Raw genomic sequence first — 57,671 nt, forward strand, 5'->3', positions numbered from 1 at the left:
TCTATTTCTTCCAGTTCGGGGGTGACCAGCACCGCCCGGTCGGCTCCCATGGCCAGGGCCTGGCGCAGTACGTCCTGGGCTTTCGGCCCGCCCATGCTGATTACCGTTACTTCCCCTCTGGTCTTTTCTTTGATGCGCAGGGCTTCTTCCACCGCAAATTCGTCGTAGGGGTTCATGATCAGGCTGACGCCTTCCTGGTTGATCTTGCCCTGCGCGTCCAGGGTTATCTTGGCTTCCGTGTCGAAGGTCTGCTTGGTAAATACTGCTACCTTCATCTTCTCCCTCCTTAAATGGTCAAAACGGTACAAAATGGAGGCCAGATCTGATGGCGTTCACGGGAGCCGGGCCGCCCGGCACTCACTGCATGATATGCCTGTGAGTGCCGGGCCAGCCGGTGCTGTTTACGGCATTTATGCATTTTTGGCTCCAAACAGCGCGCCAAATTATCTGCCTTATTTACAGGTTAATGTTGGAGTACTTACGCCACGGCCTGGTTACCTGTTTGTTCTCCAGGATATCCAGCGCCCTGGCGATGTACTTCCTGGTATCGCTGGGCATGATGATATCGTCTATATAACCGCGCTCCGCACCGCGGTAAGGGTTTTCATACATTTCCCGGTATTGCTGGATTCTCTCGGCAGCTACTTTGGCCGGGTCTTCCGCATTTTTAATTTCCTTGGCAAAAATTACGCTGGCCGCCGTTTCCGCACCCACAATGGAGACCTGGGCTATGGGCCAGGCGTAGACCAGGTCGGCTCCGGTGTCCTTGCAGCACATCCCTAAATAGGCACCGGCAAAGGATTTGCGCAGGATTACCGTGACCTTGGGCACCGTGGCGTCGATGTAGGCGTAAAGCATTTTGGCTCCATGCCTCAAGATACCCCTGTGTTCTTCGTAGGAGCCAATCATGTAACCCGGGGTGTCGTGGAAATTAACCAGGGGAATGTTGAAGAGGTCGCAGAAGCGCACAAACCTGGCTACCTTGTCGGCAGCATCGCAGTTGATCACGCCGCCCATATACAGGGGCTGGCTGGCCACAAGCCCCACCGTCCGGCCGGCAATCCTGCCGAACCCTACAATCACGTTGGGGGCAAAGTCTTTCAGGATTTCAAAGAAAACACCGTTGTCCACTATTTTGTAGATCACCTGGTGCATGTCGTAAGGTATGTGGCCTTCCTCGGGTACCAGGCCATCCAGTTCGGGAATTTTCCTTTCGGCTTCGTCGCCGGTATCCACCCGGGGCGGTTTCTCCCGGTTGTTTTGCGGCAGGTAGCTCAATAGCTCTTTGGCTTTATCCAGGCAATCCCTGTCATCTTCCGCCACCACATGGGTCTGGCCGGTCTTGGTGGCGTGAACATGCACGCCGCATAAATTCTCCAGGCTAATTTCCTCACCCAGCTGGGTCTTCACAAAGGCCGGTCCGGCTATGCCCATGAAACCGGTCTTCTTGCACTGGAAGACGAAGTCCTGCATCACCGGGTGGTAGGCCTGCCCTCCCAGGCAGGGCCCCATCAACAGGGCTATCTGGGGAATAATACCGGAGGCAAGGATTTGGGAGCGAAAAAGCCAGGCATAGGCCTCCAGGGTGTCCATGCCTTCTTGAAGGCGGGCACCGCCGGAGTCGTTCATGCCCACAAAGGGTATGCCCATTTCCTTGGCCATGTCTATGGCCTGGGCGAATTTTTTTCCGTGGTATTCACCAAAAGTACCGGCCATGGAGGTGTAGTCTTCAGCCGCCACCATCACGTTCCGGCCATTTACCTTGCCGTAACCCACTACCACGCCTTCAGCCGGAACTTCCCTTTTGTCCATCCCAAAGGCCGTGGTGCGGTGCTTAACGAACATGCCTATTTCCGTAAAGGTGCCGGGGTCAAAGAAGTATTCTATCCTTTCCCGGGCCGTCCACTTGCCAGCTTTGCGCTGTTGTTCTACCGCTTTGGAACCACCCATTTGCAGGATTTTTTCTTTTTTCTCCTTGAGTTCCTGGTATCGATCCATTTGTGCTTCCTCCTCCAGATGTGATCAGGACGAACGGTTGGCTTTGCGATAACCCAGTGCATCCTGGGAGATAATGAGCTTGTGGATGTTGCTGGTACCTTCCACTATTTGATAGTATTTGGCGTCACGGAAGAACCGGGCCACGGGATATTCTTCGGAGTAACCGTAGGCACTGTATATTCTCAGGGCATAATCAGCGCATTTATTGGCAGCTTCACTGGCAAAAAGCTTGGCCATGGAGGTTTCCAGGGTGTTGGGTACACCTTTATCCTTCAAGAAGGCCGCCCGGTAGGTTAATAGACGGGCCGCTTCAATGTCCACGCACATCTGGGCAATCATGTCCTGGATCATCTGGAACTTGCCGATGGGCTGGCCAAATTGCTCCCTGGTATTGGCATATTCAATGGCGGCGTCGAGGCAGGCCTGGGCCACTCCCACCGCGCCTGCGGCCGAGGCCAGGCGGGTGTTGTCCAGTTGCTGCATGCAGATGGCAAATCCCTGGCCTTCCTGTCCCAGCAGGTTTTCTCTGGGTACCCTGCAGTTTTCAAAGGTGATGGTACCCACGGGTGATGACCAGTTACCCAGTTTTTCAGTTATGGCTTCGACGGTAATGCCTTCGCTCTTCATATCCACGATAAAGGCGGACATGCCCTTGGCCCGCTTGGAGGGATCCGTATAGGCGTATACCAGGGCTATGTCGGCTACGGGTGCCAGGGAGATCCACATCTTGCTGCCGTTCAAAATGTAATAATCTCCTTCCAAAACAGCGCGGGCTTTCATGGACGCCACATCGGAGCCGGCGTTGGGTTCGGTCATGGCAAAACATCCCAGCAGCTTGCCACTGGTTAGCCCCGGCAGGTATTTTTGCTTCAGTTCCTCGCTGCCGTAACGCCAGATGGTTATGGCCGGGCCGAGGGTGTTGGCTGCAAATATGATGCGCAGGGAGCTGTGCACCCGGGCTATTTCTTCAGCCAGAATGGCCAGTGCCAGGTAGCCCAGCCCGTTCCCACCGTATTCTTCGGGAATGACGCAGCCCAAAAAGCCCAGCTCCCCCATCTTTTCCACCAGATCCCGGCGAAAGCGGTGGGCTTTGTCGTCAGCATCCACCGTGGGTAATACTTCGCTTACCGCAAAATCGCGTGCCAGCCTTTTAATGTCCTGCAATTCTTCCGGTAAATCGAAATTCATATGATCTCCTCCCGGCAGGTAATTCTTTTTTCCCCGGTACCCCGGGTAATATGGTTCTTTATGTTTGGGAATAACCCAGTTTGCGGGATAGTGTCTCCGCAGCCCGCTTCACTTCCCGGATTAATACCTGTAATCGTTCTTCGGGAAAGCGGCTTTCTATACCAATGATCCCTATGGAAGCCCTGACGGAACCTGAAAAATCGTAAACCGGCGCGGCAATACCTACACCGTGGTCGAGATAGTCACCGTAGGTGATGGCGTATCCCTGTTCCCGGATTTTTTTGATCTCCTCCAGCAGAACTTTTGCATTCAGGAGTTCCTGGTTTTCCGACATTTCCTTGATATACTGGTGAATAAAATCGTCCTCCATAAAGGAGAGCAAGGCTTTCCTTGCTGCACCCCTGTGCAGGGGAACCTCTTTGCCCACCAGTTCCATTACTTTTACCGGATAGGGTCCTTCAACCCTTTCCAGGAAAACACCCATTTTACCCTGAGCTACGGTAAGGTAGGAATCTTCACCAGTAGAAAGGGTAAGCTCTTTTAAAACGGGCAGGGCTGTCTTCCTCAAATCCAGCGTGCCCCTGACCTGCAGGCCCATTTTCAACAGCTGGGGACCCAACCGGTAATTTTTGGTTACAGGATCCTGTTCGACTATCCCAAATTCTTTAAATGTTTGCAAAAAACGATGGATGGTACTGGGTGGAAAACCCGTAAGGTGAAAAAGCTCCCTTATGGACAAGCCGTTTTCGGATCCTTTTTCCGAAATAGCCTGAAGGACAATCAGGCCCTTGCGCAGAGTGTTGCTCATCAGAATCAGACCATTCCATATATCGAAATTGATTCCGATAAATAGCTAAACGTATTTTTTTTATTTAGACATTCCTTTCTGTTTCCCTGCAACCCGGCAAAAATATAAAAATTAAAGTTAATTTTCCGACCTCTAACTTCCCACCTCCGACTTCCATTTAGATTGCCCCACACGCCTTTAACTCTTCAATTTCATCCGCAGTATACCCCAAACTCGTAAGAATTTCGCAGGTATGCTGGCCGAGAAGGGGAGGCGGCAGGCGGTATTCAATGGGCATTTCGGAGAAGTTCAATGGACTGCCGAGTACCTTGACTTTACCTGCTTTTTCATGATCCATTTCCACAACCATGCCCCGGTGCAAGACCTGGGGATGGGAGACTACCTCCGAAATGGCGTTGATCATCCCGCAGGGTACCTTGTGCTCGTGCAGCAAATTTACCCAGTAACTAGCATCTTTCTGGATAAAGATTTCAGCCAGCAGCTTCTCCAGTTCATCCCGGTGTTTTACCCTCATCTCGTTGGTCACGAACCGGGGATCGTCCACAAACTTGAGGTCCAGAGCGGCACAGAAACGCTGCCAGATGGCGTCGTTGCCCACGGCCAGGATAAAGTACTTGTCCCTGGCCCGGAATGCCCTGTACGGCACGATGGAAGGATGACCCGAGCCCATACGGATGGGATCCTTCCCGGACGCAAAATAGTTGCTGGCCATGTAGGTCAACCAGGAAACTTCCGTATCCAGAAGGGAGATGTCGATGTACTGGCCTTTTCCGGTTTCTTTACGGGCCATCAGGGCGCTTAAGATCCCAATAACGGCATACATACCCGCTCCAATATCAATGATGGCCACGCCAATGCGGACGGGCTCACCATCTTTTTCCCCCGTGATGGACATCAGCCCGCCCTCACCCTGCATCAACAGGTCATAAGCAGGATGATCGCGGTAGGGACCGTCCTGACCATATCCGGACAGGGAACAGTAGATAATCTGCGGATTAATTTCTCTAATCCGTTCGTAATCCACACCCAACCGCTGCACAGTTCCGGGCAGGAAGTTTTCAATCATCACATCTGCCTCTTTGGCCAGCCTGTAGATGATTTCCCGCCCCTTGGGGGATTTCATGTTAACGGTAATGCTTTTCTTGTTCCTGTTGACGCTTAAGAAATAGGCGCTTTCTCCGTTAACAAAGGGTGGACCCCACCCCCGGGTTTCATCCCCGACCCCGGGCATTTCCACCTTGATCACTTCTGCCCCCAGATCACCAAGAATCATGGTGCAGAAAGGTCCTGTCAGGACGCGGGATATATCCAGCACCTTAATTCCCTCCAGGGGCAACTTTATTTTTTTCCCCGCCGTCATGCTGTCTCCCCTCCTTGTTCCAAATAGTAAAATGGGTTCCAATAGATGAGTTATTATTTTAGACAGACATTTGGTTTTTCCTGCTGTTATGACAAAAATTTTTACTTAATATTCTTGAGAGATTTAAAGCGCTAGAAAGAGAAAAAGAGCCCCCTCTTCAAGGGGACCCTGGTTTTACCGGTGTGCGAAAGTGTGCAATTTGCCTTTTCGCAATCTATCCAGCTACCTTCTATAAGAGAAAGCCTCCGATTCACGGAGGCCTTGATTTCACTGGTGGGCGATGACGGATTTGAACCGCCGACCCCATGCTTGTAAGGCATGTGCTCTCCCAGCTGAGCTAATCGCCCGTATGGTGACCCCAGCGGGATTCGAACCCGCGTTACCGCCGTGAAAGGGCGGTGTCTTAGACCACTTGACCATGGGGCCGTAAAACGGTCGTCAGTCGTCGGAAGTCAGAAGTCAGAAATAATTGCCGACTATATCTCTCATACCCAAAAAATGGCCTCAAAATCAATGATAATCTCTGACCTCCAACTTCCGACCTCCAACTTCCGACATCCGACTTCCATTCTGGTGGGCCCACCAGGACTCGAACCTGGAACCAGCCGGTTATGAGCCGGATGCTCTACCAATTGAGCTATAGGCCCACAAAGCATTGAAACACATAACATGCACTAATGATTATACATAAAATTACGGCCCCGGTCAATGGCTTTGTAAAGAAAAATTATCCCGGGGCTGGTGTTTTAATCTAAGTAATCTTTAAGTTTCTTGCTGCGGCTCGGGTGCCGCAACTTGCGCAGTGTTTTCGCTTCAATCTGACGGATCCGTTCCCGGGTCACTCCAAATTTCTGGCCAACTTCCTCCAGAGTCCGGGCACGGCCGTCGTCCAGGCCAAAGCGCAGGCGTAATACCTTCTGTTCCCGATCGGTAAGGGTTTTTAAAACCTCCTCCAGCTGCTCCCGCAAAAGCGTATAGGAGGCCTCTTCCGCCGGCGCCCTGGCGTCCTGGTCTTCAATGAAATCTCCCAGGTGAGAATCTTCTTCTTCACCAATAGGCGTTTCCAGGGAAACGGGTTCCTGGGCTATCTTCATAATTTCACGTACTTTTTCTTCAGAAATACCCATCTCCTTGGCTATTTCCTCCGGAGTTGGTTCCCGGCCCAGTTCCTGCAGGAGCTGGCGGGAAACACGGATAAGCTTGTTGATGGTTTCCACCATGTGCACCGGTATGCGGATGGTCCTGGCCTGATCAGCAATGGCCCGGGTAATGGCCTGCCGGATCCACCAGGTAGCATAGGTACTGAACTTGTACCCCTTGCGATAATCAAATTTTTCTACTGCCTTGATTAGCCCCAGGTTACCTTCCTGGATTAGATCCAGAAAAAGCATCCCCCGGCCTACATAACGCTTGGCTATACTTACCACCAGGCGCAGGTTGGCTTCTGCCAGCCGCCGTTTCGCTTCCTCGTCCCCCTGCTCAATTCTCTTGGCCAGTTCAATTTCTTCCTCCGGTGTTAAGAGGGGGATACGACCAATTTCTTTCAGGTACATTCTAACGGGATCGTCTATGGCGATACCCTCGGGAATGGAAAGGTCAACATCTTCCTCCGCTGAAGGTTCTATAACGGCATCGTCCATGGGTTCCAGATCCGGAACCTCGGGTACAACCTCGATACCCATACTGGCCAGCTTTTCATAAATATCGTCAATTTGTTCCGGCGTCAGATCAACCCCTTGCAGGGTATCCATAATTTCACTATAGGTCAGGATGCCTCTTTTCTTACCTTTTTCGATTAATTCCTTGACGCACTCGAGTTTATTCAATTCATCCCCCAATTTATTCATTCCCCCTTTCCAGCAAGGGTTTACTCTTCTGTAACAGTTTCTGCAGGTCACCCAACACCCGGACTATACGCCCCTGATCACCAACCCGCTCTGCTTCGGCCAGCTCCTGTACCAGCCTTTCCCTCTGCTCCTGGAGATAGCTCCTTTCAACAGCCCGGGTCAGGTCGGAAATTATTTTAACCGGGTCACCCCCGGGTATTTTTTCCATTAGCAAGCGGCTTAATAAGTGTTGTTCTTCTTCATCCAGCTCATCCATCCATGCAGCCGGATCAACCCTCTCTCCCCGGCAGATAATCTTAAAAATCCGGCGCAAACCGGGCTCCCGGGGGAAGGATTCTCCCAAACGCTGGCGTACTTCCTGCACATAAGCCGGATAATGTAACAGCAACTGCAGAAGAAACAATTCCGCCTTATTGTGGGCGTTTGCTAATATATTATGCTTATTTTTAGCAATTTTATCCGAATTTAGCCATTTTCTTCCCGGGTTTCTATTAAATCGCCGTAAAGCATCTCTCACCGCTTCCCAGCTTAAGCTCAGGCGGGCAGCTACCCGCCTGATACCCTCTTCCCGCTCTGCTTCCCCGGGCATGGCCGCCAGGTTTGGCAGGACCTGAGCCAGAAGGGAAGCGGAACTTCCACCATTTTTTGCAGCCTGGTTTAATTTATAATCCAGTAACGGAGCTGCCGTTTCGACCAGTTGCTGCCACTTTTCCCCACCATGCTGCCTGATATATTCATCCGGATCCTTTCCTTCGGGAATGGTAACCACGCGAACACGAAAGCCAATCTGCTGCAAAAGATCCAGTCCCCGGATAGAAGCGGCAACTCCCGCTGTATCCGCATCATAAGCAATTACTACATCCCTGGTATAACGGGACAAAAGATGACCCTGTTCTGCAGTAAGACTGGTCCCCAGGGAAGCCACCACGTTACGAACGCCATGCTGGTAGGCGGTAATCACATCCATATAGCCTTCCATGATGATGGCACAGCCCTTTTCCCGGATAGCAGCCCTGGCCAGATGCAGGCCGAAAAGCAATTTTCCCTTATTGAAGATTAAACTCTCCGGGGAATTCAAGTACTTTGGCTGGCTGTCATCCAGCACCCGTCCCCCGAAACCAACCACCCTTCCCTGGGCATTATATATGGGAAAGATCAGGCGGTTTCTAAACCGGTCGTAAAGCTTTCCCCGATCCCCCCTGGTTAAAAGACCCAGATCCACAGCCCGGTGCAAAGAACAGTTGCGGGAGGCAAGAAACTGCAACAGGGTATCCCACCCGGGAGGAGCATAACCCAGTTGAAATATCTCCTGGGTATGCCGGGATACTCCCCGCCTTTCCAGGTAGCTGCGGGCTTCCTCCGCCTCCGGCCGGTGGATGAGAATATGGTGGTAAAAGTCCCGCACCATGGCGTTAATTTCCCAGGCCTGTTCCTCCAGCCAGGCCCGCGTCCCCTCCCGGAGCCTTTCAGTACGTGGTACGGTAATGCCGGCCTGTTTCGCCAGCCGGTATACCGCCTCGGGAAAAGTAAGGTTTTCCTGCAGCATTAAAAATTTAAAGACGTTGCCACCCGTCCCGCAGCCAAAACAGTAAAAGATTTGCTTCTCCGGGCTTACGGTAAAGGACGGATCCCTCTCCTGGTGAAAGGGGCAAATACCGACATAATTTTTCCCCTTCTTTTCCAGGCGAACATATTCACCAATTACCTGCACAATATCAGTAGCCTGGCGAACAGATTCCACCACTTCATCAGGGATTAACCCACCCATGGGAATCACCCTTCTAACCCATCCCAGGAGCGTCACGTCCCTCTGTGAAAGAGGTATTCGCTATCACTATAGATTTTCCTCCCCAAACCTTCGACAATTTTTCTACGACACGGGAAAAGCCCGGGGAATAAAGAGACGGGAGAACTGGGCAATAGCGAAATGATCGGTCATACCTGCAATGTAATCACAAACAACCCTTTCCACTCCCATTTCCTCGACTTTCTTAAGTTGTTCCGGGGGTAAAGCTTCCGGATGCCTGGTGAAATAGAAGTACAGGTACTGAACCACGTTTTTGGCTTTAGCTTCCTCTTTTTTGGCCTCCGAGCCAACATAAACGCGAGCAAAAAGGAAGGCACGCAATTCATCTGTAGCCTGCTGGACCTCGGAACTCATGGAAATCACCGGTTTATCCCAGCTGTTGTTGATCAGATCCAGAACCATGGTATTAATGCGCTCCCGGTGTGTACGCCCCAGGACATCAAGGCAGGCCCGGGGCAGATCATTTAAAGTAAGAATGCCGCTCCGGATGGCATCGTCAATGTCATGGTTAATATAGGCTACGCGATCACAAATTCTCACCACCTGTCCTTCCAGAGTAACCGGTCTGCCGGGGCCAGTATGGTTCAAAATCCCATCCCGTACTTCCCGGGTAAGGTTGAGACCCTTTCCCCCTTCCAGTTCATCCACGATTCGCAAGCTCTGCTCGTTATGGCGAAAGCCAGGGGGGTAGACTTCATTTAAAGCTTCTTCCCCAATATGACCAAAAGGGGTATGCCCCAGGTCATGTCCCAGGGCAATGGCTTCGGTAAGGTCTTCATTTAAGCGCAACGCCTTGGCCACCGTGCGGGAAATTTGAGCCACTTCAAGAGTATGGGTAAGCCGGGTGCGGTAATGATCGCCTTCAGGGATGATAAATACTTGAGTTTTTCCTTTTAAACGGCGAAAACTTTTGGAATGGATAATCCTATCCCTATCCCGCTGAAAAGCGGTGCGTACCTGGCAGGGTTCCTCGGGGTACAGGCGACCGGCACTGGCCGAACTGCAACAGGCATAGGGAGATAACTGCTGTTCCTCCAGCCTTTCGGTACGTTCTCGAATGTTCATTTTATCACCCCGATGAAAAACCCCCGGGGCCGTATTAAAAAACCGGGGGTATTGACTCTATCCGCCCGTTGCCCGGGACCTTTTACGCAAATCCCGGGTAGCCAGGGCCACTTCCACCACCCGCCGGGCCAGAATTCTTGCCCGCTGCAATCCCAGGATATCCTCACTGGCGGGATCCTGGGCGCAGGCGCCCTGATGCCCGGCATCATCCTCCAGGTAACCGTCCCCCACCACGGTCATTCCCTGGCAGAGCATCATATCGTGCATTGTTCTAAGGGCAGTCTCCTGACCGCCAAAGCGGGAGCCACCTACCGTTAATGCCCCGCCGACAACATTAATAAGGGCTTTTTCCCGGCGCAAAAGACGGGTGCGGTCCCAGAAAGCTTTTAAATGAGAGGAAACAGTGCTGAAATAAACAGGGCTTCCCATAATGATACCATCGGCCTGGCGCATTAAATTGAAAATCTCTTCCAGACGGGTTCCGGAAAAACATTTCCCGGTACAGGGATCCGAGCAAACAGTACAGTAAGGGACCTTTAATTCTGCCAGAACCTCGGAAACCTGACAAAAGGTAAATCTTGCACCCGCAGCTTCCACCACTTCCCTGGTGGCCAGCAGCATCTGGGCAGTACTGCCTGTGCGGCGAGGACTGCCGTTAATAGCCAGAACCAGCATCTTCAAACCCTCTCTTAAAAAACTTAAACAATGTTATTTTACCTGTAAAAAAAATTTCCTTCCTTAAAATTTTAAAAAACATTATTCCCGGTGAAATAAATTTAGACCTTTTAAGGGCTTTTAAGGCAAACTTGAGCTATTAAAGTATAGATAGGACCACCGGGAGTAAGCTTGCTTTGCATAAGGTCCACTGAACCCACCTGCATCCAGCCCAGATTATCATAGTCAGGGCCAAGCTGGCGCACCATGGTCATCAATTCCGGTGCCCCCCGGAGTGAGCGCAACCTGGCCAGGGTCAGGTGAGGTGAAAAAGACCGCCCCGGTAGCGGTATCCCGAATGGCAGCATCGCCCCGGCCACCAACCGGTGAATTTCCCACAACTCATTCTCCCCGCCAGCAACCCCCGCCCAGAGTACCCGGGGATGCCGGGCATCCGGGAATACACCCAGACCACCCAGTTGCAGGGTAAAAAATTTCCGGTCAAGCAGAGCCCCTTGAACTGCCGAAACAAGGGCGTCTATTATGGCCACATCCACTTCACCTAAAAAGTGAACAGTTAAATGCAGGTTTTCCCTTCCCACCCACCTGGCATCCACCCCTGTTCCCCGCAGCTGTTTTTGAATCTCCCACAGCCGGTCTTTAATCTCATTGGGGAGATTTATGGCCCAGAAAAGCCTTAAGGTTTTACCCATTCCTTCCCTCCTCTTCCTCGCTATATGTAAGCCAGATCAACTTCTTTCTCACCCAGGCCCAGAGCCTCCGCGATCATGCGGGCATATTCCGCCACCTTTTCACTATGGCCCATTGTGTACTGATCCCGTGCTCCAATGGCTTCGGCGAAAGCGTAGATGGTTTCAAACTGTTCCGAAATGGTGGTCAAACGGTTGATAATTGTTTTCTTCAGCAGATTCCGGTTCCGGAAGAAATTGTAATATACAGCGCAGGCCCCCAATATCTTCTTGCTGCGGTTATTTATAAGAGAAGTATCCACCAGGAAAAATTTGGGCAGCATATGTGACCCTGTTTTTATTTCTTCAAGGCGCAGAGAAAACTCCCGGCCTGTTTCCAGGGTTTCAATCAAGGCACTGGTATACCTGCCCCTGCGATCAAATTTTTTACCCTGAAAAAGGATATCGATCAGGGGACGGTAAGCGGCTTCTTCTTTATTTATTCCCAGTTCCCTTTCTGATGCCCTGTTAAAATAGATTAAATATCCCCTGCGGTCAATAACCAGCACCGGACAGGGCAGGTTGTTCAAGACCTGCTCTTCCAGAGATACCCCTTCATCATCCATACCGCGTCCCCTTTCTGATAAAGGACTGCTATTAATTTTCTCTCTTTTTCCCCTTTTTCCTGTAAACTGTCCCGTAAATTATGAACCCTCCCAATAAAGGAGGGTTCAGGTTTAGCTCAATAATTTGGGCAAGATACTGTTAGCCATTCTTTATCCTGGCCTGAGCTGCTGCCAGGCGGGCTATGGGAACGCGGAAGGGAGAGCAGCTAACATAATTCAGCCCTATACGGTGGCAGAATTCAATGGAGCTTGGCTCGCCGCCGTGCTCACCACAGATTCCAATCACCAGATCGGGTTTGGTCTGGCGGCCCAGGTCGACACAAATTTTCATTAACTTACCTACGCCGGCCTGATCCAGAACGATGAAGGGGTTTTCCGGCAGAATTTTTTTCTCTACATATTCATGCAGGAACTTACCCTCGGCATCATCCCGGGAAAAACCAAAGGTAGTCTGAGTCAGGTCATTGGTACCAAAGGAGAAGAAATCCGCTTCCCGGGCAATTTCATCGGCCAGCAGGGCCGCACGGGGTATTTCAATCATTGTTCCCACACTGTACTCAAAATTAACACCTGTCTCTTTCCTTACCTGCTCGGCTACTTCGTTGACCAGTTGACGTAGCAAAGCCAGCTCCTTCACATCACCAACCAGAGGGATCTCCACCTCCGGGAAAACCCTCAAGCCCTCCTTCACCAGCTGGGCCGTAGCCTGGAAAATGGCCCTGGCCTGCATGGCGTAAACCTCCGGGAAAGTTATACCCAGGCGGCAACCCCGGTGGCCCAGCATGGGGTTAAATTCAGCAAGCACCCTTACTTTCTTTAATAATTCCTCTTTTTTCTGCAGCTCCTCATCGTTGCCGCCGGTGAGGCGGAGGCGGGTAATTTCCACCGCCAGCTCTTCCGCGTTGGGCAGGAATTCATGGAGAGGAGGGTCCAGCAGGCGGATGGTTACCGGTAAACCCTCCATGGCCTTTAAAATACCGTAAAAGTCACCCTGCTGCATGGGTAATAGCTTATCCAGGGCGGCCTGCCTTTCCCGGGTGCTGGTGGCCAGGATCATTTCCTGAACTATGGGCAACCGGTCAGGAGCCATAAACATGTGTTCCGTACGGGTGAGACCGATCCCCTCTGCCCCAAAAGCACGCGCCCTGGCTGCATCTTCCGGCGTATCCGCATTGGCCCTTACGCCCAGGGTGCGAATTTCATCGGCCCATTGAAGCAATTCGAGAAACTCGGGCGATAGCTCGGGATCAATTAGGGGTACCTCTCCGAGAATTACCTGGCCGGTGGAGCCGTCAATGGAAATGACATCTCCCTTTTTTATCACCAGGTCATTAACGCGGAATTCGCCTGCCTCATAATCTATGCGTATGGCCTCACAACCGCAAACGCAGGGCTTGCCCATTCCCCGGGCCACCACTGCAGCGTGGCTGGTCATCCCTCCCCGGGAGGTAAGCACCCCCTGGGAAGCAACTATACCATGTATGTCATCAGGAGTAGTCTCTGTACGAACCAGGATAACCTTCTCCCCCTGGTTGCCCAGTATTTCTGCCTCATCGGCATCAAAAACCACTTTACCGCTGGCTGCACCGGGCGAAGCAGGCAGGCCCCTGGCAATCACCTCCACCCTGCTCCGGGGATCGATACGGCGGTGCAACAGCTGATCCAGCTGGGCAGGCTCAACCCGCATGATGGCCTCTTCTTTACTAATCAATCCTTCATGAACCATATCAACAGCAATTTTAACGGCTGCCTGGGCGGTACGTTTACCGGTCCGGGTCTGCAGGATGTACAGCTTTCCCCGTTCAATGGTAAACTCTATATCCTGCATATTCCGGTAATGCTTCTCCAACTGCTCGCATATGGAGACAAACTGCTGGTAAACTGCGGGCATTTCCACCTTTAAGTCAGAAATTGGCCGTGGAGTACGGATGCCCGCCACCACGTCTTCACCCTGGGCGTTGATCAGGTATTCCCCGTAAAGCTGCCGGGCACCGGTTGCCGGATCCCGGGTGAAGGCCACCCCGGTACCGCAGTCATCTCCCAGGTTACCAAAAACCATTACCTGGATGTTAACGGCAGTACCAAGGTCGTCGGGGATCTTATTGATCCGGCGATAGACTATGGCCCGGTCATTATTCCAGGAGTTAAATACGGCATAAATGGCCATAAAGAGCTGCTCAACAGGATCCTGGGGGAAAGGTCGCCCGGTTTCCCTTTCTATCAGGGCCTTATATTCAGCGGCCACCTGCTCCAGATCCTCAACCGGCAATTCCTGATCAAGATTTACTCCCCGGCGCTCCTTATATTTCTCCAGAATGCGTTCAAACCTGGCATGTTCAATACCCAGAACCACATCACCAAACATGTTCAGGAACCGGCGATAGCAGTCAAAAGCAAACCGCCTGCCGGCAGCCCGGCCCAGACCTTCCACCGTCTGGTCGTTTAACCCCAGGTTGAGCACTGTATCCATCATTCCGGGCATGGACACAGGTGCCCCCGAGCGCACGCTAACCAGCAGGGGATTGGCAGGATCGCCAAACCGCCGGCCCGTTTTTTCCTCCAGCACCTGCATTTTTTCCCGCACCTGTTCCTCCATCCCGGGCGGGAATTGCCGGCCGCCAAGGTAGAACTCCTTGCAGGCCTCTGTGGTAATAATCATACCGGGCGGGACAGGCAGGCCGATATTGGTCATCTCCGCCAGGTTCGCCCCTTTACCACCAAGGAGATTTTTCATATCGGCACGGCCTTCTTCAAACAGGTAGACATACTTTTTATTTGACATGCCTTTCCCCCCTGTAATAGATTTCCAGCACGCGGCTGGCCGTCTCTTCCACCGCTTTATTGGTAACATCAATAATGGAGCATTTTACCTGACGCATAATACCTTCGGCATATTCCAGCTCCTGTAATATGCGTTCCATGCTGGCGTAATTTGCCCTGGATGCAAGCCCCAGAGCCTTGAGACGTTCCCGGCGAATTTCATTAAGCTGCTGGGGCTGGATGGTCAGGCCGATAATCCGGTGAGGTGGTAATTTAAAGATTTCTTCCGGCGGCGCCACCTCCGGCACCAGGGGAACATTTGCCGCCTTTATGGCCTTGTGAGCCAGGTACATACACAAAGGAGTTTTAGAGGTCCGGCTAACACCAATAACCACCACATCGGCCCGCAAAATTCCCCGGGGATCCTTGCCGTCATCGTACTTAACAGCAAACTCCACTGCTTCTACTTTCCGGAAGTAATCCTCGTCGACGCGGCGAACCAGCCCGGGTTCCATTTTCGGCCTTTGACCACCCACCCGGGTTAAGGCATCCAGCATGGGAGTCAATATGTCTACCGCAGGTATGTTGTATTTACGTGCCTCCCTTTCCAGTGCTTCCCGAAGTTCTGGAACAACCAGGGTATAGGCTATGACACTGGGCCTGGTGCTGGCCTCCTGCATGATTTCAACGATTTCTTCCACATCATGCACGAATGGCACCCGGTGGATATCTCCTACACCGGAGTTGAACTGGCTGGCCGCCGCCCGGGCCACCAGCTCCGCCGTTTCACCTATGGAATCGGAGATGATATAAATCACCGGGTGTGTATTACTGGTCGTGGTAATGGTTACCTCCCCCTTAGTTTCCTTCTCCCAGCTCAACAAAGAGGCGAGTAATGTTGGTTTTACTCAGGCGACCGATGACTTCCAGCTCTTTGGTCTTGTCGCCCTCCTCCACGGGGCGTACCACCGGGAGGGCATCCACCTCGTGGGTAATAAGTTTCTTGGCCGCCGCCCATACCGAATCATCAGGGCCAACGGTAATTACGTTGGGCATCCGGGTCATCACAACACCCACGGGTAGTTTATGAATGTCCTGCCCCCCCAGGGTAATTTTCAACAGGTCCTTTCGCGAGATGACCCCCTCCAGAATCCCTCCCTCCCGGACCACAATCAGCGTCCCCACATCCTCGATGAACATAGTAACCACCGCATCATACACCGAACAATGTTCCGAAACGACCACGGGTACAGACTTTATTTCTCCCACCTTGATGCGGTGAAGTTTCTCGGCAATCACCCTGTTCGGGCTTTTGCCACTGTAATAATAGCCCACCCGGGGGCGAGCTTCCAGAAGCCCGGCCATGGTCAAAATGGCCATATCAGGACGCAGGGTGGCCCGGGTGAGGGAGAGGCGCTCGGCAATTTGCTCACCGGTAATGGGACCTTCCTTTTTGACAATCTCCAAAATGGCTTCCTGTCGCTTGGAAAGTTCCAATTTCATCGCCCCTTAAAAGAGCAATTATATTATTATGTTATACTAATCGGCCCTAATATATTTAATGTTATATAATATTATATATTCCTCCCGGATTTTCCTCCTGCACCAACCCAAATATCATGTATACAATTTGTCCCCGGTACGGCTACCAGCTTGCTCAGATCAGCCACACCCAGGGCCAGGTTGGCCACCCCTTTGAGCAGGCCGAGGCGGTTGTTCCTGATTTTTTCATCATCTACCATAACCATTACGGCATCAAAAAACTCGTCCACAACAGGCCGCAGGGAAGCCATGGCCGCCAGCGCCGCCCGGTAATCGCGGGCCATAAGCTGGCCGGCAACTTTCTCCCGTACTTCATTTAATTTCTTATAAAGTGCTGCCTCTGCCGGATGGGCGAGCAGGGCTGGATCCACTGCAGTTGAATCATGCTTGCGGGATAAATTGTGAGCACGGGTAAAGGCCGTAAGTACCGCTTCGAAATGGGGCTCGGTCTTGAAGACCTCCACCGCCCGGGCCCGTTGCCAGACCCCGGTCAGGTCATCAAAACCGGCTGCCAGTACTGCTTCCACCGTATCATAGGACAGCCCCCGCTCGGTAAGAATTCCCTTCAGGCGCTGGGCGAAAAAGTCCAGGAGATGAGATATAACCTGCTCCTTTTCCAGTTTCAGCTCCACCCGCCCGCGGTACTGTTCATAGGCCTGACCAATAAAATCCCGCAGGAGAAGTACCAGCTCCCCCGCCAGGCAGATATGGCATATTCCCAGGGCCTGCCGGCGCAGCCCATAGGGATCCTGGGAACCGGTAGGTTCAATGCCAATAGCAAAACAACCAACCAGGGTGTCCATCTTATCGGCCAGGCTCAAAACCCGTCCCGGAGTAGTTACCGGCAATTCATCGCCCGAGAAACGGGGCAGGTAATGCTCATATATGGCCTGAGCAACTGCCGGATCCTCCCCGGAAACCAGGGCATATTCCCTGCCCATCACTCCCTGTAATTCGGGGAATTCATAGACCATGCTGGTAACCAGATCGGCCTTGGCCAGGTACGCTGCCCGCAGCACCTGTTCCAGCTCTTTCTCGCCGACGGCAAAAACGCGGGCCAGGTAGCGGGACAGGTTAATAAGGCGCTCCACCTTGTCGTAAACCGAACCGAGGCTTTCCTGCCAGACGACCTTCTTCAATGCCTCTACCCGCCGGGCCAGGGGTACGGTCTGATCTTCCTTCCAGAAGAAAGCAGCATCGGTCAGGCGAGCCCGCAGCACCTTTTCATTTCCCGCCCTGATCGTATCCAGGTGGTCCCTGTTACCATTGCTTACCGCAATGAAACGGGGCAGCAACTTGCCCCGGGCGTCCCGCACGGGGAAATAACGCTGGTGTTCCCGCATGGGCGTTACCAGCACCTCGGCGGGCAGCTGTAAAAAGCTCTCGTCAAAACTGCCGCAGAGGGCCACGGGATATTCCACCAGGTTGGTCACTTCCGCCAGCAGTTCCTCATCGGGCAATACCTGCCCGCCAGCTCCGGCTGCCAGTTCTTTCACCTGGTTCCAGATCATCTCCCGGCGCTGCTCGGGATCCACCACCACCCGACCCCGCTCCATAACCTCGAAATACTTGCCGGCATGGGGAATTTCCAGGGGCCCTTCACTCAGAAACCGGTGGCCGTAGGTAACCCGTCCGGACCGGAGCCCGGCATAGGAAAAGTCAATCACCTGATCACCGTAGAGGGCCACCAGCCAGCGAATGGGACGGGCAAAACGCACCTCCAGAGTTCCCCAGCGCATGGGTTTGGGAAAATGTAAACCTGAAATTATCGCCGGACATATCCCGGCCAGCACTTCTCCTGCGGGGCGCCCTTCCTGGCGTTTTACTGCAAATACATATTCCACAGGACCCAGGTTTTTCACCACCAGCTGAGAAACATCCACTCCCTGGCTTTTGGCAAATCCCAGGGCCGCCCGGGTTGGTTCACCGGCCTGGTTGAAGGCTACCTTAACAGCCGGCCCTTTAACCTCCTGGACCAGGGATTCCTGCACCCCGGCCAGGTCATACACATACAGGACCAGGCGCCGGGGTGTACCAAAGGTTTTAATTTCCTTAAAGGACAGGCGGTTTTCTCGCAACAGGTTTTGAGCCAGCTCCTTTAACTGTTCCAGGGCCGGGTTTAAAAACCGGGCCGGTATTTCTTCTACACCAATTTCCAGCAAAAAATCCCCCGTTTGCATGGCTTTCCTCCCTCGAATACAGGTTTCTTTTTGTTTAAAAGGATTATTTCTTTTCAAGCAGCGGGTAACCCATTTCTTCCCGCTGGGCTACATAGGCAGTGGCGCAGGCCCGGGCCAGGCTGCGTACCCGGTGAATAAAAGCAGTACGTTCGGTAACGCTGATGGCACCCCGGGCATCCAGGAGATTAAAAGTATGGGAACACTTAAGCACGTAATCGTAGGCCGGTAAAACCAGGCCCTTTTCCACAATGCGCCGGGCCTCTTTCTCGTACATGTCAAACAGCTGAAAAAGCATTTCCGTATCTGCTTCTTCAAAATTGTAATGGGAATGTTCCACCTCGCCCCGGTGGTGAACGTCACCGTAAGTCAGGCCGTCAACCCATTCGATGTCAAAAACATTATCCTTACCCTGGATAAACATGGCCAGCCTTTCCAGGCCATAGGTAATCTCCGCTGAAACGGGACGGCAGTCCAGACCTCCGCATTGCTGGAAATAAGTGAACTGGGTTATTTCCATTCCATCCAGCCACACCTCCCAGCCAAGACCCCACGCACCCAGAGTGGGGGATTCCCAGTTATCTTCTACAAAACGGATATCGTGCTCCCGGGGATTGATACCTATAGCCGCCAGGCTATTCAGGTAAATTTCCACCACATCATCGGGAGACGGCTTTAAAATAACCTGGTACTGGTAGTAATGCTGCAGGCGGTTGGGGTTCTCCCCGTAACGGCCGTCGGTTGGCCGGCGGGAGGGCTCCACATAGGCCACCCGCCAGGGCTCGGGACCCAAAACCCGCAGGAAAGTGGCCGGGTTCATGGTACCGGCGCCCTTTTCCACGTCGTACGGCTGCTGGATGAGGCAGTTCTGAGCAGCCCAGAAACGGTTTAAAGCCATGATCAATTCTTGAAAGTTCATGCAGGCATTCCTCCCTTAAACAAAGACAAATGATTCCAGCAGGCTGTAAAGGACCCTTTTAAAAATTAAAACCTCCCGCCCGGGCACTGGGCCAGGGACGGGAGGTACTTCCCGCGGTTCCACCCTGCTTGGTCGCCATAAAAGGCGACCCTCTCCTTTGATGCAGGCTTTACTCACCGCCACCTGACGCGGCGGCTTTCCTCCTGCTGCTCGGGAACCCCCTTCACACGGGTTCGTTTTACCGGGCTTCCACCTCTTCCCGGCTCTCTGTAAAAACTCCCCCGGTTACTCTTTCCCTCATCGCCGGATATTTTGTTGAACACTGTTAATTTACCAAATTGGTGGAGCGAAGTCAACGGGTACGTTTTAACCCTCTGCCTGTTCCTCCGCGGGGAAGGCCGGAATTTCTTCAGGCCCCCCCTTGCGTAGGGCCCGCCGGTCCCCAATGCTGTTCACCCTGACCTTCATCTCCCCTATCTTCCCGGCCCGGCCGCTCAATTTCCAGGGTATAATTCTTGGCCATAGCCGTCACTGCTCCCAGAACACCCAGCACTGCCAGCTGGCTGCTGGCCAGTGTCCCCAGCAGCCCCAGTGCCCCCAGGGGAGCTGGAAGCTCCATAACCGTTCTGTCCCCCTGCTTCACCTTGATTTTTGTTTCCTGGCTCCGGTGCAGGAAATCCTTCACGTTTTCCCAGAATTCTTCTCCCCGGTCTTGAAGTTTTTCGGCGATGTTCTTTCTCTCTTCTTCCAGGTGAATGAGGGCCTGGACCACATCGCCCCCCGCTGCGTCCAGCGCCTCTTTTGCTTCTTTGTAACCAACCCCCAGACGGGATCTGATCAGATCAATTTTTTCCAACTCGCTGTTCATAGCAGGCCATCCTCCCTGGTTCTTTTTCTTTAACCATATTTAACCCGGGAGGCCGGTTGATTATACATGTCCCAGCAATTCCAGAAACCGCATGGATTTCATGCGCTGGCCCAGGTGGTATTCCAGGTGGCGGTGTAGTACCTCTTTTAACTCCCTGCGAACAAGCTGACCGGCCTTTAACTGGTTGAGCCTGCCAGGTTCCCAGCGCAAAAATAGCTTGAGCAATTCCACCGTACCGCGAGAGCAGGTCAGGCCATCTGTTTCTTTCCCGGCGCACGACGGGCAAAGTATCCCCCCTGCTCCGGCGTGAAAAACGACCCTGCTGCCGTCTACAGGAACGTGGCAGAGAACACACCTCTCCAGGCAGGGCCGGTAACCCAGAATGGAGAGCAATTTTACTTCAAATGCCCGGATCAGCAATTCGCCGTCACCGCTAACCAGAGAGCGTAACGTTTTAAGCAGCAGGTTAAAAATCTCTTCACCGGGCTCTTCTTCGGCAGTTAAATCGTCTACCATTCCGGTCAAATAAACGGCACAGCCCAGCTTATCCAGCCGGCAGCGGAGCTGGGGGAACATCTCCACAAGCTCACCCTGGCTTACTGTATCCAGCCCGCTACCCCGGCGAATAAGAAAGCGGGAATGGGAAAAGGGTTGCACTGCTCCCCGCTTGCGACTGGTAAGCTTGCACGACCCGTAAGCCATCACCCTGATTTTACCCTTTTCCCGGGTAAATAACGTTAACAATTGATCAGCTTCCCGGATGCTTACCGATTTAAGAACCACGGCGCTAACCTTATAGAATTTCACCAGGGTTATACCTCCAGTACAAAAAGACAAAATTCGTCCGTTTTACCCAACAATATAATGAAAATCTTTGTGCAGTTTACCATATATTTTACTGTATTAACCGCGGCTTGACCAGTTTCCGGTTAAATGGGGGGTGGAAAAAATCAGGTTTATTATCCTGCCCCTGCAAAAGATCAGGATGGGGATGGCCATTGTCATGGTTTCGGTTATTCTCTGGCTGGGTGTTTGCGCCATGGCCAGTGCCCGCCACCAGGCAGCCATCAGTGCCCTTTCCGGTGCCCTGGCCGGACGGATAATTGTTATTGATCCGGGGCACGGGGGTGTAGATCCCGGAGTGGTGGGGAAAAATGACGTTCTGGAAAAGGACCTGGTCCTGACCATAGGACAAAAGCTGGCCCTGTACCTGCGCCAGGGCGGGGCCAGGGTAGTAATGACCCGGGAAGGGGATTATGACCTGGCTGATCCTGAAATTACCGGCCTGTACAGGCGAAAACGTCAGGACCTGGCCCGCCGGGTAGCCCTGGCCAATAAATTACCGGCCGACGCCATGGTAAGCCTGCACATAAACAGCTTCAGCAACCCGGCCCAGTATGGAGCACAGACCTTTGCCAGAGCCGGATCAGCAGAAAGCGAAGCCCTGGCCAGGGCTATTCAGGATGAACTTAATCGCATGCTAAAAAACAGGCACCGGGTACCATTACACGGAGATTACTATATCCTCCGCCAGACCCGTGTTCCCACAGTTATTGTTGAACTGGGTTTTATTACCAACCCCGGGGAATATCGCCTGCTCCAGGATCCCCTCTACCAGAGTAAAATAAGCTGGTGCCTTTATGCCGGCATAACCAGGTATTTAGCCGGAGAAGGCAAGTCCCCACCGCTGCAGCCCGGCGTTAAGGGGAAAAAAACGAAATGAAGGGGGCAAGGGCATGAATATCAGCCGTATTACCAACATCTGGAGCAAAGTATATTATAACCCGAACCGTCCCATCTCCAGAGTAGTAATAGAATCCACCATACCTTTTCAGCCTGAGGTAAAGGAAGAACCCCTGGAACTAACCATCCTGGCTCAGGGAGCCCGGGCCAACATGTTTTGTGAAACAATTGAAGTTTATGATGGATTGATTGAATGGATCAGGGTTAGTGAACATCCGCAGGGCGTAAGCTTTGAAATCAAAACCAGATACCCTTCCCCCTGGCAAATAACAGCTGAACCGGGTATCCCCCACCGCACCATCATCAATTTCAGCCGGGATTACCTATTCCATCTTTTTGCCTCCAAAGTTTTTGTAATCGATCCCGGACACGGTGGGGATGACACAGGAGGCAAAGGCCCTGTGGATTTGCTGGAAAAAAATGTTACCATGAGCATGGCCACTGCCCTGCAGGAGATGCTCAAACCCTTACCATGCAAAACCTACCTCACCCGTACCGGGGATTATTCCCTTTCCCAGTGGGCACGCTGTAACCTGGCACTGAAAAAAAATGCGGGGATCTTCATCAGTTTTCATACCTTTTACAGCACAGACACTTCTGTGGAGGGGACAGCAGTAAAATACAATCCCAGGGCACCGTCGTGCGAGCACCTGGCCCGGTTCACGCTGGAAGAAATCATACGGAAAATTAAACGCTCCTCCCGGGGGATAGAGCCGGACCCGCAATTGTACCATTTAGGAACGATTCCTGCACTTACGGTAGAACCCGTAGTCATATCCAACTGGGTTGAGGAAGGCCTCCTGCGCAACCCCACGCTATATAAAAAAATTGCCCAGGGAATCATAAACGGCCTTATACGGTTTTGGGAGGAGGAGAAAAGGGAAAAATAAAAAGGCAAATTTCCTCTGCACAGGTGATCTACCATGCGTCGTATCATCTACCTCTTCCTCCTTTTTCCCTTTGCCCTGTATACTTTTTTATCCTGGCAACCTGCACACGTTCTGGCATCGGGCAGGATACATAAATGCGATACCGATGAGCAACCCCATCTCACGGCCCCTTCTCACCGGGGGCAGGATATTGTCAACCTGCAGCAGTGCCTGTCTTCTCTAGGTTATTTTCAGGGGTCACCCAGCGGTCTTTACGACGAAACTACCCTCAAGGCCGTGGAACGTTTCCAGAAGGATCACGGCCTTTTAGCAACCGGCGTGGCCGACGTTGTTACCTGGCAGACCATCAGCCAGGCCATGCAGGCCAAACCCAACCAGGGAGTATCGCCTTCCCCCGGGCATGATCTTTTTATCCTGGTTGATACCCGTTCCCTGACCATGACCGTCTTCTCCCGGGAACAACCCGTCAGGCAATATCCGGTAGCCCTGGGTAAACCGGGCTCGGAAACTCCCCCGGGTCTCTGGAAAGTTGTGGATAAATCGGATGAGTACTTTCCCGGCATGGGCCCCCGCTGGATGGGGTTGAATATTCCCACAGGCACTTATGGCATCCACGGTACGGACAGCCCCTGGTCCATTGGAACCTTTGCCAGCGCCGGTTGTGTGCGGATGCACAACGCCCACGTGGTCGAACTCTACGATTGGGTTTCTGAGGGCACACCGGTACTTATCCTGGGTAATCCCTTTCTGCACCGGTATCCCGGACTATACCAGGGAAGTTGCGGCACGGCAGTACAGGAACTGCAGCATACCCTCAGGCGACTGGGTTATTACGACCTGAAACCTGACGGTATTTTTGGCCCACGGACAACCGAAGCCGTTATAAAGTTCCGGAAAAGGCACGGCCTGGAGGAAAAGCCTGTGGTTGACGATAAAATGTGGCGCTTACTGGGATTTTAGGAAAGGCAGGTGAAGCAAAATCGACCGCCTGTGGTTAATTGCCGTCTTAACGGCATTTATTCATTTAACTGATACGTTAGTATACGCCGTACGCCTTTCAGGTGTGACCACGCGCCGGCTGGCCACTGCTTTTTCTTTATTTCAGATCATTTCTCTTCTGGCCAGCACAGCCAATCTTATTCAGGCGCCGCTCCTGTCTTCGGTGGTAGAAAAAACCATCAATACCGGTCTGAAACATGCTTCCGGACCCCTGCTGGAATCCCCGTTATACCATCACCAGCTCACCCTGCTCGGCATGGAAATAAGAATGATTATATTTTCCGCTACCCTGGGTACGGTACTGGGGGTTCTGCTCACCCCGGCCTTTAATTATATTTTCACACGGGTAATTTTTCTCTTTGAGGAAGCGGGTTCCATTCCCCGCCTGATCATTATTCTCCTTTCCCCGCGCCTGCTGGTGAAAACCCTGCGCAAAAGACCCAGGTACCTGGGCACCCTCAGGGCATCGCTGCCGCAGCGCCCACAAAACATACCTCTGACCTTCTTTATGGCCCATACCATAGTTACCGGTATCTGGACCACAGGAGTTTTATCAGCGCTTTACGCCGGGGCGCTATTACCCGAATACCGTTCAACGGCCAGCCTCCTTTCAGGAGTGGTCAATGGTGTGGCCACCATTTTATCAGCCATGATTGTGGACCCGACAGCCGCCATGATTACCGACCAGGCCCTGCGGGGTATCAGAGACCAGCGGGACATCCGGCAAATGGTATATTATCTCTGCTTAACCAGGGTGCTGGGAACCATCCTGGCCCAGGTTTTCTTCCTTCCGGCTGCTCACCTGATTAAAGAAACGGCCATAATTATAGCTGCCCCGGACCGTTAAAAAATGGGATTATGGAGGACAGGCACATAATTAAGCTCCAGGTATAACCTGATAGTAGCTCCTGATCAGGCCCGGGCAAATACCAGGAGCACGGCGAGAGGTGGTGATGGGTATGCCCTGCTATACCGTCCCCATTCGCACCCATGTAATTACCGAGCAGGATGACATCGTTGAGCTGGCCAGGCGATATACCGAAGGGGTGGTGGAGCCGGGGGATATCATTGCCATTGCCGAGAGTGTGGTAGCCATTACCCAGAAAAGAGCCATCCTACCCGAGGAAGTACACCCGGGCTTGCTGGCCCGCTTTTTATGCCGCTTTCCCGGCAAGCACGGAAGCCTGGCCACTCCACCGGCCATGGAACTGGCCATCAGGGAAGCAGGCACCATTAGAATTCTCCTGGGCTGCGCAGCCGCGGTTCTGGGCCGGCTCATAGGCAGGCGTGGATTCTTTTACCTGGTAGCCGGCAGAGAACTGGCTTTTATTGACGATATCGCCGGTACCATGTGGCCCTACGAAAGACATATTATTCTCGGCCCATATAAACCGGAAAAAATTGCCTCTGCCATCAAGAAAGCCACCGGTGCCGACGCGGTCATCGCCGATGTTAACGATATAAAATGCGTGGATATACTGGCTGCAACCAGTTCCGCCAGCGCCAGAATAGCCCGGGAAGCCTTAATTAATAACCCTTTTGGCAACGACGACCAGCAAACACCCATAGTGGTTATCAAGATTAAAACAGGACACTCAGGGTAGCAGCCTGACCGTGGATAGGAGGGGAAGACCTTGCTGCCGACTCCAACTAAATTTACCCTGGTGGCAGGAGCCGGGGAAGGATACACGCCTTTAAACGCTTTCGACCGGGCGTTGCTGGAAGCCCGGGCCGGAAATGTAAACCTGATCCGGGTTAGCAGCATCCTGCCGCCCGGTGCTGAATACGTGGAAGAACCGGCTCTGCCGCCGGGAGCACTGGTTCCTGTGGCCTATGGTGCCACCACCTCCTCCACCCCCGGAGACATAATTGCCGCTGCCGTAGCCGTGGGCATACCCGCGGAAGGCTTTGGTGTGATTATGGAATATTCCGGACACACTTCCCGCCTGGAAGCGGAAAGGATCATCCGGCAAATGGTGGAGGAATCTTTTGCCATACGCGGATTGGAATTAAAAAAATACATGGTTAAATCCGTAGAACATCAGGTTATTAAAAATGGGGCTGTTTTTGCGGGAATACTGTTGTGGTATTAAAAGTTGAACTCCATTTAAAGCCGGGTTATAACAAAAACCGGCTTTTTATTTTGAGCGGAACGTCTCTATTGAACATTTGCCATGGTTAGAATAAAATAATGCCGGTAAAAGACCCGAGTTTTTAAAAGGATGATGGCAAAATGCGTATTGTTGTGGGGATAACCGGCGCTTCAGGAGCCATTTATGGTATAACCCTGCTGGAACAATTAAAGCTTCTGGGAATTGAGACCCATCTCATTTTGAGCCCATGGGCGGCAAAAACCATTGCCCTGGAAACCCGGTGGACGCCGGAAGAGGTCATGGCCCTGGCCAGCCACTCTTACACGGCCAGCGACCTGTCTGCTCCGTTAGCCAGCGGGTCTTTCCTGCACCGGGGTATGGTTATAGCCCCCTGCAGTATGAAAACCCTGGCCTCCATAGCGTGGGGTTATAGCGACAACCTGATTACCAGGGCCGCCGATGTAACCATAAAAGAAAAGCGCCCCCTGATCCTGTTGACCAGGGAAACGCCTTTAAATGCCATCCATCTGGAAAATATGCTCAAGCTGGCCCGCCTCGGAGTTTTCATAATGCCCCCGGTACCTTCCTTTTACCAGCACCCGCAAACCATAGAAGAGCTGATCCTGCAAACAACCGGCAGGGTGCTGGACCTGCTGGGCATTGAGAACAACCTGGTAAAGAGATGGGGAGAAACAGATAATCTCATTAGATAATCTCACCTGAGCAGGATAATGGTAGCCAGGGTAAAATATATGGACATGCTGCTCACATCCATCAGAGTGGTAATGAAGGGCCCCGAAGCCAGCGCTGGATCCACCCCCAGACGGTGGATAATTACCGGTACCAGGCTGCCCAGGATGGTGGATACACCAATGCTCAGGGCCAGCGCCCCGCCTACCACCAGTCCGAGGGAGGTGGAGTCCTGCCATATAAAGGCAAGGATTCCTACCACCAGACCGCAAACTGCCCCTACCCAGACCCCTACCTGGGCTTCCTTCCAGATTACCTTCAGGATCTGGCCGGGATCTACTTCCCCGGTTGCAATCCCCCTTACCACCACGGTAAGAGATTGAGTGGCCGCGTTGCCCGTTCCTCCAGCTATGGCGGTCATAAAAAAAGCCAGAGCCGTTATATGCCCCAGGGTTTCGGAAAAACCCTCGATTACATGACCGGCCACAAGCTCGCCCAGTAGTAAACCTACCAGCCACGGCAAACGGCGCAGCGCCCTCTTCAGGGGACTGGTGTCGGGGTCTTCACCTTCACTATCTATAGTAGCCGCCATACGCATCATGTCTTCCGTAGCTTCCCTTTCAACAACATCCAGTATATCATCTACAGTTACAATGCCAAGCAGTTCCCCCCCGTCGCTGACCACCGGTACGGCCAGGAGATCGTATTTTGCCACCAGGCGGGCTACCTCTTCCTGGTCGGTGCTTACATTTACGCTAATCACTTTGCGCCGCATAATGTCCTCGATGAGCATACCGGGGTCAGCCAGAATCAGTTCTCTTAAGGAAAGTACTCCCACCAGGTGATTCTCATTGTCCACCACATAGACATAATATATTGTTTCGGCCTCGGGCGCGTGTTCCCGCAGTACTTCGATGGCCTGCCCGGCAGTAATATTCTTCTGTACGGCCACGTATTCCGTAGTCATAATCCCGCCGGCAGTTTCCCTGCCGTAGGCCAGCAGGTCCTTGAGGTCCCGGGCCTCCTGCGCCTCCATCAGGCCCAGCAGCCTCTGCCTCAGGTCTCCGGGCAGGTCCCCCAGCAGGTCTGCAGCGTCGTCGGTAAACATGGCATTGAGAATATCGACTGTGCGCTGTAAACCCAGGCATTCCATGAGAGTGGGCAACTTTTCATGATCCAGTTCAAAAATCACCTGGGCAGCCCTGTCCGGGTCCAGCACCCGTAAAACCCTAATCTGCTGTCCCAGGCTGGCCTGCGGAAGCACTTCGGCAATATCCGCCGGATGGAAGTCCTGCAAACATTGACGCAGTTTGTCGGTTGAACTTTCTTCAAGGCAGGAAAGGATTGCCCGGCGCATTTCTTCCCGTTTTCGGGACATCAAGCCACCTCCTTATCTTTATGCTTATTATTCCAAGCAGTACTCCATGGGGATAACAAACGTATAAAAAAAGCCCTGCTTGGGAAAAGCCAGGGCTAAAATTTTAGAAGCAAAGTGACATCGCCACATCCAAGAAGAAATTTCTACAATATGTCCCTTTTCCTGAATACGAATAAGGTTATAATTGATAAAATAACCGATAAGAAAACTATACCCAAGAATGCACCCTCTGAATTCTGAAATGGCAGTTCCACATTCATCCCGTACAGGCTGAACAGCATGGTTGGAATCATTAAAATAATAGTTACTGAAGTTAAAAACTTCACGACCATATTCTGGTTATTGGAAATAATGGAGGCGAAGGCATCCATCGTACTGCTTAGAATGTCGGCATAAACCTCGCTCATTTCAATGGCCTGTTTATTTTCAGTGATTACATCTTCCAGCAAATCCTCATCTTCTTCATACATTTTTATAAGGCCCACATTTACCTCCAGAGATTCCGCATCTTTGGCCAGGTGGGATTTTAATAACTTTTCCATGACAATCCCATTTGCCCTTAAAGAAGTTGTAAAATAAACCAGGCTTTTCTCCAGGCTAAATAATTTAATTAGCTCTTTATTTTGTGTTGAACTGTGTAACTTCTGCTGGATTTCCTCACTTCTCTTATCTATCTGCCTTAAGTAACGCAAATAGTGAATGGCCGTCTTGTAAAAAATTTGTAGCAAAAAACGCGTCTTTTTAAAAGTATAGAAACCTTTAATGCGACAAGAGGAAAATTCACTTATGATAGCCAGGTCTTCCAGACAGATGGTAATAATATTGTTTTCCGTAATTATGATTCCCAGGGGAATGGTATCGTAAGTATTATCCCTGATTATAGGTACCCTGATGATTATCAGAACACAACCTTCTTCAACTTCGATGCGCGAACTCTCCTCTTCATCAAGGGGATATTCTAAAAAATTGACCGGCAGGGCCAGCCGGTGAACAACCTCTTCTATTTCTTCCCTGGTAGGGTTAACCAGATTAACCCAGCTCCCTTTTTCGCCCAGTTCTTTGCTTTCAACCAGGACTTCACCCACGCTTTTATATATTTTGAGCATCTTCCCACCCCTTCCCTTGAGCTGTCCATACCCACTTGAAGCTACCAGCTGAAAACTTCCCGGTACTATCTTTTACGCTCACCCAGGGGGGGCCAAGTATATATCCTGTGTTTTTACCCGGCCTGTCCCGGATAGCAGAAAACGCTCACCGCATGTGGCCAGGTAAAATTCAAGCCACCTCTCCCTCCATGCAGGGATAACATATCCTCCCCGGAACAGGTACCGGAGCCAGCCCCCACCCGCTCATGCCTGAACCTTTGCCTGCCTGGGTCGCCGTCCACAGTACCACCTCCGGGAATTAAGCAAAAATGAAAAGGGCCTTCACTTGCGTGAGAAAGCCCGAAAAACCTTAAAGCTGGCTTTCCAGCCAACACTACTTTATCAGAACCTTTCCTGCACTGTCAAGAAAAATTAATCCCTGTTTGAGTAGCCAAAATTCTTCAGGTACAGGTCCTGATTACGCCAGTCTTCCTTAACTTTGACCCACAGGTCCAGGTATATTTTTGATCCCAGGAGAAGCTCCATTTCTTCCCTGGCCAGCCGTCCTATTTCTTTGAGCATCCGCCCACCCTTGCCGATTAAAATAGCCTTATGTGACTCTTTTTCGGTATAAATGACCGCCCGCACGTAGACCAGTTGCTCCGAACGCGGTTCCACCTCTTCCACCACCACGGCCACCCCGTGGGGCACCTCCTGGCTGGTTAGATGCAAAACCTTTTCCCGGATCAATTCGGCCATAATAAATTGCTCCGGCCTGTCCGTAATCATATCATCGGGATAATACTTGGGACCATAGGGTAAATATGAAACCACCAGATCCATCAGGCGCTCCAGGTTTTCCGGTTTGAGAGCGGAAACGGGGACAATCTCGGCAAAATTGTATTTTTGTCTAAAAACGTCGATCAGGGGCAGCAATTCCGCCTTGTTGTCCAGCAAATCTATTTTATTAATGACCAGAATTACCGGAGTGGTTACCTCGCGGAGCTGGTTAATTATGTACTCGTCCCCCGGTCCGGGCAACCGGGGTTCAACCAGGAAAAGTATCACATCCACCTCTTTTAAAGTCCCCAGAGCCACCTCCACCATATATTCACCGAGCTTATGTTTTGGTTTATGAATTCCCGGTGTATCCAGGAATATAATCTGGGCGTCATCACGGTTGATGATGGAGTGGATCTTGTGACGGGTGGTCTGGGGCTTATCGGACATAATGGCTACTTTCCGCCCCACCAGCTGATTCAACAGGGTGGACTTCCCCACATTGGGGCGACCAATAATGGCAACAAAGCCAGACTTAAATTTCTCCTGTTCCACCATCTTCCTCCTTTCATCGTCTTACCTGTCCACCGGTTCTGCAACACGCACCGGGCCGGAACCCGGGCTGCCTTCAATTCCCATGTCCTGCTTTTTCAGCGTAAAGCCCAGGGGCAATAATTCGGACAGGTCCTTAACTATATATTCACCATGGCGGTTGCACATATAAACCTTTATCTCCCTTCCGAATTCAGCCAGCACCTGCCGGCAGGCACCGCAGGGGGTGCAGTAATCATCACTATCGGCTATTACCGCCAGGGCGGCAAATTGTCTTTCCCCGTTGCTTACTGCTTTATATATGGCTACCCGTTCAGCACATACAGTTAAACTGTAAGAAGCGTTTTCAATGTTGCACCCGGAATACAACCTTCCTTCCCTTGTCAGTATTGCTGCCCCCACCCGGAAGCCGGAATAGGGAGCGTACGCCCGTTCCCGGGAAGCCCGGGCCGTATTTATAAGCTTCTCCACCGGAAACTGCATAACCGGCAGATCAATCATCAATCATCACCCCCCAGGCTTTGCAGCAGGCGAATAAAGACCAGCAGGTAAGGGTAAAACACCACCAGCCCCACAATCAGCGAATTCAAAGCAGCCAGAAGCACCGCCCCGGCAGCAACATCCTTGGCTATTTTGGCCAGGGGATGATACCTGCCGGTACAGAGATCTACCACCCTTTCCAGGGCCGTATTAAACATCTCAGCCATCATCACCAGGGTTATGGCCAGGAGAACCAGAAGAAAATCCCGCTCCTCTATCCTGAGCCACAGGGCTGCAACCACCACCACCAGAGCTGCAAGGAGGTGGAAACGCATGTTTGGCTGCGTGCGCAGGGCATAAGCCAGACCGGCCAGGGCATAACCGAAACTTTTTCTGAAACTGCCCTTAACCATTAAAAGGTCACATCCCTTTACCATCAGTTTTACACAACCCCTCGGAGGATTTTATTACCTGCCCAAACCCATCCTGGCCATTATGGTCTCCTCTTTTTCCCGCATGGCCCGCCGCTGCTCTTCCGTCTGGTGATCATAACCAAGAAGATGCAGGACACCGTGGACTACCAGAAAAGCCACTTCACGCTCAAAGCTGTGTCCGTATTCTTCACTCTGACGACGGGCCATTTCCAGGGAGATGACCACATCTCCCAGCAGGATCTCTTCCCCCGCTGCGGGCATGGGCTCCCCTTCCTGCAGGGCAAAGGACAGAACATCTGTCGGCCTGTCCACCCCACGGTATTCACGGTTCAGGCGGTGGATGTAGTCGTCATCAACAAAAACCAGGCTTACTTCTGCATCCGGGTGGCCCCCCGCCAGAGAAAGGGCCTCCCCGGCTGCCCTTGTCACCAGATCAACAAGCTGATCATCCACCGGCACTTTTTCTTGCAAGTTGTTTACGAGAACCGGCACCTTTATTTCTTCTCCTTTCCATTTCCTTGTTCAATTCGGGATATTCTATGCGGCTGTGGAATATACCACCCAGAACCTGTAAAAAAGCCTCCACAATCTTGTCCAGATCCTTAAAAGTAAGGTCACATTCATCCAGCTGGCCGTCCATGAGCTTATCCTTAACTATTTTACGCACCATTCCCTCAATGCGGCCGGGAGTACGATTTTGCAGTGAACGAACCGCTGCTTCCACTGAATCGGCCAGCATAACAATGGCCGCCTCTTTTGTCTGAGGTTTGGGCCCATCATAACGGTATTCATCCTCATCAACGTTTTCCAGATGCCCGTTTTCCAGGGCCTTATGATAAAAGTAGGAACAGAGCCCGCTTCCGTGATGCTGTTCGATGATATCTATAATTGCCTGGGGCAACCTGTACTCCCGGGCCATTTCCACCCCATCTTTAACGTGGGAGGTTAAAATCAGGGTGCTCAGTGAAGGGGCTATTTTATCGTGCGGATTTTCACCGTTCAACTGGTTTTCAATAAAAAAGTACGGCCGCTTGATCTTGCCTATATCATGATAATAGGCACCTACCCTGGCCAGGAGGGTTTCCCCTCCCACTGCCCCGGCAGCAGCTTCTGCCAGGTTGGCCACGATAATACTGTGATGGTAGGTCCCCGGCGCTTCCGTCAGCAGGCGGCGTAGCAGGGGATGGCCGGGATCAGACAACTCAAGGAGATGAATTGCCGAGGTAATCCCAAAAGCACTCTCCAGGTAAGGGAGGGCACCTATGGTCAATATGGAAGACAGGATACCATTAATCAAACCAAAACCTATTCCGGAAGTGATCAGGAGCCCCCAGGGCGTATTACCCAGAAGGCCCATAATTAAGATAACAACAATATTGGCAATACTGGTATAGACTCCGGCCCGCACCAGATCGCCCCGTTGTTTGAGTTTGCTGACGCTGTAAACCCCAACGAAGCCGCCAACCAGGGCCACCACGCCAAAATGAACCTGCCCATCGATCATCAGGGTCACCAGGAAACTCATTATGGCCACCACCAGCATGGCCAGGCGCGCATCAAGCAAGATGGCAATAAGCATCCCGGCGGCAGCAATAGGGGTCATATATCCCACGAGATTGCCCAGTTCCGGCCAGTAAGGAATACTGATGGCGGTAATAGCCTTGCCCACGGCCAGCACCACTACAATAACAATACCCAGCAGGTACAGATGACCGGCATGTTCATAAATTTCGCGGTTCTGCTGGTAAAGATAGAGCAGTACCACCACCATCAGCAGGGCTACCAGCAGGGCACTGCCCAGCAATATACGCCAGGGAACCCCGGTCTGGGTGAGGCCCAGAGCCTCCAGCTTGGCCAGATGTTCCCTGGTAACCACATCACCCGGCCGGATGATAATCTCGTCTTTCCTGATGGTTACCATCTGAGGCGGTACCGTGGCCATGGCCGCTTCTTTTAGAAGACGGGTTTTTTCCGCGTTGAAGAAGCTATTCGGGCGCAGGTAATAGCGGATTAAGCCCTGGGCCAGTTCCCGGTAGGGTTTGCTCAAGCCCCAGCGGGTCACCAGCCCGGCCAGGTTTGTTTTAACGCCCTCTATTTCATCAGGTGTGATACCATCCTCGCTATCCAGGGCCTGGGCCACCAGGGCGTTCACACTCCGCTCCACCTGATCCAGATTCGAGGGAGCACTTCTGGCTAGAGCCACCAGGGTCTCCTGCGATAATGGGAAAGGCAGGACCTCCCGCAGGCGGTTGACCCGCTCTTCTTCACTGGAACTGGAATCATTCTGGATCTGGCGAATTTCTTGAATTACAATGGAAATATCGCGCTGGACTGCTGCACTTATCATCGGGTCCCGGTCGTACTGATCGCGTACAGCAGCTGCTGCCTGGCGGCGCATTTGTTCAGTTTTAACCTTGTCTTCAAAAACAATACTGCGGGGGGCCTTAATCTCTACCGGAGAAACCTGCCCTTCCCGCAAATTAACTCTCTGGGGAACAAACTCAATGGAAATAAGAATAGTAATGAGTAAAAAAAAGATGACTGCAGCTGCACTCCGGCGCACTTTGCGCTGCCCCATAAGAGGAGCCAGGCGCCTGATAAATTGTTTTCCTAACCTGGTCAGAGGGAGCATTAAATTCACCCCTGCCTCACCGTCCTACGACCCTTCCTCATATGCCCTGATGATTTCCTGAACCAGCGGATGCCGGACTATATCCTCCCCTGTCAGGTAACAAAAGGCAATACCCTTGACATGGGCCAGAACCTTCTGGGCATGAACCAGGCCCGATGTCTGGCCCCGGGGCAGATCGATCTGGGTAACGTCCCCGGTAATTACAGCCCGGGAACCAAAACCCAAACGGGTCAAAAACATCTTCATCTGCTGATCCGTGGTATTTTGTGCCTCATCAAGAATAATAAAGGCATCATCCAGCGTTCTCCCCCGCATATAGGCCAGGGGTGCAATTTCAATAACATGCCTTTCAAGATATTTTTGTGTATTTTCCACGCCCAGTATGTCATAAAGACTGTCGTAAAGAGGGCGCAGGTATGGGTCCACCTTTTCCTGAAGATCTCCCGGTAAAAACCCCAGTTTTTCACCGGCTTCTACAGCCGGCCTGGTCAGTATTAACCTGCTGACTTCCTTATTGCGCAGGGCACGAATGGCCATTACCACAGCCAGATAGGTTTTACCGGTTCCAGCGGGGCCGATGGCAAAAACAATATCGTGCTTGCGCATCGCCTCAATGTACTGCTTCTGCCCCAGTGTCTTGGGCTTAATCTGTTTTCCCCGGGAGGTAACCAGGGTTACTTCGTGGGCCAGGTTGGAAAGGGCTTCCTGCATGCCTGCCCTTACAGCCTTTATGGCATAATTAATTTCATGCAGCGTTAACCGGTTACCTGCCCGGTAAAAATCCTGTAATTGATTGAAAACCTCTCTGGCCTGGGCGACCTGTTCGGGAGGACCGATAATAACCACTTCCTCACCCCGGGTCACTACCCTTATGCCCAGGGAGCGTTCCATTAAAGCCAGATGCTCATCATGACGCCCGAAAATCTCGGCTGCCGTGGCAATGTTATCCAGAATTACCCTGGCTTCCGTATGCTCGCGCAAATTAATCCTCCAACTCCTTTTAAAATAAGTTATACTGGATAAAGCTGTTTGAACACAAATTCAGGGCTGTGAAAGTGGTGCCGGAACTTCAATCCCCGGTTCTTCCTCCGGAACAAAGTTTTTAACCGTACCGATTTCCTCAAGGCTTTCCACGAAAGCTTTCACCCGTACTAGATTTTCCGGGCTTTTTACTGCCAGCTCATCCAGCTGTTTATGCACAACCCTGGCTCCTTGTGGCAACTGTTCCTGTACTGCCTGCAGGGCTCTTTCTCCGGCCAGGCGCCGGGCTTCTGCCCGGTCCCTGACCAGCCGGTAGCTTTCCACTTCACGATATTTGCTGATAACAAGTTCGACAGGCAGGTAAAGATTCCTCCAAGAGGGAAGCTTTTTCACATCGGTCTGCTCCCGGTAACGGGAAAAGGGTATCCTGGCAGGACCAGCTAAAATTATTTCCCTGTCTTTTATTTTCATGCAAACCCTGGTAACGTTCCGTCCAGTTAAACGTTCTCCCTTTTCCACCAGTGGAACTTCGCCATAACCCTCGTACCATACCCGGGCCCTCACGATACCGGCAGCATGAACGTAAACGGGCTGGGGTGGAGCCGGTTGATTTTCCCGGCTTTCTGAACCAGCCTGTTGTTCCTGCTCAGCGGTCGCAGGTAACAGAACACCGGAAATTAATATTTGGCCAGGAATTACGGTGTCCCCCTCTTTTACCACCGCTCGACCATTAAAAACCAGGATTTCTTTAATGATGCCCTCCTTAACAGCTACAATATGAGCGGGGGATTGATCTTTCTCCCCGGGAATGTTTTTTTCAACTATTTCAATGGTTACCTTTGTCCCCCTGAGATATACACCGGCCCAGGAAATAGCAGGTAATTTTTCCTTTAAGGCTTTTTCCACAGCAGAACAGTTCAGGTGCCATTTAAGCATTCCCCGGTTCAACCCGGCTGCTGAAGCCACGGACAGGATTTCCCTGCTGGAAACCCTGTTGTTACCGGTAATTTCAATGGTCCAGACAAAGGAGCTTAATAAATACAGCCCCAGCACAAACAGTATGGCACCACAGGCCAGGGCCTTGCGCCGGGCCAGGCGCATCCAGAGAAAAGGCAAGCCTACCCGCCGGGTGATATGAAAGCGGCAGCGGGTGCGCCGCGCTATATGCCTTAAAGGCCGTACGGCATTCAAGCGCACATTGGCCCTCATGGTTTGCTCACCGGACCGGGCAATATCCCAGAGGAAAAAACCCCGGGCGGCAGCCATGTTGATAAATTTTTCCGGCGCCTCTCCGCGAATGGTTAGGGTCAGATAACCAATAATAAAATTCATCAATCGAAAGAGAAACATAACCTGTCCTCCTTATCCTCATGCAACTGTTACGCCAAACCGCCGCGGCACGGTACCGCGTTTTCCAAACGACAACTAACTGCTGGAAACGGCACCGGCAAAATGAGGGAAAACCAGCGGCGCTCTGTCCTGTTCCTATTTAAACGTAACGTTCTTGATCATCCCTTCCACGCAAATCTCATCGGGCAGAATATTGCGCAGGATTAAATTCTCCCCGGTAATTTCCAGCTCACCCTCTTCAATACCAATGCGCACGATCTGGGGGGTGTATTCCAGAATGCCCCGGTGATTCTCAATGAAGGCCTGCAAATTTCCCATGAGCACAACACGGGGAAGGTTCAGCATTACGTCATTGGGGATCTCCAGGAGTTCCGATAACTTTTTTTTCCATTCCCGCCAGGTCATATTTCCAACCCCTCCCTGCCAAAATATATGCGTTCTCTGCGGACAAGATACCAGAGGTTTTAAGTTCCAGCAGCAGGCTGCAGCTTATAAGGATATTCTTTTTATCTTACGATTTCTATAAAATATTCTTATTGCACAAATAAAAGGAACCCATCCTATACGGGGCGAAAAACTGGTATGCTAACAGGGGAAACTGTAAATTTAGAGGTGAGCAATAATGTCTGAAAAAATTCGCTTGACCACCCTGGCCAAAGCCGCCGGGTGAGCGGCCAAGGTGGGACCGGCCACCCTGTCGCAGGTACTGCGGCAGATGCCACGCCTCGAAGACCCCCGCCTGCTGGTGGGCCTGGAAAAGGCCGACGACGCGGCGGTTTACCAGCTCTCCGAAGATATGGCTATCATTGAAACGGTGGACTTTTTTACCCCGGTGGTGGATGATCCCTACCTTTTTGGCCAGGTAGCCGCGGCCAACGCCCTGAGCGACATTTATGCCATGGGCGGGCGACCCCTTTTAGCTCTGAATATTGCCTGTTTCCCCACCTGCCTGCCTCCGGAGATCCTGGCTGAGATTCTCAAAGGGGGGGCGGATAAGGTAAAGGAAGCCGGAGCCATCATCGCCGGAGGACACACGGTCCAGGACGAGGAACCCAAGTACGGGCTGGCCGTCACCGGTTTGGTGCATCCCCAGAAGGTATTGACCAATGCCGGCGCCATGCCTCAGGATGTGCTCATCCTGACCAAACCGCTGGGTACGGGTATCATTGCCACGGCCGTAAAAGCGGAGCTTGCTCCCCCTGAAGCGCAGGAAGCCGCCCTGGCCAGCATGGTTGCCTTAAACAGGGAGGCAGCCTCGGCCATGCTTTCCGTGGGGGTCCATGCCTGTACCGACATCACGGGGTTCGGGTTGCTGGGGCATGCCGCGGAAATGGCCGCAGCCAGCGGGGTGAGCATAATTTTTGAGTATGACCGGCTGCCCCTTCTGCCCCAAACAGTGGAACTGGCCTCCATGGGGCTGATTCCCGGCGGGGCCTATCACAACCGGGATCACCTTGGTGAAGCGGTTACATTTGCCAAAAGCCTCACCCCCGCCCAGCAGATGGTCGTGTTTGATCCCCAAACCTCCGGGGGCCTGCTCATTGCCGCCCCGCCGGAGCGGGCGGACCGCCTCCTGCAAGAGCTCCACGCCAGAGGGGTAACGGCAGCCCGGGCCATCGGCCGGGTGGTGGAAAGGCAGAGCTGGCTAATCCGGGTGGAATAATAAACAAGAGGTGAATGTTATGGTGAAAAAAGAAGTGGACTGCCGGGGGCTGGCCTGCCCCCAGCCCGTGCTCAACACCAGGAAGGCGCTGGAGGAAATCACTGCCGGCCAGGTAATAGTAACTGTGGATAACGCGGTGGCCCGGGAAAACGTAACCATGTTTGCCAGCAACGCCGGCTATCCCGTACAGGTTGCCGAAAAAGAAGGTAACTTTGTGATCACCATAACCAAAGGGGAAGCGCCGGAAAAAGCCCCGGACAACGCCGCAAAACCTGTAGCACAAAGTACCGGGGAAGCCCGCCCCCTGATCTATTTCTTCACTTCCAACCTGCTGGGTCAGGGTGCTCCCGAACTGGGGATGACGCTGATGAAGAGCTTATGCACCACCCTGGCCGAAACCGATCCGCCCCCGGACAAGCTCATCTTTTTAAATACGGGGGTATTCCTGACCTGCACCAACTCCCCGGTCCTGCAATATCTCCAAAAGATGGCCGAAAGGGGCACGGACATCATCTCCTGCGGCACCTGCCTGGAGTACTACCGGATAAAAGACAGCCTCCAGGTGGGCAGGATAAGCAACATGTACGAGATTAACGAAGCCCTGCGCGGTCCCGGAAAGGTGATCACCGTACCGTAAGCAGTCGTTATACAGCAATAATTGCCATATGGTTAGCATTAAGGTAAAAATTTTTGCGTAGATGTAGATACCTGTGCCAGATCCGGGCAAGCATTAAAAACCCTTCTTGACACCAGCACTCGCCTCCTGATATATTTTTTATAGGATACCCCAGTAGGGTAGGATAGTGAGTGATCTGGTTTGTCCTATGTGGAAAGAAACAAGGAAGACCTCTTAAACCGCCTCAGAAAAATCGAGGGGCAGATCCGCGGTATTCAAAAAATGATCGAAGAAGACCGCTACTGTGTGGATATCCTCCTGCAGATCAGCGCCACCCGGGCGGCACTGCAAAAGGTAGCTCTATCCCTTTTGCGGAGTCATACCCGGGGCTGTGTGGCCCGGGCCATCCGCGAGGACCGGGGTGACGAGGCCATCGAAGAGCTCATGCAGGTGCTGGATCAATTTACCAGATAGCTATCAGGAAAGGAGGCTAACCCGCGTGCTGAGAAAGCGTTACCTGCTGCGTCCCGTAGCTCATTGTAAAGGCGGCTGCTGAATACAGTCCCGGGCAAGACGGTAAACTGCCCGTTTGAAAGCCTGCAGGCAAAAAACTGCGGGCTTTTTATTATTTAAAAATAAAAGCGGCGGACATTCTAAACCTTAAAGACAAAAATATATATTGACTTTCCTTAGGGGACGGGATTAAGATTTAAAATAAAGCTATACCCTACAGGGGTATGGTAAAGAAAAAATGGTCGAAACTGCCGATGCCGGCAAGGAGGCAAGATCATGGCACAAGTCAGTATCCCCGTAGAAGGCATGAGCTGTGCCGCCTGCGCGGCCCGGGTGGAACGGGCTTTAAAGAATACGCCCGGGGTAACGGGCGCTGCGGTCAACCTGGTCACCGGCAAGGCCGGTGTGGAATACGACCCGGGAAAGGTATCCGTGGAACAGCTGGTTAAGACCATCCGGGAACTGGGCTACCAGGTGCCCGCAGAAGAAGTATATCTTTCCGTAAGGGGTATGAGCTGCGCGGCCTGCGTGGCCCGGGTGGAACGGGCGGTTTCCGGGCTGCCCGGGGTTGCGGACGTGGCCGTCAGCCTTCCCGCAGAAACCGCCCGGATAACCTACTACCCTGGAGCGGTAACACCCGGCCGGATTAAAGAGGTAATTGCCGAACTGGGCTACGAGGTGGCGGAGAAGACCACGGGCCGGGAAGCCCTGGACCGGGAGAAACGGGCCCGCCAGCAGGAAATACGCCGCCAGGCGCGGAACATGTGGATTGCCTGGCCCCTGTCCCTTTTAATCATGCTGGGGATGTTCCGGGACGTATGGATTCTCCCCCGCTTCGTGCCTGAATTCATGGGAAACACCTTCTTTTTATGGGCTCTGGCCACCCCGGTGGTGTTCATCGCCGGCGGGCAGTTTTTCGTGCACAGTTTTAACGGTTTAAAAAAGGGCTCCACCGATATGAACCTCCTCTATGCCACGGGAATAGGAGCAGCTTACCTCATTGCCACCATAAACACCTTCTGGCCCGGGGCCGGTTTTGGAGGCAGGGGGGCTACCTTTTTTGAGTCGGCTGCCATGTTAACCGCTTTTATAGTTCTGGGCCGCTACCTGGAAGCCCTCACCCGGGGCCGCGTTTCCGAAGCCATCCGGAAGCTGCTCAACCTGCAGCCCAGAACCGCCCGGGTAATCCGGGAAGGCCGGGAAATGGAAATTGCCGCCCTTGATGTGGTGCCCGGCGACGTGGTGGTGGTGCGTCCCGGGGAAAGCATTCCCGTGGACGGAAGGGTAATTGAAGGGCATTCGGCGGTGGACGAGTCCATGATCACCGGGGAAAGCATTCCTGTGGAGAAAAAACCGGGCGATGAGGTAATCGGAGCCACCATCAACAAAACCGGAACCTTTAAATTTGAGGCCACCAGGGTGGGGCGGGACACGGCCCTGGCCCGGATCATCCGCCTGGTGGAAGACGCCCAGGCCACTAAAGCACCGGTGCAAAGGCTGGCCGATCTGGTGGCCGGACACTTCATTGCCGGAGTTCATGTGCTGGCGCTGGTCGTATTTCTCTTCTGGTTTTTCTACGGCTATCATGCCTATTTCCGGCCGGACAGCCATTTCCTCCTTTCACCATACAGCCTGGCTGAAGTGGGGGTTTTCGGCTTTGCCCTGCTCTTGAGCGTGACCACCCTGGTAATATCCTGCCCCTGCGCCCTGGGCCTAGCCACTCCCAGCGCCATGATGGCCGGGACGGGGAAGGGAGCGGAAAACGGCATCCTCTTTAAAGGAGCCGATGCCGTGGAAGCCACCGCTGCCCTGCAGGCGGTACTCTTTGATAAAACGGGCACCATTACCCGGGGCGAACCTTCCCTCACTGATGTCATCCCTGTTCCCGGCTTTACGCGGGAAGAGCTGCTCGGCCTGGCCGCCGCGGCAGAAAAGAATTCCGAGCACCCCCTGGGTGAAGCCATTGTCCGGGGAGCGGAAAGGGCCGGCATAACCGTTGAAGAAGCGGAGGAATTCGAGGCCATACCCGGCCACGGCATCAGGGCCCGCTACCGGAACTGCACGATATTGCTGGGCAACCGCCGGTTGATGGAAAGGGAAGGGGTTTCCATTGAAGCCCTGCTGCCCTCCGTGCAATCACTGGAGCAGGATGGCAAAACCGCCATGTTCCTGGCGGTGGACGGGCAGGCGGCCGGAATAATCGCTGTGGCCGATACGATTAAAGAGCACGTGCCCCAGGCCATAGCCCGGCTGAAAAAAATGGGCCTGCAGGTGTTCATGATTACGGGGGACAACCGCCGCACCGCCGAAGCCATCGCCCGCCAGGCAGGTATTGAAAAAGTGCTGGCGGAAGTGCTGCCCCAGGACAAAGCGGAAGAAGTGCGCAGGCTGCAGGCCCGCGGCCTGAAGGTTGCCATGGTGGGGGACGGCATCAACGATGCCCCGGCCCTGGCGGCTGCCGACGTGGGCATGGCCATTGGAACCGGTACAGATATTGCAAAAGAAACAGGTGATGTAATCCTGATCAAATCAGACCTGCGGGACGTGGTCTCGGCCATTGAGATAGCCCGGGCGACAATGCGCAAGGTGCGGCAAAACCTGGTCTGGGCCTTTGTCTACAACAGCCTGGGCATTCCCATAGCTGCCGGCCTTCTCTACCCATCTACCGGGCTGATTGTAAGCCCGGAGCTGGCCGCCTTTTTCATGGCCATGAGCTCAGTCTCGGTAACCCTGAACACCCTGCTCCTAAAACGTTTTGTCCCCTCCATGAAGAGGGGACAACGGGAGCCCCGGGGGGAGGCGGCACAACCATTACCCGGCCCGGCGCTGCGGTAACGGCAAAACATGGGGGTTTAACACTTGAACCGGAACCGGAAAGGAGATGAAGATAATGAATAATTCCACCCGCGTAAGCGCCTGGATCTACACGGGCATCTCCCTGGCCGCCGCCTTTCTCTTCCTTCTGGCCACCTATGCCACGGGGATTTCCTACCCGGCCGTAGCCCGTATCGGGGGCGCCGTATGGGTTTTTATCCTGAGCATGATTATCACCATGCCCGTGGTCATTTCACATGTGAACAAAAGGCACGCTTAAACGGGAGGTATTTTTAACATGCCCGCCACCGGCGCCGGTCCCGTTACTCTTAAGATTAAAGAAAAAACCACTTCGAATCGCATCTGGGAAATCGACCTCTTCCGGGGAGTGGCCATCCTGCTAATGGTAACCTTCCATTTTCTTTACGACCTGGCGGAATTTTTCCACCTCCCCCTGGACTACCAGCAGGGGCTGATCTACTATACCGGAAAAGGAGCGGCCATCCTCTTCATCCTCATTGCCGGAATAAGCTCTTTGTTCACTGCCAGTAACCTGCGGCGGGGGGTAAAAATCTTCCTCTGGGGCTTCGTCATTTACCTCGTGGTCGAAACAGTACTCCCCGGGAGCAACATTATTTTCGGCATCCTGCAGTTCCTGGGAACATGCATCCTTCTGGCCCCCCTTTTCAGGGGACTGCCTTCACCGTTCCTGGCTGTCCTGGGCGCCACCATCCTGCTGACCGGACGCTATACCGGCACCCTTACCCTGTCCCACAACTGGCTGGTCTGGCTGGGTTTAAAACCGGAGAACTTCTTTTCCCTGGACTACTACCCCCTTTGCCCCTGGCTGGGAGTGTTCCTGTGGGGCATGTCCCTGGGAAAGACGTTTTACTCCTCCAGGCAAAGCCTTTTTCCCCACTCTCTCCTGCCCTTTCATCCGCTGGGCCGGTCACTGCAACTCCTGGGCCGGCACTCGCTGACCATCTACCTGGTACACCAGCCGGTGATTTTATCACTTCTGTACCTGTTTTTCCTGGCTGTAAAATAGCAGAGTGATCCTGTGTCCGTATTATCAAGTAGTTTCTTATTGACACCTTCTGGCTGAACATGCTAATATAATTTCGTCAGACACAACACACCGGGCGATGGAGCTCGCCTTTAAGCGCCCTTCGGGCTAATAGCTCCTACCAGAGTCCAGTGGGATTCCGGTAGGAGCTTTTTTAATGCACTTTTCGAGAAAAGGAGGTATTTTCTTTGAACACGTGGCTTGAGGCGGCCACCTGGGTCGGGCTGGCTCTGGCCGCCGGGTTGATTTCTGTACGCACCGGCATATCGGTGGCCATGGTGGAAATCATGGTGGGGGTAATTGGCGGCAATTACCTGGGACTGGAGGTAAATACCTGGGTTAACTTCCTGGCGGGATTGGGTGCAATTGTCCTTACCTTTCTGGCCGGAGCCGAAGTGGATCCGGCGGTGCTGAAAAGCAAGTTCAAGGAAAGCGTTTCCCTGGGTGTGGTAGGCTTTCTTTTTCCCTTCCTGGGGGCTTTTGCCTATGCCTACTACGTGGCCGGGTGGGACCTGCAGGCGGCGCAGATTGCCGGCATCGCCCTTTCCACCACTTCCGTGGCCATAGTGTACGCGGTCATGGTGGAAACGCGCCTGAACGAAACGGAACTGGGGCAAATCATCCTGGCCGCCTGTTTCATTAACGACCTGGGCACGGTGCTGGCCCTGGGTATACTCTTTGCCAACTATGACTACTGGATGCTCATCTTTATTGCGGCCACCGCGATTGTGCTGTTCTTAATGCCCAAAATCACACCCGCCTTTCAGGAGAGGTTCGGCCGCCAGGTAAGCCAGATTGAGGTAAAATACGTGCTTTTTGCCCTGCTGTTGCTGGGCGGGCTGGCCGGCAAGGCCAACAGCGAAGCCGTCTTGCCGGCCTACCTGCTGGGCCTGGCCCTGGCGGGTTTCTTTCAGAGGGAAAAAGAACTTTTGCAGCGCATGCGGGCCGCTGCCTTTGCCTTCCTCACCCCATTCTACTTCCTGAAAGCAGGTCTGTATGTTTCCCTGCCCGCCGTCGTAGGTTCCTTTGGGTTAATCTTGATCCTGCTGATGGTAAAAATGGTAAGCAAATTTGTTGGAATATGGCCCCTGACCAGGCTGTTCCGTTATAAGCACCGGGAAGGCATGTACACCACATTGCTCATGTGTACCGGCCTGACCTTTGGCACCATCTCGGCACTTTTCGGGTTAAGCCATCACTACATCGACCAGCAGCAGTACACCATACTGGTAACGGTAGTGATAGCCAGCGGGGTGATTCCCACCATTATCGCCCAGGCTTTCTTCCGGCCCCGGGTGGAGGCGGCCGAAGCCGGCGATGTAGTTTCCATCTCCAAACGTCGCCCGGTACCGGAGGAATGATAACTGATTTCAGGTACCCCCTGGAATATCTAATCTGAAATTCGCCGCTGAAAAAGCCGATGATCCCGGAAAAACTATAAACTATAAAAGATTGAGCAAGCAACCGGCTTGAGGGCGGCAGATTAAGAAAGGGTGAAAGGTCATGTATAGCAAAGTGCTGGTGGCCTATGACGGTTCTCCTTACTCCAACAGGGCCCTGTCTGCAGGAATCGAGCTGACCCGTTGTTGCGGTTGCGAGCTACACGCGGTTGCCGTGGTAAACCTGCCGGACTATGCGGGCACCGTAGCAGAAGTAGACGACATGGTGACCAGGGCACGGGAATTTTACGAAAAGAAGCTGGGAGATGCAGTTTCCCGAGCGGCCGGTAAAAACGTAAAGCTGACCACGCACCTGATCTTCGGCCACGTGGGGGAAACCATCGTCCGTTTTGCCAGGGAGAACAACTTTGATCTGATCGTAGTGGGGACCCACGGCTGGAGCGCCATTCAAAAGCTGGTCATGGGCAGTGTCTCTTCCTACGTAATCCGTCACGCAGCGTGTGATGTGCTGGTGGCAAAAGGCAGGGAAGACTAATCCAGGAATCTGCTCCATGGCGATGGAGCTCGCCTGGAATGCCCGGAAAGGCTGATGGCTCCTACCAAAATCCAGTAAGGTGATGGTAGGAGTTTTTGTTCATTTTCCGGCATACTGCTCCCTTAAACACGGAAGCAAAGAGGTGATTGGTTGATGCTGGAACATTTTCGTGAGCAAAAAACACTGCTCACCAATGCAGTCGAACAATTGATCACTCTGGCTGAGGCCGGGGGAAACCGCTTTGCGGTGGACCTGCTCACCGAAAGCTTGGCCCGGGTTGCCTCAGAGACATTCACCCTGGTGGTGATGGGTGAGTTTAAGCGGGGCAAGTCGACCCTGATCAATGCCCTTGTGGGAACGCGCATCCTGCCTACCGCCATCGTACCTCTTACAGCGATCCCCACCTTTATACGCCATGGCCCGGAACCGCAGGCAACGGTCGTGTTCCTGGACGGACGAAGCGTAAAAGTACCCGTTGGAGCTATCGTGCAGTACGTAACGGAAAAAGAAAACCCCCGTAACATTAAAAAAGTGCGCGAAGTGGAGGTTATCTATCCCGCCCCTTTCCTGGCTGAAGGAATTATCCTGGTGGATACTCCCGGGGTGGGTTCGGCCTACACCCATAATACCGAAGCAGCTTACGGCTACCTGCCCCGGGCCGACGCGGCACTCTTTGTTATTTCGGTAGATGCACCGCTGGGCAAGGGAGAACTGGATTACCTGCGCGACGTCCGGCACCACGTGCATAAGCTCATATTTGTGCTCAACAAAATTGACATTGTCAGTCCGCATGACCTGGCGGAAGCTTTGGACTTCACCCGCAGGATGCTGCAGGAACAACTTCAGACTCAGGATATATTACTGGTCCCGCTTTCAGCCCGCCTGGCCCTGGAAGGAAAGGAGCAGAATGATGCAGAACGGCTGAAAACAAGCCGGATGACGGAACTGGAGAACCTGATAAACGATCTGATCAGGCGCCAGAAGGGAGCGCTCATTATTTCAGCCACGGCCTCGCGGGCGCTGCGCATCCTGAACGAACTGGAGCTGGGCCTGGAGCTCTGGCGCCGCGGTATGGAAGATTCCCTGGAAGAGCTGGAGAGGAAGATTGCCGCCTTTGAAGCGGAACTGGCCCATCTGGAGCAGGAACGGGAAGACAGCATCTACTTGCTTTACCGGGAGGTGGATAAGCTGGCTGACCGCGTGGCGGAAGATATGGAAACCTTTAAACGCCGTGTATTCCCCCAGCTGGCCGGGCAACTGGAGGAATTCATCGAAGATAATTACCCCGGGCATTCGGTGAAAGAAACTGCCGGCCTGGCCCAGGATTACATCAAGAAGATCATCCTGGGCGTGCTGGAAGAACAAAGGGAACGCGAAAAAGAAATAATGCAGCAGGAATTCGCCCGGGTGGCCCGGCGTTTCTTCAAGCGCATCGAAGATATAGTAGACCGCTTAATGGCTGCCTCGGCAGAAATTTTCCAGGTAGAAGTCCATAAAACGGCTTATAAAGACTATATTCTGGGCGACCGTTATTTCTACTTCCACTTTTACGAACACCCCACCTTTATTCCCGCTTTTGAAGAATTGACCGTAGCATCTCTTTTACCAAAGGCATTGCTTAAAAAACACATCCTCACCAAAACCCGTGCCAGTTTGGCGGAGCTTTTGAACCGCAACTGCGGTAGAGTGCGGGCCGACCTGGTGGAGAGTTTAAAGGAAAAAGTACGCCAGGTGGCAGGTGAGCTGAGGTTACGCTCGGACGCCGTTGCCTTCAGCCTTAAAAACGCTTTGCAAAAAGCCCTTGAGGAAAAGAAAGCCAGTGTCGCCGAACAAGAAAAATCCCGTGCCAAATGCGAAGAGGAAAAACAAAAGCTCTCTATTTTAAGACAAAATCTAGAAGGCCTTTTGAAACTGGAAAATGATTGAAGAAGGCCCGGTTAGGAACGCGGGAGATCACCGGCTGTTTCCGGCCCGATTGCCGGGCAATGGCTTCGGGGCCTTACTTCTTGCTGGCGTGTTGATTCTGGAAACCCTTTCTCACGCTAAGCGCCGCGGCGCACGGAACAGGGCAGAGTTAGCTATTAGCGGTAACCTGGTATCGATAAGCTTCACCTTTCCACCTGAATGTATAAAGTGGTTGATTTAATTTTTCCCCGCCTGGATACCATTCAAGTTACAGATGGCTGTACCTACTGGAAGAGCAAACAGGAAAGGAGGACCTCTGATGGAACCTCATGGAGAAAAGAAAATGAATCACACCACCCGGAGAGCATTTAAATTTATCATCCTGCTGGGAATCGTTAGCCTCTTTTCAGACATGACCTATGAAGGTGCCCGCAGCATTACCGGTCCTTTCCTGGCAGTGCTGGGAGCTACCGGGACAATCGTTGGTTTCGTTGCCGGATTGGGAGAACTGCTGGGTTACGGTGTGCGGCTGTTTTCCGGTTATATAAGCGATCGTACGGGGAAATACTGGCCGATTACAATTCTGGGGTATTTTTTAAACCTCCTGGCGGTTCCTTTTCTGGCCCTGGCAGGCAACTGGCCAGTGGCAGCAGGTTTAATGATTACAGAAAGAGTGGGGAAGGCCATCCGCACTCCCGCCCGTGATGCCATGCTTTCTTACGCCACTTCGGAAGTTGGGAGAGGACGGGGATTTGGCCTTCACGAAGCTCTGGATCAAATTGGCGCCATTACCGGTCCTTTAATTGTAGCCCTGGTGTTATACTTTTTAAAAGGCAATTATAAAGCAGGATTTGCCGTTTTACTGGTGCCGGCTTCCGTAGCGCTAATAATCCTCATCGCTGCCAGGATTTTATATCCGGTCCCCCGAGAGCTGGAAGCAGCTCCAATCATGGTGGAAGGGAAAGGTTTGCCGTCAAAATTCTGGCTCTACCTGGCAGCCGTCGCCCTCATAGCGGCCGGCTATGTTGATTATCCTTTAATTGCCTTCCACCTGGGTAAGACTTCTCTGATTTCGCCCGCATGGCTTCCAGTACTTTATGCCATAGCAATGGCAGCCGATGCCCTGGCAGCTTTAATTTTTGGATACTTGTTTGACCGTACCGGAATCAATATTCTGGTCATAGCTGTACTGGTTTCATCCTCATTTGCACCCTTAGTGTTTTTGGGGGACTTTATAACAGTTGTAACAGGGATGGTAATCTGGGGCATTGGTATGGGAGCACAGGAATCGGTTTTAAGGGCAGCCATTGCCGGTATGATCCCCCCCGATAAGCGCGGGACTGCCTACGGGGTGTTCAATACCGGGTACGGCCTGTTCTGGTTCCTGGGCAGCGCCCTGATGGGGATTTTGTATGACCTGTCGGTAGGGTATGTGGTGGCATTTTCGGTAATAGTCCAGTTGCTGGCAGTGCCAATGATGCTTTGGGTGGCGAAACGCAACTAATATCACCCCGGTTTGAGAGTTACAGTTAATTTACGTATCGACATTCACGCTTCTTCGTTAAGTTTTTGCCGGGTTGACGGCCCGGCAGGCCGGCAATTTGACATATTACCTTACATGTAATATAATATTACACAGAAAGTAATATCTGTAATAGAGGTGTGCAACTTTTGCCCGGCAAATTATTTCCCGTCGGTGGTCCTGTTTCAGAAAAAGACATCGTGGACAGAGAGGATTTTATCACTTCCCTTCAAATCAGGCTGGGTGACGGACAGAGTGTGATGCTGGCCGGCCCCCGCAGAATAGGAAAAACTTCTATTGCTTACGAAGTTTTGAGACGATTGAAAGAGCAGGGTTTTTACACAGCTTCTGTAGACTTTTTCCGCCTTTCAAACAAACGAGAATTCGCTGTTTCTCTGATCAACGCCTGCCTGGAAAACAGAACGGGAATCCGCAAAACGCTGGATGTCCTGAAAGATCGTGCCAAAGCTATCGCCGGTATGGCGAAGTTGACGATTAAGCTTGAAGACCTGGAATTCGGTTTTGGTTTCCTCCACGGCGAGCCAGATGAAAACGCACTGCTGGATTACGCGCTGGATTTGCCGGAAATTCTTGCAACCCGCGATGGAAGAAATATGGTGGTCCTGTTTGACGAGTTCCAGGACGCTTCCCGCGTGGTCAGCCAGGAAGAAATCTATAAAAAAATGCGGTCACATTTCCAAAATCATAAGAACGTATCTTATCTTTTTCTTGGTTCCAAAGAAGGTATAATGAAAGCCCTGTTCAGCAACCGGAAAGAAGCCTTCTACCGCTTCGCCGTGATCCTTCCCATCCCTTCTATTCCCGAAGATTCATGGGTAACATATATTACCCGAAAATTTGCCGAACAAAATATTGAAGTGGATAGTGAAATTACCAGGGGAATTTTGCAAAAAACCGGCGGCCACCCCCAGGACACCATGCTCGTTTGTTCGGAAATTTACTACGCTCTCCTTGAAGCAGGAAAAAATACCGTAACTCCAAAGTTTGTTCAGCTGGGATATGACCGGGCTTTATTGATCCTGGCCCAAATTTACGACGAAATATTGGATGAGCTCAGCCAAAAATCTCATGTCCGCGAGGTGTTGAAGCGTATTGCCGCGGGAAACAGGGTGTATAGCCGGAAAGCCAATCCCAACGAAATCAAAAGAGCCCTGGATTACCTGATGGCCAAAGCAATCATCGAAAAAGACGGGCGCGGATCATATAAATTTGTTGAGCCCATGTTTCAGGAATACATCCTGGGCGAACACCGGTAGAAAACCAGACCCCGTGCAATCACCGATTGCACCGCCGGTTTACATCAACGGCCGGCGGGGTTTCTGGTCAGGCATTCTTTACCCGTATTAACAGGCAAGCCGGGAGTTCCGCAACGGGGGCAGGGTTTTCCCGGGCGGGCGGATAAACCGGCCCCACAGATGTGGTTTTGCATAAATGCACCTCCTCAATTGCAGCTTGATTTTGCCATGATGTTCCTACCGCGTCCCTCTCCTTCTCCGGGCCTGCCGGCCGCCACGGAAATTCAGCACTTCAGACAGGATCACCGCCGCAGCCAGGTTGCGTCTCGAAAGCAGGGGACATTGCACCGGCCGGGGGCAGGGGTCCCGGGTTTCCATAAAAACCTGGTCCGCACCTTCAACTCCGGGAACGTCCCGTACGGGACGTTCCCGGCGGGCCTCACGCTTCGTTTCAGCCGTCCGTTCCCGTTCCGGTTTATGTTCTAAATCGGGGTCAGGGCAGCACTCCTGTTGCTCCCGCCGGGACACACCGGCAGGTGCTTTGCGCACCCTTTCCCCGCCGGGCACCTGATCTTGCAGATCCCTTTCCCGTCTGTGCCAGGGGCGGGGAAACGGTCCTTCCTCCTGCCGGTTCCACGGGCCGGGAAGGGGAACATCCTCCGGAGCACTTTCCCGGCGGTCCCACGGACCCGGCAGGGGCAGATCAGTCTCTTCCGGCCTGCGACCCCACGGACCGGGCAGGGGTAGATCCGCCTCTTCCTGTCGACGGCTCCAGGGTCCCGGTAAAGGCAAATCTTCCTCCTCCCCGTAATTCCCCGGTTCCTTCATGGAATCATCCTGCTGTTTTTCACGTGCCTTTTGTTCTGGAAAAGGGGGTATAGAGCCCCCGGGATAACGCCGGTCCGACCTGCCGCGATCCCTGGCAAAGACTGTCCAGAAAACAAACAGGAGAAAGGCCCAGAAAATGAGCGCTTCCATGGGTTAGCGTTCCTTTCCTTTCCTGGAGGATTCGCCGGGCTCACCCGGCTCGCCGCCCATCCTGGCCAGACCCTCGCGCATACGGGTATCGGCCAGCAGGTTTTGCATGTTATAATAATCCATCACACCCAGTTTGCCCTGGCGCAACGCCTCGGCCATGGCCCGGGGCACTTCCGCTTCCGCTTCCACCACCCGGGCGCGCATTTCCTCCACCATGGCCCGCATCTCCTGCTCTTTGGCCACGGCCATGGCCCGCCGCTCTTCTGCTTTGGCCTGGGCAATGCGCTTGTCTGCTTCTGCCTGGTCGATTTGCAACTGGGCGCCGATGTTCCGCCCCACGTCCACGTCGGCAATATCAATCGAAAGGATTTCGAAAGCCGTCCCGGCATCCAGGCCCTTTTCCAGCACGGTCCGGGAAATGGAGTCCGGGTTTTCCAGCACGTGCTTGTGGCTTTCGGCACTGCCGACCGTAGTTACGACGCCTTCACCCACCCGGGCCAGGATGGTTTCCTCACCGGCACCACCCACCAGGCGGTCGATATTGGCCCGCACCGTAACCCGGGCGATAACCTTGACCTCAATACCGTCCTTGGCCACGGCGGATACCATGGGAGTTTGTATCACCTTGGGATTGACGCTCATCTGCACCGCTTCCAGGACATTGCGCCCGGCCAGATCGATGGCCGCGGCCCGCTCAAAAGTGAGGGGAATGTCCGCCCGCTCGGCGGCAATGAGAGCATCCACCACCCGGTCCACATTGCCCCCGGCCAGGTAATGGGCCTCCAGCTGGTTGACGGTCACATTGAGGCCGGCCTTGTCGGCCTTGATCAACGGGCCGACAATTTTTGCCGGCGGTACCCGCCGCAGGCGCATACCCACCAGGGTAATAATGCCGATTTTCACCCCTGAGGCCAGGGCGGAAATCCACAGCCCCACGGGGATGAAACTGAAAACCACCGTTATGCCTATTAAGAGAAGTAATAAAAAGATAATTGTGGAAAGTCCCAGCAAACTAAACATCAGGCACCTCCAAAATATAAAGTAGTTAAAAATATTTGCCCTTAGCAGAGTGGTTCTACTGGAAACCTGCCATATTCAGCACGGTTAACAGTAGTCTACCCGGCGTACCACCACCCGGTTTCCTTCCACCTGCACCACCTGCACTTTCGTTCCGGCCGGGATGTATTCCCCGCTGGTAACGACATCCAGCCGCCGACCGGCAATCTCCGCCGTCCCCGCAGGCCTCAAGGGAGTTAAGGCCACCCCCGCCTGGTGTACCAGTTGAACCAGCTCTTCCTGCCCGGCCGTATAACCCTTATCCTTCTCCTGCCTGGTGTTTAAGGTTAAACGTTGCCAGAAATTTAACCGGGACAGGAATTTGAGCCCCAGGAAAAATACCACTATGGTGAGGGCCAGGGCCACCACCAGTGCAGCCGTGGCCTGGGTAAAGTCCACGGCCAGCAGCAATACCCCCCAAGCCAGGAGAATTATCCCGGCCACTCCCGCCACACCGAAACCCGGAAACACGAAAATTTCCAGCACCAGGGCAATTATCCCCAGTAAAAATGCCAGCACCGACAACCAGGTAAAAAATTGACCGGACATTATTTATGGATCACCCCATCCGTCAGGGCGCCGGGGTAGATCCACGGCGCGGGTACCAAACTGTTAAAGGTGTAAAATTACCCGGCGCTCTTTACTACAGCACCGGGCTTCTCCTGCCGATGTTATACGTGCGTGTAAATTTTCCTAGTTACCGGCCCGGCCAGATAAATTAACGGTACTTGCGCCTTCTGGCCGCTTCGGATTTTTTCTTCCGCCGCACACTGGGTTTTTCGTAATGCTCATGTCGCCTGGCTTCCGCTAGGACGCCAGCTTTCTGACAGGAACGCTTGAAACGACGGAGGGCACTATCCAGAGTTTCATTTTTACCGACACGAACTTCCGGCACTGCTCTTTTCCCTCCCTCCGCCAGGCTGTTAGGCTGTTCATAAGACTGAAAAAACCCCCAACCTGAAATTGCAAAATACCATGTCATTATAGACTGATTCCCACCATTAAGTCAACCGGGTTAGAACCCCGTGTTGTCCCCACTTTCCGGTTATCCCGTACCATTGCTCCTGCTCGCTCCGGCAAGCTTTGCAGGTCAAAATCGCCCCGGGCCCTGAACGCTTAACCCGGCGGCCACTGCAGGGTCCTGCCCCCCAGCAGGTGATAATGAATATGGAAAACCAGCTGCCCGGCATCTTCCTTGCAGTTGCTGACCAGGCGAAAACCTTTTTCTTCCAGGTTTAACTGCCGGGCAACCCGGCCTGCTACCAGCTGCACATGCCCGATCAGGGAAACGTCATCTTCTGTCAGATCAAAGAAGGTAGGTATGTGTTTTTTGGGAATGAGCAAGAGGTGGACAGGAGCCGCCGGCTGGATATCTTTAAAAACCATTACCTGCTCATCTTCATAAACAATCTCGGCCGGGACTTCCTTGCGCACAATCCTGCAGAAAATGCAATCCTGCACCGTACCACCTCCCTCCCGTAAAAAGTGGCGCAATAACCTATTCAACATCTAAAGTTATTAATCCTGCAGGTAAGGCTTAAATTATCCATCCTTTCAGGTCCGGGCCCCGGGCTTCCGCCACCTTAACCGTTACCAGCTGACCCACAACGTCTTCCCGGGAAGGGAAGCTAACCCGCAGGTAGTTATCGGTCAACCCGGTGTAAAAGCCCTGCATCCCCGGCAGCTCTTCTTCCACCAGTACCTTAACCTCACGGCCGATATGGCTGGCGGCAAAAGAACAGGCCAGCTCTTCCCCCAGGGCAATCAGGCGCCGGCTTCGCGCCTCTTTTACCGGAGCACTTACCTGGTCGGGAAATGATGCTGCAGCCGTACCCCGGCGGGGTGAATACTTGAAGACATGCAACCGGGCGAAAGCCATTTCCCGCACAAAATTAAAGGTATTTTCAAACTGGCTATCGGTTTCCCCGGGAAAGCCAACGATGATATCCGTGGTAATCGCTACTCCCGGTAGTCTCTCCCTCACCTTCTGCACCAGTTCCCGAAACCAGCCTGTGGTGTAGTGACGGCGCATACGGGCCAGGACTGTATCATCACCGCTCTGCAAAGGAATATGGAGGTGGCGGCAAATATTGGGACTGGTAGCCATAACATCCACCAGTTTATCCGTTATATCCATCGGTTCCACGGAACTGAGGCGCAGGCGTAACAGCCCCGGTATCAATGCCAGCTGTTCCATTAAACCGGCCAGGTCAAGGCTGCCGGGTTTATCCTGACCGTAAGCGCCGGTATGAATACCGGTGAGCACCAGCTCCTTAAAACCCCCGGCCACCAGTTCCCTGGCTTCGGCCAGCACCTTTTCCGGATCCCGGCTGCGCAACGGCCCCCGGGCATAGGGAATGATGCAGTAAGCACAATAGTTATTGCATCCTTCCTGAATCTTCAAGAAAGCCCTGACCCGGGACGGCAGGGCCGGCACGGGCGGGTCCTCAAAATCTACATCCTGAAAGACATCTCGCACCACGGCCCCGGGCTGCCGCTCACCTTCGAGCAGTTCCTCTACCAGATCCACAATGCGGAACTTATCCCGGGTTCCAACCACCAGGTCCACGCCGGGAATGGACAGCACCTCTTCTGGCGAAATCTGGGCATAACAGCCGGTTACCACCAAGCGGGCCCGGGGGTTTCTGCGCGCAGCCCTCCGGATAAGCTGCCTTGACTTGCGATCTCCCAGATGGGTAACCGTACAGGTGTTGATAATATAAATATCCGCCGGTTCATTAAAATCCACCACTTTATAACCCCGTTCCCGGAAAAGGGTGGCCAGGGCTGAGGATTCGTATTGATTGACCTTGCATCCCAGCGTGGTTACAGCTACCGTCCTGGTCATGGCCGTTCACCTCCGGATTGTTACCCGTCTCCACCCAGATCTCCCAGTTCATAGAGGATCATGGTCAGCGCGGCCAGCCCCGCTGTCTCCGTGCGCAGGATTCGTGGACCCAGGGATACGGAGTAAACACCTTTTTCCCTGGCCATGGCAACTTCCTCCATAGCAAACCCGCCTTCTGGCCCGATAAAAATAAACACCTCTTCGCAGGTTCGCCCCCTGAGGACGGCCTTTAAAGATCGTTCCCTTTCTTCCTCCCAGGGCATCAACGCCAGTGCACCCGGTGGGATGAGGTTGAGCGCTTCCGGCAAATCCATTATTCCGGCAACCCGGGGTACGGTGGCCCGGCGGGACTGTTTGGCAGCTTCCAGGGCTATTCGCTGCCAGCGCCGCTGGCGGTCACGGGCTTTGTCCGGCGCAAGCCGGACCACGGAGCGGGTGCAGGCCAGGGGAATTATACAGGACACACCCAGTTCGGTGCTCTTCTGTATAATTATGTCCATTTTATCGCCCTTGGAAAGCCCCTGTATCAGCGTTACCCTTAAAGGAGCTTCTCCCCCGGGAATAAAATGCTCCAGGATTTCTCCTTCGACCACACCACGATCAGAACCGGTCAATCTTACCCGGTAACCGTTGCCCTGCCCATCCATAACTGTAATCACATCTCCCGGCACAAGGCGCAGTACCCGGGAAATATGCACCACATCGGAACCGGTGATGATCACCCGCCTGCCGGTAATCTGCTCCGGAGAAACAAAGAAATAACCTATGGCCGGCACCCCCCGCGGGCGACCAGTGCGTACCATTCACCGCGGCAACGACGGTCTACGATTTTAAATCCATGGTTTTCCAGTGCCCCGACCACATCCCGTTCCCGCCCCCTGATAATGCCCGAAGCAATAAATAGCCCCTCCGGCTTCAAAATCCCGACTGCCTGCGGGATCAGGCGAATAATTACGTCAGCCACGATGTTGGCCACCACCACATCGGCGGTAATGGCCACCCCGTCCAGCAGGTTGTTGCATAAAACTTCAACTTTATCCTGTACCCGGTTCAATTTCACATTATCCCGGGCGGCCGATACAGCCACCGGATCATTATCTATAGCCACCACCCTGCGCGCTCCCAGCAGGGCAGCTGCTATGGTCAGAACACCCGATCCGGTACCCACATCCACCACCACTTCTCCACCGGATAAAATATCTTCCATCAGGGTAAGACAGAGCTGTGTAGTGGGATGGGTACCACTACCAAAGGCCATCCCCGGATCCATTTCAATTACCACCTGTCCCGGGAGTGCCGGATATTCTTCCCAGGCCGGTTTTATCACCAGTCTTCTTCCCACAGGCACAGGTTTATAGTAATCCCTCCAGGCCCGGGCCCAATCTTCTTCCATGACTCTCCTGGTCCTGATGTTAAAGACATCCTCACCGGCCAGGGCAAATAGCCGCCTCTTCAGGGTAGCAACACGCACATCAAGATTTTCATCAACCGGCAGGTAAGCCTTCACCACGGGTTCCCGGGGAAGAGAGGAAGGATCCAGGGCCACCTCGTCTTCTGCCCCCTGCAGGTATAAAGAAAAGAGGGCGGGGTCCTCGATGGCCACCCCGCCGGTACCCAGCTCGATGAATATATTGCTTACTGCCTCAACCCACTCGCCGGGAGTGGTAACGGCAATTTCCAGCCACTCCAAACACACCGGCCCCCCATCATCCCATAAAAGCATCTCTAACTTTATCAAAGAAACCTTTTTCCACCCCGGCCGGATTTTCACCGCTCAACCGGGCAAACTGGCGCAAAAGCTTTTTCTGTTCCTCACTCAACCTGGTGGGGACCATCACCTTAACCCGCACCAGCTGGTCACCACGCCCATAACCGCCCAAATCCGGGATGCCCTTGCCCCTCAGGCGGAAAACAGTGCCGTGTTGCGTACCTTCGGGAATACGTAAGGTTGCCTTGCCTTCAAGGGTGGGCACTTCCACCACATCACCCAAAGCAGCCTGGGCAAAGGAAATGGGCAACTCCATAAGCACGTCATTGCCTTCACGCTTAAAGATCTTGTGGGGCCGGACGTGAATGTAGACATAGAGATCACCCGGCGGCCCACCCCTCAGACCGGCCTCTCCTTCACCGGCCACCCGCAACCTTGTCCCATCATCCACACCGGCAGGAATCTTGATGTGAATGGTGCGGGTGCGGTGAACCTGCCCGCTCCCATGACAGTTGGCGCAGGGTTTTTCAATTATGCGACCTGCACCCCGGCAGCGATCACAGGTGCGGGACTGGAAAATGCGCCCGAAGGGAGTGCTCTGGGCAAACTGCACCTGGCCGGTGCCTCCACACACCGGGCAGGTTACCGGGCGCGTCCCAGGAGCAGCCCCGGTACCGTTGCAGGTGCTGCATGGCTCCATACGGGGTACCCGGATATCTTTCTCCAGCCCAAAAGCAGCTTCTTTGAAGGAGAGTTCCAGATCCACCCGGATATCTGCTCCTTTTTCGGGGCCGCGCCTGTGCCGGGTAGACCCGCCAAAGAACATATCGAATATATCTCCCAGGCCCCCGAAATCGGTACCAAACCCTCCAAAACCACCAAATCCCTCGAACCCGCCAAACCCCTGGTTACCGGTGGCGGCATGGCCAAAGCGGTCATACTGAGCCCGTTTTTCCGGATCACTCAGGACTTCATAGGCTTCAGTTATTTCCTTAAACTTGGCCTCCGCATCCTTATCGTTGGGATTGGCGTCGGGGTGGTACTGCCGGGCCAGCTTGCGGTAAGCTTTTTTGATTTCCTCCTGCGTGGCGTCCCGGGACACCCCCAGGATTTCATAGTAGTCGCGCTTTGCCATGGCGTTACCACCACCTGAACGTACCTTTATACTCGTTTAAATAAAACTCCCGGTAACAATGCAAACCTGGCCGGCAGTCGTCTCAGGACCACCGGCCAGAAAACACCTGCAGGACAATTAACGACGCTAAAGCACATCCGGGAGTATTATACAACATTTTAATGGCTGCTGCCAATTACTTCTGATCATCTTTAATTTCGTAATCCGCATCCACCACTTTTTCACTACCGGAACCAGCAGCACCACTGCTACCGCCTGCCT

At 53.2% G+C, this 57,671-nt stretch carries 56 protein-coding genes, 3 tRNA genes and 2 riboswitches (1 of these 61 running past the window's edge); of the genes, 18 read left to right on the forward strand and 41 right to left on the reverse strand.

What is annotated here, in order from left to right; translation table 11 throughout:
- The 21 genes from BR83_RS16550 to recO all read right to left on the reverse strand — a co-directional run.
- Nucleotides 1–275 (reverse strand): electron transfer flavoprotein subunit beta/FixA family protein (locus BR83_RS16550; RefSeq protein WP_456072962.1); only part of this gene is annotated, 275 nt, incomplete at its 3' end.
- A gap of 181 nt (nucleotides 276–456) precedes the next feature.
- Nucleotides 457–1,998 (reverse strand): acyl-CoA carboxylase subunit beta, encoded by a 1,542-nt coding sequence (locus BR83_RS0101000; protein WP_027355518.1) that lies wholly within the window; start codon nucleotides 1,996–1,998, stop codon nucleotides 457–459.
- Nucleotides 1,999–2,022: 24 nt separating this feature from the next.
- On the reverse strand, nucleotides 2,023–3,186 hold the full coding sequence (gene acd / locus BR83_RS0101005) for a glutaryl-CoA dehydrogenase Acd (RefSeq protein ID WP_027355519.1): 1,164 nt from the start codon (nucleotides 3,184–3,186) through the stop codon (nucleotides 2,023–2,025).
- A gap of 58 nt (nucleotides 3,187–3,244) precedes the next feature.
- Nucleotides 3,245–3,994, reverse strand: coding sequence for an IclR family transcriptional regulator (locus tag BR83_RS0101010; RefSeq protein WP_027355520.1), 750 nt, complete (start codon nucleotides 3,992–3,994; stop codon nucleotides 3,245–3,247).
- Between the two features lie 157 nt (nucleotides 3,995–4,151).
- On the reverse strand, nucleotides 4,152–5,354 hold the full coding sequence (locus BR83_RS0101020) for a CaiB/BaiF CoA transferase family protein (protein WP_027355521.1): 1,203 nt from the start codon (nucleotides 5,352–5,354) through the stop codon (nucleotides 4,152–4,154).
- A gap of 271 nt (nucleotides 5,355–5,625) precedes the next feature.
- Nucleotides 5,626–5,701 (reverse strand) — tRNA-Val (locus BR83_RS0101025).
- A gap of 3 nt (nucleotides 5,702–5,704) precedes the next feature.
- A tRNA-Glu gene (locus tag BR83_RS0101030) sits at nucleotides 5,705–5,780 on the reverse strand.
- Between the two features lie 145 nt (nucleotides 5,781–5,925).
- Nucleotides 5,926–6,001: transfer RNA gene (locus BR83_RS0101035), tRNA-Ile, on the reverse strand.
- A 99-nt stretch (nucleotides 6,002–6,100) separates the two neighbouring features.
- Nucleotides 6,101–7,201 carry an RNA polymerase sigma factor RpoD gene (gene rpoD / locus BR83_RS0101040; RefSeq protein ID WP_207640164.1) on the reverse strand — a complete coding sequence of 367 codons (1,101 nt, stop codon included), beginning with the start codon at nucleotides 7,199–7,201 and terminating at the stop codon, nucleotides 6,101–6,103.
- On the reverse strand, nucleotides 7,194–8,969 hold the full coding sequence (dnaG, locus tag BR83_RS0101045; protein ID WP_027355523.1) for a DNA primase: 1,776 nt from the start codon (nucleotides 8,967–8,969) through the stop codon (nucleotides 7,194–7,196). The genes rpoD and dnaG overlap by 8 nt, the downstream gene beginning before the upstream one ends.
- Nucleotides 8,970–9,071: 102 nt before the next feature.
- Nucleotides 9,072–10,073: a deoxyguanosinetriphosphate triphosphohydrolase gene (locus tag BR83_RS0101050; protein ID WP_027355524.1), complete on the reverse strand. Its 1,002-nt coding sequence runs from the start codon at nucleotides 10,071–10,073 to the stop codon at nucleotides 9,072–9,074.
- A gap of 57 nt (nucleotides 10,074–10,130) precedes the next feature.
- Entirely contained in the window at nucleotides 10,131–10,748 is a 618-nt protein-coding gene (locus BR83_RS0101055) for a flavodoxin family protein (protein ID WP_027355525.1), read from the reverse strand.
- A gap of 110 nt (nucleotides 10,749–10,858) precedes the next feature.
- Nucleotides 10,859–11,440: an RNA 2',3'-cyclic phosphodiesterase gene (thpR, locus tag BR83_RS0101065; RefSeq protein WP_027355526.1), complete on the reverse strand. Its 582-nt coding sequence runs from the start codon at nucleotides 11,438–11,440 to the stop codon at nucleotides 10,859–10,861.
- A 20-nt stretch (nucleotides 11,441–11,460) separates the two neighbouring features.
- Nucleotides 11,461–12,042: a PAS domain-containing protein gene (locus tag BR83_RS14655; protein ID WP_034634252.1), complete on the reverse strand. Its 582-nt coding sequence runs from the start codon at nucleotides 12,040–12,042 to the stop codon at nucleotides 11,461–11,463.
- Nucleotides 12,043–12,181: 139 nt separating this feature from the next.
- The gene (gene ppdK / locus BR83_RS0101075) at nucleotides 12,182–14,824 is read right to left on the reverse strand and encodes a pyruvate, phosphate dikinase (protein WP_027355527.1); all 2,643 of its coding nucleotides are present in this window, start codon (nucleotides 14,822–14,824) and stop codon (nucleotides 12,182–12,184) included.
- Nucleotides 14,814–15,686, reverse strand: a complete 873-nt coding sequence (locus BR83_RS0101080) for a pyruvate, water dikinase regulatory protein (protein WP_242839594.1) — start codon at nucleotides 15,684–15,686, stop codon at nucleotides 14,814–14,816. Before BR83_RS0101080 ends, ppdK begins: the two co-directional genes overlap by 11 nt.
- Nucleotides 15,661–16,299 (reverse strand): helix-turn-helix transcriptional regulator, encoded by a 639-nt coding sequence (locus BR83_RS0101085; RefSeq protein ID WP_027355529.1) that lies wholly within the window; start codon nucleotides 16,297–16,299, stop codon nucleotides 15,661–15,663. The genes BR83_RS0101080 and BR83_RS0101085 overlap by 26 nt, the downstream gene beginning before the upstream one ends.
- A 77-nt stretch (nucleotides 16,300–16,376) precedes the next feature.
- Nucleotides 16,377–18,524: a glycine--tRNA ligase subunit beta gene (glyS, locus tag BR83_RS14660; protein ID WP_051617713.1), complete on the reverse strand. Its 2,148-nt coding sequence runs from the start codon at nucleotides 18,522–18,524 to the stop codon at nucleotides 16,377–16,379.
- Between the two features lie 43 nt (nucleotides 18,525–18,567).
- Nucleotides 18,568–19,440 (reverse strand): glycine--tRNA ligase subunit alpha, encoded by an 873-nt coding sequence (gene glyQ, locus BR83_RS0101095; RefSeq protein WP_027355530.1) that lies wholly within the window; start codon nucleotides 19,438–19,440, stop codon nucleotides 18,568–18,570.
- A 409-nt stretch (nucleotides 19,441–19,849) separates the two neighbouring features.
- Nucleotides 19,850–20,308 carry a DUF4342 domain-containing protein gene (locus BR83_RS0101105; RefSeq protein ID WP_027355531.1) on the reverse strand — a complete coding sequence of 153 codons (459 nt, stop codon included), beginning with the start codon at nucleotides 20,306–20,308 and terminating at the stop codon, nucleotides 19,850–19,852.
- A 60-nt stretch (nucleotides 20,309–20,368) separates the two neighbouring features.
- Nucleotides 20,369–21,115 (reverse strand): DNA repair protein RecO, encoded by a 747-nt coding sequence (gene recO / locus BR83_RS0101110; protein WP_027355532.1) that lies wholly within the window; start codon nucleotides 21,113–21,115, stop codon nucleotides 20,369–20,371.
- Between the two features lie 133 nt (nucleotides 21,116–21,248).
- Here recO and BR83_RS14665 point away from each other — a divergent pair, with 133 nt between their 5' ends.
- The 7 genes from BR83_RS14665 to BR83_RS0101145 all read left to right on the forward strand — a co-directional run bounded on the left by BR83_RS14665 (nucleotide 21,249) and on the right by BR83_RS0101145 (nucleotide 26,746).
- Nucleotides 21,249–22,031 (forward strand): N-acetylmuramoyl-L-alanine amidase, encoded by a 783-nt coding sequence (locus tag BR83_RS14665; RefSeq protein WP_242839595.1) that lies wholly within the window; start codon nucleotides 21,249–21,251, stop codon nucleotides 22,029–22,031.
- A gap of 13 nt (nucleotides 22,032–22,044) precedes the next feature.
- Nucleotides 22,045–22,941, forward strand: a complete 897-nt coding sequence (locus BR83_RS0101120) for an N-acetylmuramoyl-L-alanine amidase family protein (protein ID WP_027355533.1) — start codon at nucleotides 22,045–22,047, stop codon at nucleotides 22,939–22,941.
- A gap of 33 nt (nucleotides 22,942–22,974) precedes the next feature.
- On the forward strand, nucleotides 22,975–23,901 hold the full coding sequence (locus tag BR83_RS14670) for a L,D-transpeptidase family protein (RefSeq protein WP_051617714.1): 927 nt from the start codon (nucleotides 22,975–22,977) through the stop codon (nucleotides 23,899–23,901).
- Nucleotides 23,902–23,959: 58 nt separating this feature from the next.
- Nucleotides 23,960–24,787 carry a lipid II flippase Amj family protein gene (locus tag BR83_RS0101130; RefSeq protein WP_407637319.1) on the forward strand — a complete coding sequence of 276 codons (828 nt, stop codon included), beginning with the start codon at nucleotides 23,960–23,962 and terminating at the stop codon, nucleotides 24,785–24,787.
- Between the two features lie 112 nt (nucleotides 24,788–24,899).
- Nucleotides 24,900–25,544, forward strand: coding sequence for a coenzyme F420-0:L-glutamate ligase (locus BR83_RS0101135; RefSeq protein WP_027355535.1), 645 nt, complete (start codon nucleotides 24,900–24,902; stop codon nucleotides 25,542–25,544).
- Nucleotides 25,545–25,574: 30 nt separating this feature from the next.
- Nucleotides 25,575–26,033, forward strand: coding sequence for a pyruvoyl-dependent arginine decarboxylase (locus BR83_RS0101140; RefSeq protein WP_027355536.1), 459 nt, complete (start codon nucleotides 25,575–25,577; stop codon nucleotides 26,031–26,033).
- 140 nt (nucleotides 26,034–26,173) lie between these two features.
- On the forward strand, nucleotides 26,174–26,746 hold the full coding sequence (locus BR83_RS0101145) for a UbiX family flavin prenyltransferase (RefSeq protein WP_027355537.1): 573 nt from the start codon (nucleotides 26,174–26,176) through the stop codon (nucleotides 26,744–26,746).
- Nucleotides 26,747–26,748: 2 nt separating this feature from the next.
- Here the strand turns inward: BR83_RS0101145 and mgtE are convergent, their stop codons facing one another.
- The 10 genes from mgtE to yqfC form a co-directional block, all read right to left on the reverse strand.
- Nucleotides 26,749–28,101 (reverse strand): magnesium transporter, encoded by a 1,353-nt coding sequence (mgtE, locus tag BR83_RS0101150; RefSeq protein ID WP_027355538.1) that lies wholly within the window; start codon nucleotides 28,099–28,101, stop codon nucleotides 26,749–26,751.
- A gap of 143 nt (nucleotides 28,102–28,244) precedes the next feature.
- Complete coding sequence (locus BR83_RS0101155; protein WP_027355539.1) at nucleotides 28,245–29,207, reverse strand: magnesium transporter CorA family protein; 963 nt, start codon at nucleotides 29,205–29,207, stop codon at nucleotides 28,245–28,247.
- 411 nt (nucleotides 29,208–29,618) lie between these two features.
- Nucleotides 29,619–30,524, reverse strand: coding sequence for a GTPase Era (gene era / locus BR83_RS0101165; RefSeq protein ID WP_034634183.1), 906 nt, complete (start codon nucleotides 30,522–30,524; stop codon nucleotides 29,619–29,621).
- 18 nt (nucleotides 30,525–30,542) lie between these two features.
- The gene (gene cdd / locus BR83_RS0101170; RefSeq protein ID WP_027355541.1) at nucleotides 30,543–31,019 is read right to left on the reverse strand and encodes a cytidine deaminase; all 477 of its coding nucleotides are present in this window, start codon (nucleotides 31,017–31,019) and stop codon (nucleotides 30,543–30,545) included.
- Nucleotides 31,019–31,411 carry a diacylglycerol kinase family protein gene (locus BR83_RS0101175; RefSeq protein WP_027355542.1) on the reverse strand — a complete coding sequence of 131 codons (393 nt, stop codon included), beginning with the start codon at nucleotides 31,409–31,411 and terminating at the stop codon, nucleotides 31,019–31,021. The genes cdd and BR83_RS0101175 overlap by 1 nt, the downstream gene beginning before the upstream one ends.
- Nucleotides 31,412–31,465: 54 nt before the next feature.
- Entirely contained in the window at nucleotides 31,466–31,924 is a 459-nt protein-coding gene (ybeY, locus tag BR83_RS0101180) for an rRNA maturation RNase YbeY (RefSeq protein ID WP_027355543.1), read from the reverse strand.
- On the reverse strand, nucleotides 31,878–34,064 hold the full coding sequence (locus tag BR83_RS0101185; RefSeq protein ID WP_027355544.1) for an HD family phosphohydrolase: 2,187 nt from the start codon (nucleotides 34,062–34,064) through the stop codon (nucleotides 31,878–31,880). The genes ybeY and BR83_RS0101185 overlap by 47 nt, the downstream gene beginning before the upstream one ends.
- A gap of 24 nt (nucleotides 34,065–34,088) precedes the next feature.
- Entirely contained in the window at nucleotides 34,089–35,045 is a 957-nt protein-coding gene (locus BR83_RS0101190) for a PhoH family protein (protein WP_027355545.1), read from the reverse strand.
- Between the two features lie 60 nt (nucleotides 35,046–35,105).
- Nucleotides 35,106–36,395 (reverse strand): sporulation protein YqfD, encoded by a 1,290-nt coding sequence (gene yqfD / locus BR83_RS0101195; protein ID WP_027355546.1) that lies wholly within the window; start codon nucleotides 36,393–36,395, stop codon nucleotides 35,106–35,108.
- 135 nt (nucleotides 36,396–36,530) lie between these two features.
- A complete protein-coding gene (gene yqfC / locus BR83_RS0101200; RefSeq protein ID WP_027355547.1) occupies nucleotides 36,531–36,800 on the reverse strand; it encodes a sporulation protein YqfC in 270 nt (89 codons plus the stop codon).
- A gap of 217 nt (nucleotides 36,801–37,017) precedes the next feature.
- On the opposite strand from yqfC, the gene selD reads away from it, so the two are divergent.
- From selD to BR83_RS0101255, 11 genes are all read left to right on the forward strand, one after another.
- The gene (gene selD / locus BR83_RS0101205) at nucleotides 37,018–38,058 is read left to right on the forward strand and encodes a selenide, water dikinase SelD (RefSeq protein ID WP_084327022.1); all 1,041 of its coding nucleotides are present in this window, start codon (nucleotides 37,018–37,020) and stop codon (nucleotides 38,056–38,058) included.
- Between the two features lie 19 nt (nucleotides 38,059–38,077).
- On the forward strand, nucleotides 38,078–38,695 hold the full coding sequence (gene yedF, locus BR83_RS0101210) for a sulfurtransferase-like selenium metabolism protein YedF (protein WP_083543054.1): 618 nt from the start codon (nucleotides 38,078–38,080) through the stop codon (nucleotides 38,693–38,695).
- Between the two features lie 189 nt (nucleotides 38,696–38,884).
- Nucleotides 38,885–39,148: a metal-sensitive transcriptional regulator gene (locus tag BR83_RS0101215; RefSeq protein WP_322786299.1), complete on the forward strand. Its 264-nt coding sequence runs from the start codon at nucleotides 38,885–38,887 to the stop codon at nucleotides 39,146–39,148.
- A gap of 315 nt (nucleotides 39,149–39,463) precedes the next feature.
- Nucleotides 39,464–42,022, forward strand: coding sequence for a heavy metal translocating P-type ATPase (locus tag BR83_RS14675; RefSeq protein ID WP_034634185.1), 2,559 nt, complete (start codon nucleotides 39,464–39,466; stop codon nucleotides 42,020–42,022).
- A 55-nt stretch (nucleotides 42,023–42,077) separates the two neighbouring features.
- Nucleotides 42,078–42,281, forward strand: coding sequence for a hypothetical protein (locus BR83_RS0101225; RefSeq protein WP_027355551.1), 204 nt, complete (start codon nucleotides 42,078–42,080; stop codon nucleotides 42,279–42,281).
- 18 nt (nucleotides 42,282–42,299) lie between these two features.
- Complete coding sequence (locus tag BR83_RS0101230; RefSeq protein WP_051617715.1) at nucleotides 42,300–43,049, forward strand: heparan-alpha-glucosaminide N-acetyltransferase; 750 nt, start codon at nucleotides 42,300–42,302, stop codon at nucleotides 43,047–43,049.
- 84 nt (nucleotides 43,050–43,133) lie between these two features.
- A riboswitch (Fluoride riboswitch) is annotated at nucleotides 43,134–43,195 on the forward strand.
- Nucleotides 43,196–43,255: 60 nt separating this feature from the next.
- Nucleotides 43,256–44,428: a cation:proton antiporter gene (locus tag BR83_RS0101235; RefSeq protein ID WP_027355553.1), complete on the forward strand. Its 1,173-nt coding sequence runs from the start codon at nucleotides 43,256–43,258 to the stop codon at nucleotides 44,426–44,428.
- A gap of 142 nt (nucleotides 44,429–44,570) precedes the next feature.
- Nucleotides 44,571–45,002, forward strand: a complete 432-nt coding sequence (locus BR83_RS0101240) for a universal stress protein (RefSeq protein ID WP_027355554.1) — start codon at nucleotides 44,571–44,573, stop codon at nucleotides 45,000–45,002.
- A 9-nt stretch (nucleotides 45,003–45,011) separates the two neighbouring features.
- Nucleotides 45,012–45,073: riboswitch (Fluoride riboswitch) on the forward strand.
- 82 nt (nucleotides 45,074–45,155) lie between these two features.
- Entirely contained in the window at nucleotides 45,156–46,928 is a 1,773-nt protein-coding gene (locus BR83_RS14680; RefSeq protein ID WP_034634187.1) for a dynamin family protein, read from the forward strand.
- Between the two features lie 298 nt (nucleotides 46,929–47,226).
- A complete protein-coding gene (locus tag BR83_RS0101250; protein WP_242839596.1) occupies nucleotides 47,227–48,411 on the forward strand; it encodes an MFS transporter in 1,185 nt (394 codons plus the stop codon).
- A 158-nt stretch (nucleotides 48,412–48,569) separates the two neighbouring features.
- Nucleotides 48,570–49,706, forward strand: coding sequence for an AAA family ATPase (locus tag BR83_RS0101255; protein WP_242839597.1), 1,137 nt, complete (start codon nucleotides 48,570–48,572; stop codon nucleotides 49,704–49,706).
- Between the two features lie 216 nt (nucleotides 49,707–49,922).
- Here BR83_RS0101255 and BR83_RS0101265 read toward each other — a convergent pair whose 3' ends face one another.
- From BR83_RS0101265 to dnaK, 10 genes are all read right to left on the reverse strand, one after another.
- Nucleotides 49,923–50,663, reverse strand: a complete 741-nt coding sequence (locus BR83_RS0101265) for a hypothetical protein (RefSeq protein WP_027355557.1) — start codon at nucleotides 50,661–50,663, stop codon at nucleotides 49,923–49,925.
- 3 nt (nucleotides 50,664–50,666) lie between these two features.
- Nucleotides 50,667–51,683, reverse strand: coding sequence for a flotillin-like protein FloA (floA, locus tag BR83_RS0101270; protein WP_027355558.1), 1,017 nt, complete (start codon nucleotides 51,681–51,683; stop codon nucleotides 50,667–50,669).
- An 84-nt stretch (nucleotides 51,684–51,767) separates the two neighbouring features.
- Nucleotides 51,768–52,268, reverse strand: coding sequence for an NfeD family protein (locus BR83_RS0101275; RefSeq protein ID WP_027355559.1), 501 nt, complete (start codon nucleotides 52,266–52,268; stop codon nucleotides 51,768–51,770).
- A 169-nt stretch (nucleotides 52,269–52,437) separates the two neighbouring features.
- The gene (gene rpsU, locus BR83_RS0101280; protein ID WP_013823688.1) at nucleotides 52,438–52,614 is read right to left on the reverse strand and encodes a 30S ribosomal protein S21; all 177 of its coding nucleotides are present in this window, start codon (nucleotides 52,612–52,614) and stop codon (nucleotides 52,438–52,440) included.
- Between the two features lie 221 nt (nucleotides 52,615–52,835).
- Complete coding sequence (locus BR83_RS0101285; RefSeq protein WP_027355560.1) at nucleotides 52,836–53,180, reverse strand: histidine triad nucleotide-binding protein; 345 nt, start codon at nucleotides 53,178–53,180, stop codon at nucleotides 52,836–52,838.
- A 76-nt stretch (nucleotides 53,181–53,256) separates the two neighbouring features.
- Nucleotides 53,257–54,567: a tRNA (N(6)-L-threonylcarbamoyladenosine(37)-C(2))-methylthiotransferase MtaB gene (gene mtaB / locus BR83_RS0101290; RefSeq protein ID WP_027355561.1), complete on the reverse strand. Its 1,311-nt coding sequence runs from the start codon at nucleotides 54,565–54,567 to the stop codon at nucleotides 53,257–53,259.
- A gap of 20 nt (nucleotides 54,568–54,587) precedes the next feature.
- The gene (locus tag BR83_RS0101295) at nucleotides 54,588–55,343 is read right to left on the reverse strand and encodes a 16S rRNA (uracil(1498)-N(3))-methyltransferase (RefSeq protein ID WP_027355562.1); all 756 of its coding nucleotides are present in this window, start codon (nucleotides 55,341–55,343) and stop codon (nucleotides 54,588–54,590) included.
- Nucleotides 55,331–56,257, reverse strand: a complete 927-nt coding sequence (gene prmA / locus BR83_RS0101300; RefSeq protein WP_027355563.1) for a 50S ribosomal protein L11 methyltransferase — start codon at nucleotides 56,255–56,257, stop codon at nucleotides 55,331–55,333. Before prmA ends, BR83_RS0101295 begins: the two co-directional genes overlap by 13 nt.
- Before the next feature lie 16 nt (nucleotides 56,258–56,273).
- Complete coding sequence (gene dnaJ, locus BR83_RS0101305; protein WP_027355564.1) at nucleotides 56,274–57,410, reverse strand: molecular chaperone DnaJ; 1,137 nt, start codon at nucleotides 57,408–57,410, stop codon at nucleotides 56,274–56,276.
- A gap of 175 nt (nucleotides 57,411–57,585) precedes the next feature.
- A protein-coding gene (dnaK, locus tag BR83_RS0101310; protein WP_027355565.1) for a molecular chaperone DnaK crosses the window boundary here: on the reverse strand, nucleotides 57,586–57,671 show its final stretch. 1,744 nt of this gene lie beyond the right edge of the window; the window shows 86 of its 1,830 coding nt (coding positions 1,745–1,830); the start codon falls outside the window, past its right edge; it ends in the stop codon at nucleotides 57,586–57,588.

Origin of the sequence: Desulfofundulus thermocisternus DSM 10259 (genome assembly GCF_000686645.1) — a bacterium.
GTDB lineage: Bacteria > Bacillota > Desulfotomaculia > Desulfotomaculales > Desulfovirgulaceae > Desulfofundulus > Desulfofundulus australicus.

What these genes read in the sequence shown, in the direction of transcription:
- BR83_RS0101265 (WP_027355557.1), bottom strand. Translation starts at nt 50,663, where the DNA reads ATGGAAGCGCTCATTTTCTGGGCCTTTCTCCTGTTTGTTTTCTGGACA.
- rpoD (WP_207640164.1), bottom strand. Translation starts at nt 7,201, where the DNA reads ATGAATAAATTGGGGGATGAATTGAATAAACTCGAGTGCGTCAAGGAA.
- era (WP_034634183.1), bottom strand. Translation starts at nt 30,524, where the DNA reads ATGGTGGAACAGGAGAAATTTAAGTCTGGCTTTGTTGCCATTATTGGT.
- yqfD (WP_027355546.1), bottom strand. Translation starts at nt 36,395, where the DNA reads ATGTTTCTCTTTCGATTGATGAATTTTATTATTGGTTATCTGACCCTA.
- floA (WP_027355558.1), bottom strand. Translation starts at nt 51,683, where the DNA reads ATGTTTAGTTTGCTGGGACTTTCCACAATTATCTTTTTATTACTTCTC.
- dnaJ (WP_027355564.1), bottom strand. Translation starts at nt 57,410, where the DNA reads ATGGCAAAGCGCGACTACTATGAAATCCTGGGGGTGTCCCGGGACGCC.
- dnaG (WP_027355523.1), bottom strand. Translation starts at nt 8,969, where the DNA reads ATGGGTGGGTTAATCCCTGATGAAGTGGTGGAATCTGTTCGCCAGGCT.
- BR83_RS0101250 (WP_242839596.1), top strand. Translation starts at nt 47,227, where the DNA reads ATGGAACCTCATGGAGAAAAGAAAATGAATCACACCACCCGGAGAGCA.
- BR83_RS0101275 (WP_027355559.1), bottom strand. Translation starts at nt 52,268, where the DNA reads ATGTCCGGTCAATTTTTTACCTGGTTGTCGGTGCTGGCATTTTTACTG.
- ppdK (WP_027355527.1), bottom strand. Translation starts at nt 14,824, where the DNA reads ATGTCAAATAAAAAGTATGTCTACCTGTTTGAAGAAGGCCGTGCCGAT.
- BR83_RS0101230 (WP_051617715.1), top strand. Translation starts at nt 42,300, where the DNA reads ATGCCCGCCACCGGCGCCGGTCCCGTTACTCTTAAGATTAAAGAAAAA.
- thpR (WP_027355526.1), bottom strand. Translation starts at nt 11,440, where the DNA reads ATGGGTAAAACCTTAAGGCTTTTCTGGGCCATAAATCTCCCCAATGAG.
- BR83_RS14675 (WP_034634185.1), top strand. Translation starts at nt 39,464, where the DNA reads ATGGCACAAGTCAGTATCCCCGTAGAAGGCATGAGCTGTGCCGCCTGC.
- BR83_RS14680 (WP_034634187.1), top strand. Translation starts at nt 45,156, where the DNA reads ATGCTGGAACATTTTCGTGAGCAAAAAACACTGCTCACCAATGCAGTC.
- BR83_RS0101155 (WP_027355539.1), bottom strand. Translation starts at nt 29,207, where the DNA reads ATGCTCAAAATATATAAAAGCGTGGGTGAAGTCCTGGTTGAAAGCAAA.
- BR83_RS0101020 (WP_027355521.1), bottom strand. Translation starts at nt 5,354, where the DNA reads ATGACGGCGGGGAAAAAAATAAAGTTGCCCCTGGAGGGAATTAAGGTG.
- BR83_RS0101055 (WP_027355525.1), bottom strand. Translation starts at nt 10,748, where the DNA reads ATGCTGGTTCTGGCTATTAACGGCAGTCCTCGCCGCACAGGCAGTACT.
- BR83_RS0101120 (WP_027355533.1), top strand. Translation starts at nt 22,045, where the DNA reads ATGAATATCAGCCGTATTACCAACATCTGGAGCAAAGTATATTATAAC.
- BR83_RS0101000 (WP_027355518.1), bottom strand. Translation starts at nt 1,998, where the DNA reads ATGGATCGATACCAGGAACTCAAGGAGAAAAAAGAAAAAATCCTGCAA.
- yqfC (WP_027355547.1), bottom strand. Translation starts at nt 36,800, where the DNA reads ATGACCTGGCGGGAATGGAAAAAAAAGTTATCGGAACTCCTGGAGATC.
- BR83_RS0101010 (WP_027355520.1), bottom strand. Translation starts at nt 3,994, where the DNA reads ATGAGCAACACTCTGCGCAAGGGCCTGATTGTCCTTCAGGCTATTTCG.
- glyQ (WP_027355530.1), bottom strand. Translation starts at nt 19,440, where the DNA reads ATGAACTTTCAAGAATTGATCATGGCTTTAAACCGTTTCTGGGCTGCT.
- BR83_RS0101240 (WP_027355554.1), top strand. Translation starts at nt 44,571, where the DNA reads ATGTATAGCAAAGTGCTGGTGGCCTATGACGGTTCTCCTTACTCCAAC.
- acd (WP_027355519.1), bottom strand. Translation starts at nt 3,186, where the DNA reads ATGAATTTCGATTTACCGGAAGAATTGCAGGACATTAAAAGGCTGGCA.
- BR83_RS0101135 (WP_027355535.1), top strand. Translation starts at nt 24,900, where the DNA reads ATGCCCTGCTATACCGTCCCCATTCGCACCCATGTAATTACCGAGCAG.
- cdd (WP_027355541.1), bottom strand. Translation starts at nt 31,019, where the DNA reads ATGATTGATCTGCCGGTTATGCAGTTTCCGGTGGAGAAGCTTATAAAT.
- BR83_RS0101225 (WP_027355551.1), top strand. Translation starts at nt 42,078, where the DNA reads ATGAATAATTCCACCCGCGTAAGCGCCTGGATCTACACGGGCATCTCC.
- mgtE (WP_027355538.1), bottom strand. Translation starts at nt 28,101, where the DNA reads ATGTCCCGAAAACGGGAAGAAATGCGCCGGGCAATCCTTTCCTGCCTT.
- yedF (WP_083543054.1), top strand. Translation starts at nt 38,078, where the DNA reads ATGGTGAAAAAAGAAGTGGACTGCCGGGGGCTGGCCTGCCCCCAGCCC.
- BR83_RS0101145 (WP_027355537.1), top strand. Translation starts at nt 26,174, where the DNA reads ATGCGTATTGTTGTGGGGATAACCGGCGCTTCAGGAGCCATTTATGGT.
- BR83_RS14655 (WP_034634252.1), bottom strand. Translation starts at nt 12,042, where the DNA reads ATGGATGATGAAGGGGTATCTCTGGAAGAGCAGGTCTTGAACAACCTG.
- BR83_RS0101050 (WP_027355524.1), bottom strand. Translation starts at nt 10,073, where the DNA reads ATGAACATTCGAGAACGTACCGAAAGGCTGGAGGAACAGCAGTTATCT.
- BR83_RS0101175 (WP_027355542.1), bottom strand. Translation starts at nt 31,411, where the DNA reads ATGGTTAAGGGCAGTTTCAGAAAAAGTTTCGGTTATGCCCTGGCCGGT.
- BR83_RS0101105 (WP_027355531.1), bottom strand. Translation starts at nt 20,308, where the DNA reads ATGAACAGCGAGTTGGAAAAAATTGATCTGATCAGATCCCGTCTGGGG.
- BR83_RS0101185 (WP_027355544.1), bottom strand. Translation starts at nt 34,064, where the DNA reads ATGCTCCCTCTGACCAGGTTAGGAAAACAATTTATCAGGCGCCTGGCT.
- glyS (WP_051617713.1), bottom strand. Translation starts at nt 18,524, where the DNA reads ATGCAAACGGGGGATTTTTTGCTGGAAATTGGTGTAGAAGAAATACCG.
- mtaB (WP_027355561.1), bottom strand. Translation starts at nt 54,567, where the DNA reads ATGACCAGGACGGTAGCTGTAACCACGCTGGGATGCAAGGTCAATCAA.
- BR83_RS14670 (WP_051617714.1), top strand. Translation starts at nt 22,975, where the DNA reads ATGCGTCGTATCATCTACCTCTTCCTCCTTTTTCCCTTTGCCCTGTAT.